The sequence below is a fragment of the Pseudomonas sp. WPR_5_2 genome (assembly GCF_003634475.1).
GTDB classification, from domain to species: Bacteria; Pseudomonadota; Gammaproteobacteria; order Pseudomonadales; family Pseudomonadaceae; genus Aquipseudomonas; species Aquipseudomonas izuensis.
On record NZ_RBLA01000001.1, the window covers coordinates 57,672 to 115,101 of the forward strand.

Annotated in this window: 51 protein-coding genes (1 of these 51 running past the window's edge); 18 read left to right on the plus strand and 33 right to left on the minus strand. The window is 60.8% G+C overall.

Going from position 1 to position 57,430, the window contains the following annotated elements:
- Positions 1-6: 6 nt before the first annotated feature.
- A complete protein-coding gene (locus BJ917_RS00250; protein WP_096511690.1) occupies positions 7-1,158 on the minus strand; it encodes an acyl-CoA dehydrogenase family protein in 1,152 nt (383 codons plus the stop codon).
- Between the two features lie 3 nt (positions 1,159-1,161).
- The gene (locus BJ917_RS00255; RefSeq protein WP_121100877.1) at positions 1,162-2,268 is read right to left on the minus strand and encodes an enoyl-CoA hydratase/isomerase family protein; all 1,107 of its coding nucleotides are present in this window, start codon (positions 2,266-2,268) and stop codon (positions 1,162-1,164) included.
- A 555-nt stretch (positions 2,269-2,823) separates the two neighbouring features.
- On the opposite strand from BJ917_RS00255, the gene BJ917_RS00265 reads away from it, so the two are divergent.
- From BJ917_RS00265 to astA, 7 genes are all read left to right on the plus strand, one after another.
- A complete protein-coding gene (locus BJ917_RS00265; RefSeq protein WP_121100883.1) occupies positions 2,824-3,603 on the plus strand; it encodes a transporter substrate-binding domain-containing protein in 780 nt (259 codons plus the stop codon).
- A gap of 59 nt (positions 3,604-3,662) precedes the next feature.
- Entirely contained in the window at positions 3,663-4,388 is a 726-nt protein-coding gene (locus BJ917_RS00270) for an ABC transporter permease (RefSeq protein WP_096511687.1), read from the plus strand.
- The gene (locus BJ917_RS00275; protein WP_096511686.1) at positions 4,385-5,095 is read left to right on the plus strand and encodes an ABC transporter permease; all 711 of its coding nucleotides are present in this window, start codon (positions 4,385-4,387) and stop codon (positions 5,093-5,095) included. Before BJ917_RS00270 ends, BJ917_RS00275 begins: the two co-directional genes overlap by 4 nt.
- Positions 5,096-5,152: 57 nt before the next feature.
- Positions 5,153-5,914: an ABC transporter ATP-binding protein gene (locus BJ917_RS00280; RefSeq protein ID WP_096511685.1), complete on the plus strand. Its 762-nt coding sequence runs from the start codon at positions 5,153-5,155 to the stop codon at positions 5,912-5,914.
- Positions 5,915-5,926: 12 nt separating this feature from the next.
- The gene (locus tag BJ917_RS00285) at positions 5,927-6,406 is read left to right on the plus strand and encodes an Lrp/AsnC family transcriptional regulator (protein ID WP_007974731.1); all 480 of its coding nucleotides are present in this window, start codon (positions 5,927-5,929) and stop codon (positions 6,404-6,406) included.
- A 238-nt stretch (positions 6,407-6,644) separates the two neighbouring features.
- Positions 6,645-7,583 carry a citrulline utilization hydrolase CtlX gene (gene ctlX / locus BJ917_RS00290; protein ID WP_121100886.1) on the plus strand — a complete coding sequence of 313 codons (939 nt, stop codon included), beginning with the start codon at positions 6,645-6,647 and terminating at the stop codon, positions 7,581-7,583.
- On the plus strand, positions 7,580-8,614 hold the full coding sequence (astA, locus tag BJ917_RS00295; protein WP_121100889.1) for an arginine N-succinyltransferase: 1,035 nt from the start codon (positions 7,580-7,582) through the stop codon (positions 8,612-8,614). The genes ctlX and astA overlap by 4 nt, the downstream gene beginning before the upstream one ends.
- A 128-nt stretch (positions 8,615-8,742) precedes the next feature.
- On the opposite strand, the gene BJ917_RS00300 is transcribed toward astA, so the two are convergent.
- From BJ917_RS00300 to argH, 9 genes are all read right to left on the minus strand, one after another.
- Entirely contained in the window at positions 8,743-9,450 is a 708-nt protein-coding gene (locus tag BJ917_RS00300) for an HPP family protein (RefSeq protein ID WP_121100892.1), read from the minus strand.
- 160 nt (positions 9,451-9,610) lie between these two features.
- On the minus strand, positions 9,611-10,789 hold the full coding sequence (locus BJ917_RS00305; protein WP_121100895.1) for an MFS transporter: 1,179 nt from the start codon (positions 10,787-10,789) through the stop codon (positions 9,611-9,613).
- Positions 10,790-10,941: 152 nt separating this feature from the next.
- Entirely contained in the window at positions 10,942-12,291 is a 1,350-nt protein-coding gene (locus tag BJ917_RS00310; RefSeq protein ID WP_121100898.1) for an MmgE/PrpD family protein, read from the minus strand.
- Positions 12,288-13,175 carry a polysaccharide deacetylase gene (locus tag BJ917_RS00315; RefSeq protein WP_121100901.1) on the minus strand — a complete coding sequence of 296 codons (888 nt, stop codon included), beginning with the start codon at positions 13,173-13,175 and terminating at the stop codon, positions 12,288-12,290. The genes BJ917_RS00310 and BJ917_RS00315 overlap by 4 nt, the downstream gene beginning before the upstream one ends.
- The gene (locus BJ917_RS00320) at positions 13,168-14,016 is read right to left on the minus strand and encodes a polysaccharide deacetylase (protein ID WP_121103060.1); all 849 of its coding nucleotides are present in this window, start codon (positions 14,014-14,016) and stop codon (positions 13,168-13,170) included. Before BJ917_RS00320 ends, BJ917_RS00315 begins: the two co-directional genes overlap by 8 nt.
- Positions 14,017-14,130: 114 nt before the next feature.
- On the minus strand, positions 14,131-14,955 hold the full coding sequence (locus BJ917_RS00325; protein WP_096511679.1) for an ABC transporter substrate-binding protein: 825 nt from the start codon (positions 14,953-14,955) through the stop codon (positions 14,131-14,133).
- A 40-nt stretch (positions 14,956-14,995) separates the two neighbouring features.
- Positions 14,996-15,760 (minus strand): amino acid ABC transporter ATP-binding protein, encoded by a 765-nt coding sequence (locus BJ917_RS00330; protein ID WP_096511678.1) that lies wholly within the window; start codon positions 15,758-15,760, stop codon positions 14,996-14,998.
- A 10-nt stretch (positions 15,761-15,770) separates the two neighbouring features.
- Positions 15,771-16,649 carry an amino acid ABC transporter permease gene (locus BJ917_RS00335; RefSeq protein WP_096511677.1) on the minus strand — a complete coding sequence of 293 codons (879 nt, stop codon included), beginning with the start codon at positions 16,647-16,649 and terminating at the stop codon, positions 15,771-15,773.
- A gap of 150 nt (positions 16,650-16,799) precedes the next feature.
- The gene (gene argH, locus BJ917_RS00340) at positions 16,800-18,227 is read right to left on the minus strand and encodes an argininosuccinate lyase (protein WP_121100904.1); all 1,428 of its coding nucleotides are present in this window, start codon (positions 18,225-18,227) and stop codon (positions 16,800-16,802) included.
- A gap of 307 nt (positions 18,228-18,534) precedes the next feature.
- On the opposite strand from argH, the gene BJ917_RS00345 reads away from it, so the two are divergent.
- Positions 18,535-19,500, plus strand: coding sequence for a LysR family transcriptional regulator (locus BJ917_RS00345; RefSeq protein WP_096511675.1), 966 nt, complete (start codon positions 18,535-18,537; stop codon positions 19,498-19,500).
- A gap of 175 nt (positions 19,501-19,675) precedes the next feature.
- Here the strand turns inward: BJ917_RS00345 and BJ917_RS00350 are convergent, their stop codons facing one another.
- The 8 genes from BJ917_RS00350 to arnB are packed head-to-tail and all read right to left on the minus strand — an operon-like array spanning position 19,676 to position 28,470.
- Positions 19,676-21,052, minus strand: a complete 1,377-nt coding sequence (locus BJ917_RS00350; protein WP_121100907.1) for a UDP-glucose/GDP-mannose dehydrogenase family protein — start codon at positions 21,050-21,052, stop codon at positions 19,676-19,678.
- The gene (gene arnF, locus BJ917_RS00355; protein WP_121100910.1) at positions 21,049-21,450 is read right to left on the minus strand and encodes a 4-amino-4-deoxy-L-arabinose-phosphoundecaprenol flippase subunit ArnF; all 402 of its coding nucleotides are present in this window, start codon (positions 21,448-21,450) and stop codon (positions 21,049-21,051) included. Before arnF ends, BJ917_RS00350 begins: the two co-directional genes overlap by 4 nt.
- Entirely contained in the window at positions 21,447-21,791 is a 345-nt protein-coding gene (arnE, locus tag BJ917_RS00360; RefSeq protein ID WP_096511672.1) for a 4-amino-4-deoxy-L-arabinose-phosphoundecaprenol flippase subunit ArnE, read from the minus strand. Before arnE ends, arnF begins: the two co-directional genes overlap by 4 nt.
- Positions 21,788-23,437, minus strand: coding sequence for a lipid IV(A) 4-amino-4-deoxy-L-arabinosyltransferase (gene arnT, locus BJ917_RS00365; RefSeq protein WP_096511671.1), 1,650 nt, complete (start codon positions 23,435-23,437; stop codon positions 21,788-21,790). Before arnT (BJ917_RS00365) ends, arnE begins: the two co-directional genes overlap by 4 nt.
- Entirely contained in the window at positions 23,434-24,318 is an 885-nt protein-coding gene (arnD, locus tag BJ917_RS00370) for a 4-deoxy-4-formamido-L-arabinose-phosphoundecaprenol deformylase (RefSeq protein ID WP_121100913.1), read from the minus strand. Before arnD ends, arnT (BJ917_RS00365) begins: the two co-directional genes overlap by 4 nt.
- Positions 24,318-26,309, minus strand: coding sequence for a bifunctional UDP-4-amino-4-deoxy-L-arabinose formyltransferase/UDP-glucuronic acid oxidase ArnA (gene arnA / locus BJ917_RS00375; RefSeq protein WP_096511669.1), 1,992 nt, complete (start codon positions 26,307-26,309; stop codon positions 24,318-24,320). Before arnA ends, arnD begins: the two co-directional genes overlap by 1 nt.
- Positions 26,306-27,325, minus strand: coding sequence for an undecaprenyl-phosphate 4-deoxy-4-formamido-L-arabinose transferase (arnC, locus tag BJ917_RS00380; protein WP_096511668.1), 1,020 nt, complete (start codon positions 27,323-27,325; stop codon positions 26,306-26,308). The genes arnA and arnC overlap by 4 nt, the downstream gene beginning before the upstream one ends.
- Entirely contained in the window at positions 27,322-28,470 is a 1,149-nt protein-coding gene (gene arnB / locus BJ917_RS00385) for a UDP-4-amino-4-deoxy-L-arabinose aminotransferase (RefSeq protein ID WP_121100916.1), read from the minus strand. Before arnB ends, arnC begins: the two co-directional genes overlap by 4 nt.
- A 382-nt stretch (positions 28,471-28,852) precedes the next feature.
- Between arnB and xerC the strand changes: the two genes are divergently transcribed.
- The gene (gene xerC / locus BJ917_RS00390) at positions 28,853-29,791 is read left to right on the plus strand and encodes a tyrosine recombinase XerC (RefSeq protein WP_096511666.1); all 939 of its coding nucleotides are present in this window, start codon (positions 28,853-28,855) and stop codon (positions 29,789-29,791) included.
- Positions 29,792-29,914: 123 nt separating this feature from the next.
- Here the strand turns inward: xerC and BJ917_RS00395 are convergent, their stop codons facing one another.
- The 12 genes from BJ917_RS00395 to BJ917_RS00450 all read right to left on the minus strand — a co-directional run bounded on the left by BJ917_RS00395 (position 29,915) and on the right by BJ917_RS00450 (position 44,290).
- On the minus strand, positions 29,915-30,985 hold the full coding sequence (locus tag BJ917_RS00395; protein WP_121100919.1) for an ABC transporter ATP-binding protein: 1,071 nt from the start codon (positions 30,983-30,985) through the stop codon (positions 29,915-29,917).
- Positions 30,982-32,580 carry an iron ABC transporter permease gene (locus tag BJ917_RS00400; protein WP_121100922.1) on the minus strand — a complete coding sequence of 533 codons (1,599 nt, stop codon included), beginning with the start codon at positions 32,578-32,580 and terminating at the stop codon, positions 30,982-30,984. The genes BJ917_RS00395 and BJ917_RS00400 overlap by 4 nt, the downstream gene beginning before the upstream one ends.
- Positions 32,581-32,583: 3 nt before the next feature.
- Positions 32,584-33,597, minus strand: coding sequence for an iron ABC transporter substrate-binding protein (locus BJ917_RS00405; protein WP_096511663.1), 1,014 nt, complete (start codon positions 33,595-33,597; stop codon positions 32,584-32,586).
- Between the two features lie 269 nt (positions 33,598-33,866).
- The gene (gene arnT, locus BJ917_RS00410) at positions 33,867-35,585 is read right to left on the minus strand and encodes a lipid IV(A) 4-amino-4-deoxy-L-arabinosyltransferase (RefSeq protein WP_121100924.1); all 1,719 of its coding nucleotides are present in this window, start codon (positions 35,583-35,585) and stop codon (positions 33,867-33,869) included.
- 142 nt (positions 35,586-35,727) lie between these two features.
- Complete coding sequence (locus BJ917_RS00415; RefSeq protein WP_121103061.1) at positions 35,728-36,402, minus strand: histidine phosphatase family protein; 675 nt, start codon at positions 36,400-36,402, stop codon at positions 35,728-35,730.
- Between the two features lie 299 nt (positions 36,403-36,701).
- Positions 36,702-37,259, minus strand: a complete 558-nt coding sequence (locus BJ917_RS00420; RefSeq protein ID WP_096511660.1) for a membrane integrity-associated transporter subunit PqiC — start codon at positions 37,257-37,259, stop codon at positions 36,702-36,704.
- 17 nt (positions 37,260-37,276) lie between these two features.
- Positions 37,277-38,953 (minus strand): intermembrane transport protein PqiB, encoded by a 1,677-nt coding sequence (locus BJ917_RS00425; RefSeq protein WP_096511659.1) that lies wholly within the window; start codon positions 38,951-38,953, stop codon positions 37,277-37,279.
- Positions 38,934-39,590 (minus strand): paraquat-inducible protein A, encoded by a 657-nt coding sequence (locus BJ917_RS00430; protein ID WP_096511658.1) that lies wholly within the window; start codon positions 39,588-39,590, stop codon positions 38,934-38,936. Before BJ917_RS00430 ends, BJ917_RS00425 begins: the two co-directional genes overlap by 20 nt.
- Positions 39,587-40,183, minus strand: coding sequence for a paraquat-inducible protein A (locus tag BJ917_RS00435; RefSeq protein ID WP_121100926.1), 597 nt, complete (start codon positions 40,181-40,183; stop codon positions 39,587-39,589). Before BJ917_RS00435 ends, BJ917_RS00430 begins: the two co-directional genes overlap by 4 nt.
- A gap of 225 nt (positions 40,184-40,408) precedes the next feature.
- Complete coding sequence (locus tag BJ917_RS00440; protein WP_096511656.1) at positions 40,409-41,710, minus strand: FAD-binding oxidoreductase; 1,302 nt, start codon at positions 41,708-41,710, stop codon at positions 40,409-40,411.
- A complete protein-coding gene (locus BJ917_RS00445; protein ID WP_121100929.1) occupies positions 41,707-42,795 on the minus strand; it encodes a polyamine ABC transporter substrate-binding protein in 1,089 nt (362 codons plus the stop codon). Before BJ917_RS00445 ends, BJ917_RS00440 begins: the two co-directional genes overlap by 4 nt.
- A gap of 136 nt (positions 42,796-42,931) precedes the next feature.
- Entirely contained in the window at positions 42,932-44,290 is a 1,359-nt protein-coding gene (locus tag BJ917_RS00450; protein ID WP_096511654.1) for a glutamine synthetase family protein, read from the minus strand.
- Between the two features lie 162 nt (positions 44,291-44,452).
- Here BJ917_RS00450 and BJ917_RS00455 point away from each other — a divergent pair, with 162 nt between their 5' ends.
- Positions 44,453-45,382, plus strand: coding sequence for a helix-turn-helix domain-containing protein (locus BJ917_RS00455; protein WP_096511653.1), 930 nt, complete (start codon positions 44,453-44,455; stop codon positions 45,380-45,382).
- Here the strand turns inward: BJ917_RS00455 and BJ917_RS00460 are convergent.
- Positions 45,379-45,975, minus strand: coding sequence for a helix-turn-helix domain-containing protein (locus BJ917_RS00460; protein WP_096511652.1), 597 nt, complete (start codon positions 45,973-45,975; stop codon positions 45,379-45,381). The two genes, BJ917_RS00455 and BJ917_RS00460, sit on opposite strands and share 4 nt — an antisense overlap.
- 180 nt (positions 45,976-46,155) lie before the next feature.
- The gene (locus tag BJ917_RS00465) at positions 46,156-48,111 is read right to left on the minus strand and encodes an FAD-dependent oxidoreductase (protein ID WP_121100933.1); all 1,956 of its coding nucleotides are present in this window, start codon (positions 48,109-48,111) and stop codon (positions 46,156-46,158) included.
- Positions 48,112-48,425: 314 nt separating this feature from the next.
- On the opposite strand from BJ917_RS00465, the gene BJ917_RS00470 reads away from it, so the two are divergent.
- From BJ917_RS00470 to BJ917_RS00505, 8 genes are all read left to right on the plus strand, one after another.
- Positions 48,426-49,475 carry an ABC transporter substrate-binding protein gene (locus tag BJ917_RS00470; RefSeq protein ID WP_096511650.1) on the plus strand — a complete coding sequence of 350 codons (1,050 nt, stop codon included), beginning with the start codon at positions 48,426-48,428 and terminating at the stop codon, positions 49,473-49,475.
- A 75-nt stretch (positions 49,476-49,550) separates the two neighbouring features.
- Positions 49,551-50,336: a class II aldolase/adducin family protein gene (locus BJ917_RS00475; protein WP_121100936.1), complete on the plus strand. Its 786-nt coding sequence runs from the start codon at positions 49,551-49,553 to the stop codon at positions 50,334-50,336.
- 217 nt (positions 50,337-50,553) lie between these two features.
- Positions 50,554-51,216, plus strand: a complete 663-nt coding sequence (locus BJ917_RS00480; RefSeq protein ID WP_096511648.1) for a TetR family transcriptional regulator C-terminal domain-containing protein — start codon at positions 50,554-50,556, stop codon at positions 51,214-51,216.
- Positions 51,217-51,308: 92 nt separating this feature from the next.
- Positions 51,309-52,025, plus strand: coding sequence for a response regulator (locus tag BJ917_RS00485; protein ID WP_096511647.1), 717 nt, complete (start codon positions 51,309-51,311; stop codon positions 52,023-52,025).
- A gap of 26 nt (positions 52,026-52,051) precedes the next feature.
- Positions 52,052-52,816 carry an ABC transporter substrate-binding protein gene (locus BJ917_RS00490; RefSeq protein ID WP_121103062.1) on the plus strand — a complete coding sequence of 255 codons (765 nt, stop codon included), beginning with the start codon at positions 52,052-52,054 and terminating at the stop codon, positions 52,814-52,816.
- The gene (locus BJ917_RS00495) at positions 52,813-55,083 is read left to right on the plus strand and encodes an ATP-binding protein (protein ID WP_121100939.1); all 2,271 of its coding nucleotides are present in this window, start codon (positions 52,813-52,815) and stop codon (positions 55,081-55,083) included. Before BJ917_RS00490 ends, BJ917_RS00495 begins: the two co-directional genes overlap by 4 nt.
- A 323-nt stretch (positions 55,084-55,406) precedes the next feature.
- The gene (locus BJ917_RS00500; RefSeq protein WP_096511645.1) at positions 55,407-56,819 is read left to right on the plus strand and encodes an amino acid permease; all 1,413 of its coding nucleotides are present in this window, start codon (positions 55,407-55,409) and stop codon (positions 56,817-56,819) included.
- 335 nt (positions 56,820-57,154) lie between these two features.
- Positions 57,155-57,430, plus strand: the start of a protein-coding gene (locus BJ917_RS00505) for an enoyl-CoA hydratase/isomerase family protein (protein WP_096511644.1). It continues 516 nt past the right edge of the window; 276 of the gene's 792 nt are visible here — the first part of the coding sequence; its start codon is at positions 57,155-57,157; its stop codon lies off the right edge, out of view.

The following is a 57,430-nucleotide window of genomic DNA, read 5'->3' on the forward strand; positions in this document are numbered from 1 at the left end:
AAATCTTCAAACCAGATAGTTTTTCAGTTCCCGGGCAATCACCATCCGCTGAATCTCGCTCGACCCCTCGTAAATCTGCGTGATCCGCGCATCCCGGTAGTAACGCTCCACCGGATAATCCTCCAGATACCCATAGCCGCCATGAATCTGTATCGCTGACGAGCAGACCTTCTCGGCCATTTCCGACGCGAACAGCTTGGCCTGCGAAGCCTCCGACAGGCAGGGCTGGCCGGCACTGCGCAGACGCGCGGCATGCAGGATCATCAGCCGTGCGGCGTTGAGTTGCATGTGCATGTCCGCCAGCAGGTTGGCGATGCTCTGGTGCTCGATGATCGGCTTGCCGAACTGCACGCGATCGCGGGCGTAGGCCAGCGCGGCTTCGAACGCCGCACGGGCAATGCCCAGCGCCTGGGCGGCGATGCCGATGCGGCCGCCTTCGAGGTTGGACAGGGCGATGGCCAGGCCTTTGCCGCGTTCACCCAGCAGGTTGGCCTCGGGGACGGTGCAGTCGTTCAGCGTCACCGCGCAGGTATCGGAAGCGCGGATGCCCATCTTGTGTTCGCTGCGGTCCACAGTGAAGCCGGGGGTACTGGTGGGCACCAGGAACGCCGAAATGCCACGCTTGCCGAGGTCCGGGTCGGTCACGGCAAACACGATCGCCAGTTTTGCCCGTTTGCCGTTGCTGACAAACTGCTTGGCGCCGTTGATCACCCACTGGCCGTCGCGCAGTTCGGCGCGGGTACGCAGGTTGTGCGCTTCGGAACCGGCCTGGGGTTCGGTCAGGCAAAAGCAGCCGATGGCCTGGCCGCTGGCCAGATCCGCCAGCCAGGTCTGCTTCTGTTCTTCAGTGCCGTAGTTGAGCACCGGCCCACAGCCCACCGAGTTGTGGATGCTCATCATCGCGCCAGTGGCGCCGTCACCGGCGGATATTTCCTCCACCGCCAGGGCATAGGCGACGTAATCGACGTAGGTGCCGCCCCATTCCTCGGGCACCACCATGCCCAGCAGGCCGAGTTCGCCCATCTTCGCCACCAGCGCGTCGTCGATCCAGCCGGCCTTCTCCCAGGCCTGGGCATGGGGGGCGATTTCACCGCGGGCAAAGTCCCGGGCCATGTCGCGGATCATGACTTGCTCTTCGCTCAATTCGATATCGTGCATGGCTCAGCTCCCGGTCTGGTCAAACCCGTTGAAGAAACTCGCCACGTGTCCGGCGTCCAACGCCTGGAGGGTGGGCGGATTCCAGCGCGGGTTCTTGTCTTTGTCGATCAGCAAGGCGCGCACGCCTTCGATCAGGTCGCCGCGCTCGAACCACTGGCGGTCCAGGTGCAGCTCAAGGGCGAAGCATTGTTCAAGGCTCAAGTGCCGACCGCGTCGCAGCATCTCCAGCGTCACGCCCATGGCCAGCGGCGAACGGGTTTGCAGCAGGTCGGCGGTGGTGGTGGCCCACACATGGCTGTCGGCGACCGTTACTTCCCGCAATTGCTCAACAATACTCGGCACATCAGGCAAGGCGAAGAAGTGGTCGATGGCCGGGCGCAGCGCGTGCAACGGGGCGTCAGGCAGCTGTTGCACGGCGAGTGTCGCCAGCATGCCTTGCAGGTCTTTGAGCGGTGTGTCGTGCCATTGCAGCTGATCGAGTTTTTCGTCCAACGCGGCCAGCTTGCTGCTGTCCAGATACCAGTCGGCCAGGCCGCAATACAAGGCATCGGCCGCGCGGATCTGCACGCCGCTGACGCCCAGGTATATCCCCAGTTCGCCGGGAATGCGCGGCAGGAAGTAACTGCCACCGACGTCCGGGAAGTAACCGATACCCACTTCCGGCATCGCCAGGCGGCTCTTTTCGGTGACTACCCGCAGATCGGCGCCCTGTACCAGACCCATGCCGCCGCCCAGGACAAAGCCGTCCATCAATGCCAGGACCGGTTTGCGGTAGTGATGAATCGCGAGGTCGAGGGCATATTCTTCGACGAAGAAATCTTCGTGCAGCGTGCCGCCGCTTTTGAAGCTGTCATGCAGCGAACGAATGTCGCCACCGGCGCAGAAGGCTTTTTCGCCGGCACCGCGCAGGACCACCGCATGCACCTGCGGGTCCTGGGCCCAGGCATCGAGCTGGCGGTGCAGGCTGCGGACCATGTCCAGGGTCAGGGCGTTGAGGCCGGCGGGGCGGTTGAGGGTCAAATGACCGACGTGGTTGCGAACTTCGGCCAGCACTTCGTTTTGCATGGCATCCATGGACGTGGTCCCCGGAGAAGAAACCTGAGCAGTCATCAGTAACTCCCTGCTTTTATTGTTCTTTATAGACAAGCTCGCGCGCGAGCGATGCTGGATCGTAACAGTGCAAATTTGCCGTGTACAACCCGGATAACTGCAGGTTGGCTGTGCATTTTTGCAGTTGAGAACGGAAGGGGCCTGGGTTACGCGCCCCTTGTAGGAGCCGGCTTGCTGGCGAAGACCAGGGGCCAGTCAACAATGCGGTGCCTGACCCACCGCCATCGCCAGCAAGCCGGCTCCTACAGGGGATGCGCGGCAATCGGCGACAGAATCGGCTGTGAGCAGCCTGTGTTCAGCGCAGTTGCGCTGTTTTAACGCCGGCTTACGACACCCGCGCCGTCCCGGCAATTGGCATCCTGACGGTCCGTTTAAAGCGCTTGTTGCACTGCGCTGGAGATGGACTTCACATCCGGCGACTGGCTTGAACCGGTCGAAAACAACAATAAATATGGCTGCGGTGAGAACCGCATCGACTCTCTGCCCCTGTAAAAAAGTGTGGTTCGGCGCAGTCGCCGGATCGCGATAAATCAAAATAATCCGGGACTCAAGAAGATGAACATCAAATGGCTGACTTTGCCGGCACTCGCGTTGCTGTGCTGCACCACCGGCGCGAGCGCCAAGGAATGGAAGGAATTGCGATTTGGCGTCAATCCGAGCTACCCACCCTTTGAATCCACCACGGCCGATGGCGGCGTGCAGGGTTTCGGCGTGGATTTGGGCAATGCGATTTGTGCCGAGCTGAAGCTCACCTGTGTTTGGGTCAGCAACGATTTCGACGGATTGATTCCGGGGCTCAAGGCCGGGAAGTTCGACGCCATCGAGTCCTCGATGACCGTGACCGATGCACGCAAAAAACAGATCGATTTCACCGATCGCCTGTACGCCGGGCCGACCGCCATCGTCACCCGCAAGGACTCCCGCCTGTTGCCCACCGCCGAGTCGCTGCGCGGCAAGACCATCGGCTACATGCAGGGCACGATTCAGGAAACCTACGCCAAGGCCAAACTGGGTCCGGGCGGGGTGAAGTTGCGCGCGTATCAGAATCAGGATCAGGTCTACGCCGACCTGGTGTATGGCCGTCTCGATGCGTCGATCCAGGACAAGCTGCAAGCGCAGATGAGCTTCCTGACCTCGCCACAAGGGGCCGGTTTCCAGAACAGCGAAGGCATCAGTGACCCGCTGGTGCCGTCGGAAATCGCCATTGGCGTGCGCAAGGACAACGAAGAACTCAAAGGCATGCTCAATGCCGCCATCAAGGCCCTGCATGACAAGGGTATCTACGCACAGATCCAGCAGAAGCATTTCGGCGATCTGGACCTCTACAACAACTGATCCTCGCCCCCCTGTCGTTGTGTTGCAGCGATAGGGGGGCATCAAGACAGGTGACTGGCGTGAATTCCTTCCTGAATGTTCTGGGGGTCGACCTTTCGGCCCTGCAAGGCTATGGCCCTTTGTTGCTGCACGGCACCTGGGTCACCCTCAAACTGTCGGCGCTTGCGCTATTGGTGAGCATGGCACTGGGGTTGCTCGGTGCGGCGGCCAAGTTGTCGCCGCTCAAACTTCTCAACCTGCCGGCGACCTTCTACACGACGCTGATCCGCGGCGTGCCGGACCTGGTGTTGATGCTGCTGATTTTCTACAGCCTGCAAGGCTGGCTGAGCGCCCTGACCGAGACCATGGGCTGGCCTTACATGGAGATCGACCCGTTTGTGGCCGGCATTGTCACCCTCGGTTTTATCTATGGCGCGTATTTCACCGAGACCTTTCGCGGGGCGATCCTGAGTGTGCCGCGCGGGCAACAGGAAGCCGCCGCGTGTTTTGGCCTCAATCGCTGGCAGCGTTTTCGTTTCGTGGTATTCCCGCAAATGATGCGTTTCGCCTTGCCGAGCCTGGGCAACAACTGGCTGGTGCTGCTCAAGGCCACGGCGCTGGTGTCGATCATCGGACTGTCGGACCTGGTCAAGGTGGCGCAGGAGGCCGGCAAAAGCACGTTCAATATGCTTGATTTTCTGCTGCTGGCCGCAGCCCTCTACCTGCTGATCACCAGTGCGTCGAACTCTGTGTTGCGGGTGCTGGAGCGACGCTACAACCAGGGCGTGCGGGGGATGGCGCGATGATCGAGTTGATTGCCGAATACTGGAAACCCTTTCTGTTCAGCGACGGCGAAACCCTGACCGGGCTGGCCATGACGTTGTGGTTGCTGGTGGCGAGCATCGCGATGGGGTTTGTCTTGTCATTGCCCCTGGCGATCCTGCGGGTTTCGCGTTGGGGTCTGTTGCGCTGGCCGGTTCAGCTGTTCACCTATGTGTTTCGCGGCACGCCGTTGTATATCCAGCTGCTGATTTGCTACAGCGGGATATACGGCATTGCCGTGGTGCGCTCGCAGCCATTGCTCGAAGCGTTTTTCCGCGACGCGATGAATTGCACCTTGTTGGCATTCACCCTCAACACCTGCGCTTACACCGTGGAAATTTTCGCCGGGGCGATCCGCAGCATTCCCTACGGCGAAATCGAAGCGGCGCATGCCTACGGCCTGAGTGGCTGGCGCCTGTATCTGCAGCTGATCCTGCCCTCGGCATTGCGCCGCGCGCTGCCGTATTACAGCAACGAAGTGATCCTGATGCTGCACGCGACTTCGGTAGCGTTTACCGCAACGATTCCGGACATTTTGAAAATCGCCCGGGATGCCAATGCCGCGACCTTCATGACCTTTCAGGCCTTCGGCATTGCCGGCCTGCTGTACCTCGGGCTGTCGTTCGGGCTGGTCGCGGCGTTCCGCCTGGCGGAGAAGCGCTGGCTGAGTTTTCTCGGCCCGACCCACTGACTTTCATTCTTCAATCCAGAGCGGCGCCCAGCAGGCAGCCGCTCCAGGAGCACTCGCATGTACAAACTCACGGTTGAAAATCTGTATAAACGTTTTGGTGACAATGAAGTGCTCAAGGGCGTCTCGTTGAACGCACGCGCTGGGGACGTGGTGAGCATGATCGGCGCCAGCGGTTCGGGTAAAAGCACCATGTTGCGTTGCATCAACTTTCTGGAGCGCGCTGACGAAGGGGCGATTGCACTGGATGGCGAGCGGGTGCTTACGCGTCAGGGTGTCGGTGGCATGCGCGTGGCCAACCCCAGGCAGTTGCAGCGTTTGCGCACGCGATTGGCAATGGTGTTCCAGCATTTCAATCTGTGGAGCCACCTGACCGTGCTGGAAAACATCGTATTGGCGCCCTGTCGGGTGCTGGGGATGAGTCGCAAGGCTGCTGAAGAGAGTGCGCGGGCCTATCTGGACAAGGTCGGTTTGCCGCAACGGGTCGCCGATCAGTACCCGGCGTTCCTGTCCGGCGGTCAACAGCAACGGGTGGCGATTGCCCGGGCGCTGGCGGTGGAACCGGAAATCCTGTTGTTCGACGAGCCGACCTCCGCGCTTGATCCGGAACTGGTGGGTGAAGTGCTGAAGGTGATCCAGGCACTGGCCGAAGAAGGCCGGACCATGCTGATGGTGACCCATGAAATGGGCTTTGCCCGGCAGGTCTCCAGCCAGGTGTTGTTCTTGCATCAGGGCCGGGTCGAGGAGCAGGGTGACGCATTGATCCTTGACCAGCCCAAGAGTGAACGTTTACAGCAATTCCTATCGGGTCGTTTGAAGTGAGGCAAGACATACATGGCGGATATCCGCGATCTGTCGATTGTGCTTGATCGTATCGATCAGGCCATCATCGAAGTGTTGCGCCACGAAGGGCGCATCACTTATCAAAAGCTGTCCGAACGCGTGCACCTGACGCCCAGACCCTGTCTGGAACGGGTGCGTAAACTCGAACAGCTCGGGGTCATTCGCGGGTATGGCGCGATTCTCGATGAGAAAAAACTGACGCCCGGGCTGTCGCTGCTGGTGTTGGTCGCGCTGTCGAACCAGAGCGGGCGTGCCGCGCAAAAAGCCTTCGAGGCCAAGGTCCGTGCTTGCCCGCAAGTGCTGGAATGCCGGTTGATTAGCGGCGCGTTCGACTACAGCCTGCGCATGCGTTGCCGGGACATGGAACATTACCGGGTGCTGACCGAAGTCTGGTTCGACGACCCGGATTTGCACATCGACAAACTGGTCAGCCACCCGGAACTGGCGATGGTCAAGACCACGATGGAATAGCAACTTGTGGGAGCGAGCCTGCTCGCGAAAGCGGTGTGTCAGTCCACATTGATGTTTGATGACACTCCGCCTTCGCGAGCAGGCTCGCTCCCACAGTTGATTTGTGTTGTTCGCCGAATCGGCTGAACGGGCCAGCATCTTCAGCCGTTTCGATCACCGTCATAGCCGTTATCAACCGGGTTTTTCCCGTCTCGAAACAGACAATGAGCCTCTCTCAACCCTCATTGAATCTGTGCCCATGCAAACCACCAATACTGTTTTGATGATTCGCCCGACACGTTTTTCCTTCAATCAGGACACGGCGGCAAACAACCGCTTCCAGCGCCCGGCCGCGGTGTCCGAAGACGTGCAGCTCAAGGCCCTGCAAGAGTTCGACGGCTACGTCACTGCGCTGCGCAGCCATGGCGTTGAAGTCCTGGTTCACAACGACCTTGAAGCGCCGCATACCCCGGACTCGATCTTTCCCAACAACTGGTGGAGCAGCCATCCCGATGGCACGTTGGTGTTGTACCCGATGCAGGGTCATAACCGACGCCTGGAGCGGGACAAAGGTGTACTGGACCGATTGCGGGACGAATACAGGGTTGAACGGCTGCTGGATCTATCCAGCCTCGAACAGCAGGACGTGTTCCTCGAAGGCACCGGCAGCATGGTGCTGGACCGGCAACAGCGGATTTGCTACGCCGGCTATTCCACCCGCACCCACGCCCGGGCACTGGATCAGGTGGTCGATCATTTGGGCTACGAGCTCTGCGCATTTAACGCGGTTGACCGCCAGGGCGTGGCGATTTACCACACCAACGTGATGATGAGCGTTGGCACGCGCCTGGCCGTGGCGTGCCTGGCATCGGTGGCTGACCCCGACGAACGCCAGGCGCTGCGCGCGCGCCTGGAAGACAGCGGCAAGCAGGTGATCGCCCTGGACTGGGCGCAACTGGAGTCCTTCGCCGGCAATATGCTCGAAGTGCACAACGCCGCGGGCGAACCGGTGCTGGTGATGTCACGCACGGCCTGGCAATCGCTGAATGCCGGCCAGCGTCGGTTGATCGAAGCCCACACCACACCGTTGCCGGTGACTATCGACACCATCGAGCGTATCGGTGGCGGCAGCGCCCGCTGCATGTTGGCCGAGGTCTTTCTGCCCAGGCATCCGGCTGCCAGGGAGCAAGTGCGATGATCGTCCGTCCCGCTGCACCGGCAGATTTGCCGGCATTGTTAGCCCTTGCCCATAGCGCTGGGGCGGGTTTGACCACTTTGCCGGCCGACGCGGCGCGTTTGCGTCAGCGTCTGGAGTGGGCGCAGAAAACCTTTGCCGGCGAAGCCGAACGCGCCGACGCCGACTACTTGTTTGTGCTGGAGAACGACCAGCAAGAGGCGATCGGTATTTGTGCGCTGGCCGGTGCCGTCGGCCTGCGTGAGCCCTGGTACAACTATCGGCTGGGTTTGTTTGTCGCCGCGTCGAAAAACCTCGGGATCAACCAGCAGTTGCCGACGCTGTTCCTTGGCAACGACATGACGGGCCATTCCGAGCTGTGTTCACTGTTTCTACACGCCGATCATCGCAGTGGACTCAATGGTCGTTTGTTGTCGAAGGCGCGGTTCCTGTTCCTGGCGGAGTTTCGTCAGCACTTCGGGGACAAGGTCATCGCCGAAATGCGCGGCTATTCAGACGCCCAAGGTGTTTCTCCGTTCTGGGAGGGATTGGGGCGGCACTTCTTCAAAATGGACTTCGCCGATGCCGACTACCTGACCGGACTGGGCAACAAGACCTTCATCGCGGAGTTGATGCCCAAATTTCCGCTGCCGACCTGCCTGTTGCCGGAGGCTGCGCGGTCGGTCATCGGCCGGGTTCATCCCAACACCGAACCGGCGCTGGGCATGCTCCAGGCTGAAGGGTTCGAGCATCGCGATTACATCGACATCTTCGACGGTGGTCCGTTGATTGAATGCGCCACCGGGGATATTCGAGCGGTGCGTGACAGCCAGGTGCTGCAACTGAGCATCGGTACACCGGGGGAACAGGCAGCGACTTACCTGATTCATAACCGCCTGTTTGCCGAGTGCCGGATTACCGCGGCACCGGCGCGGGTGGCTGCAGGAACGCTGATTGTTGACGCTCAAACCGCGAAAGAGTTGGGGTTGGGTGTGGGAGATTCGGTCAGGGCAGTGAGCCTGGCGGTGCCTGCCCGGCAATTGTCTGCGGCCTGAAGGATTTGAACCTGCGTTGAACCTGTAGGAGCCGGCTTGCTGGCGATAGCGGTGTATCAGTCACTGCATTGTTGACTGGCCTGCCGTCTTCACCAGCAAGCCGGCTCCTACAGGGACGGCGTGTTGTGTCAGGTAGTCTTGCTGAGCACTTCAGTGATGCTGCGGCGCCTGGCGTGCAGTTCGCTGGCATGAATCAGTTGTTCAAGGTCTTCAGGGGTGACGTCGAAGAAGGCTTCCATGTCGGCCAGCGCCAGCTTCAGGTCCTGGGCAGTGATCGCCTGACTATCGGCAGGCGGGTGATCGGCAGGCACCGCCGCCACCGGTTCGCTGGCACGCTTGGGGTAACGGATGCGCGTCAGGTTGTTATAGGCCAGGGCGCAAAGCAGCATGATCGAGGCCCCCAGCATCACCGGCCCCAGGGCTTTCCAGTCCATGGCAATGGTCGCCGGGTCCGCCAGCACCAGGGTCAACGCCAGCGCGCCGGCCGGTGGATGCAGGCAACGCAGCCAACACATCAGGATCAGCGCCATGCCCGCCGCCAGGCAAGCGCTGCCCAGCGTCCGCCCCAGCACGTGGGCCACCAGCAACGACACCACGCCGGCGCTCAAGTAGCCGCCAATAATCGACCACGGCTGCGCCAGTGCGCCGGACGATACGGCGAACAGCAACACTGCCGAAGCACCCAGCGGACCGATCAGATGCAGTGCCACCTCGATGCCGAACACCTGGCCGCACAGCCAGACGCTGAGCATCGTTCCGAGGGCCATGCCAATGGCGGCACGGCTCCATTCGGTGGGGCGGGTGTTGATGGCGGCGGGCAACCAGCGAGCGAGCATGACGAAACCGTTCCGTAGACAAAAACCTGAGGAAAAAAAAGGGCTTGTCTGGGATATCCAGAAAGCCCTTGAAGTTGTTCCAACTATTGGGGGAGGAACGGGCACAGTGTGCCGTTCAATCCAGATGCTGACAAATTCATATTAATGAAGCTTCAGTTCACTAATTCTGATGTAACGCCACGCGCCGGCCACTCATGAAACACAGGAATCCACCCACCGCAGTAAGCGCGCTCAAGGCATAGAACATCGTCGGTGCCGGCGTGTGCATCAACAAAAAGCCGCATATCACCGGGCTCAGGGCGCCACCGAGGGCCGCCAGGTTCTGCGCACCGTAGTAACTGCCGCGCAGCTCTTCCGGTGCCAGGGTGTCGACGAAGAGGAATTCCGCGGGGTAAATGATCATTTCCCCCAGGGTGAAGACGAACATCGCCACGCACCAGCTGACCATGCTGTCGGCCAGGCTGAAGCCGATCATCCCGAGGATGAACAGGCTGGTCCCGCCGGCAATCCAGTAGCGCAGCTTTTCACGATTGAGGAAACGGCCAATCTGATACTGCAACAGGATCACGCTGATGGCGTTGCAGGCGAGCAGGGCGGCCATGATGTCCAGGGCGCGTTTGGAATCGTGGGTCACCAGCAGGTATTGCGACAGGTACAGGGTGTAACGGCCATGCACCACGGTGCTGAGCAGACAGCCACCCGTGAACATGATCAGCGTGCGGTCGTTCTTGAGGGTCACCAGGGTCTTGAAGAAACTCTGCGGTTGGCCAATGGCCGGGGTCTGCGCCGAATTCTTCGGGATGCCGATCATCAGGAAGATGCTGAAGAACGCGATGGCACCGGCAATCAGGAACGGCGCAATCGGGTAGTACCCGGCGATCACCACGCCGAGCATGGGGCCGGTGGCATAGCCAACGTTGGTGAGGGTGTAGCGCAGGGAAAACGCCTTGGCGCGCTGGCTGATGGGCAGGTTTTCGCTGAGGATGGCCTTGGAGCCGATGAGAAACAGCGCCGAAGCCGTCTCGGTGATCACCAGGGTGACGGTGGTCAGGTAGAGGTTTTCGGCGAAGGTCAGCAGCACGAAGCCGATGGCACTGGAGAGCATCGCCAGGATCAGCAACCGGCGTTTTTCCAGGCGATCGATGATGTAGCCGCCATAAAGGGCGAGCAGGGTGGCGATGAACACCGCGATACCGAGCAGCAAGCCAACGTCCTGTTGGTTGAGGCCGAGTTTGTTGCTCAGGAACAACGTGAGCAACGGGCTGGTGATGGCGCGGCTGACGACGATGGTCAGCGAAACGATCATCAACCGGCGGACAATGAGGGAGTAAGTGGCCACGGTGCGTACAAATGTCCTTATTCAGATGTTCAAGTGTTCGACTGGAAACCGTGTCGCTGCCATTCGCGAGCAGGCTCGCTCCCACAATTGGAATGCGTTCCCCTGTGGGAGCGAGCCTGCTCGCGAAGAGGCCCGGTCGGGCGACTCAATCCTCAAGCCAGCCACCGCTCAAGCATGCCCACCGATTCAAGTTCATCCAGCCGCCACAACTGCCCCAGCAATTCTTCGGCCTGCCGCTGCGACATCACTCGCGTCGCCAGGCTGAAAAACTTCTCCTCAAGCGCCGCATCACTCAATGGATTGCCCGGCGCCCCCAACGGCACTTCAACACACAGGCTCGCCTGCCGACCGTCCACGGTCTGCAATGTCACAATGGGCTCGCCATCCTCCGACAGTCGCGGGTCCACTTCAAGGCGAATACGCGACATCCACTGGGCAATTCGAGGATCGCTGCGCAGATCGTCGTCGTAAGCCTGCAATCGGCAATGACCGTGCACCAGCCATACCGCCAGCGCGTAAGGCAGGCTCATCTGCGCCGCCGCCAGGGTGCTGACATCGTGACCGCCGCACATGTCCCGAAGGAACCCGCACACTGAAACCTGAACATCCTCGACCTGATGAGCCTGCGCATTCAATTGCTCAAGCAGCAAGCCCAGGGCATCGATGGCCGAATGGGTGCCACGGCATGAGGCATAAGGCTTGATCGAGCAGCGCGCGAGTTTCCAGACGATGCCGAGGTCGGTGTCCAGCGCTTCAGGCGTGGCCGTCTGCGTAGCGAGCGTCTTGAGGAAACCGCCCCAGACATCCTCAAACAATTGGGTCGGCCCACTGATGCCCTCTCGGGCAAATCGCGCCGCCAGCAACCCACCTTCGGCAGCGCGACCGCTGTGCAGTTTCTTGCTTTGCGAACCGTCGTGGATAAAGGCCCACAGGCCACCGCTGAAACTGCCGGCGATACCCAGCGCCGACACGGTTTGCCGTACATCCAGGCCGAGGATGCGCGCACTGGCCGCCGCCGCGCCGAACACGCCACAGGTCGCCGTGGAGTGCCAGCCCGCACCGTTGTGGGCCGAGTAACCGCCGCAGGCTTCGAGGACCCGACGACCGATTTCGTAGCCGATCACCACGGCCGTGATGAACTCGCGCCCGCTCACGGGTTGCCCGGACATCGACACCGCCGCCATCACCGCCGGCAGCACCACGGCACCGGAATGGTCGCAGCCACCGGTGTCATCCAGTTCCAGCGCATGGGCAGCGATGCCGTTGAGCATCGCGGCCTGCGCCGCGCCCATCCGCCCCTGCGTACCCCAGACCAGCGCATGGCCAGTCTCGCCGTCGAATACCTGGCGCGCCTGCTTCGCCACATCGCTGCCGGCCCCGGCCAGGGACGCGCCGAAGGTATCGAGGATGTGTCGTTTGGCTTGCGCCACCAGCGCCGGTGGCAGGTCTTCAAATCGCGTATCGACGCAGAACTGCACCAGCCGTTGCATGCGCTCGGTCATAGGAGGTAGTCCCGATAATGCCGTTCATAAACGGACGCTGGATGATCCTCGGTCACGGGCGCCGCTGACTCGGCCCACCACTGGGCGACTTCAGCCCCAGTGGTGATCCACACATCATCGTGCTGCAAGATGCCCTCAAGCAGCTCGCGCAACACGCCGATCCGCCCCGGTGTGGCGATGATTTCCGGGTGCAGGCGCAGCACGTAGCACAGGCCAAACCGATGAAACCCGGCGAAGTCCATTTGCAGGTTGCCCAGGGTATGGCTGTAGGAGGCGATCCGCGATTGCGCGGGTGGCACCGCCGGGCTGAGGTTGAAGGCGAAGTAGGGTTCGTCTTCCAGCTCATAGTGCAACGGCAACTCGATCACCTGCGGCGCGGTTGGATGCGCGAACGGCAAATCGTCGCCGCGCCATGATGACGACCAGCGAATGCCTTGATCCTTCAACGCCTCGATGAAACCCGGTGCGCCGTTGCCGGCGGGGATGCGAAACCCGGTCGGACGCTCCCCTGTCAACGCGGCCAACGCCGCGCAACCCTGGGCGATGTCGGCGCTCTGTGTGGCCAGGTCGAGGGTGTCGTAATTCTGATGGCGATACCCGGCGCAGGCTATTTCATGGCCGCCGGCCTGGATCGCGCGAAGGTGTTCGGGATTTTCCTCGGCGACGATACCGGGGACAAACCAACTGCTGGAGACGCCGAGTTCGCTCAACAGAGCGAGCAAACGCTCGACCCCGCGCTGGGTGCCATAACGCCAGACCGACAGGGTCTTGTCGCGCCCGGCGACTTCCGGGGCCTGGGTGAGAATGCCGTGGATGTCGTTGTAATCGACGGTCAGTACCACGGCGCAGCGATAGCCCTTGGGCCAGACAGTGGACTCAGCCATGGTGACGCTCCTTGAGCCACCACTGGGCGACGTCGCGGCAGGTGGCGAACCACACGTCGTCGCGTTGGCGCATGTGTTCGAAGAGTTTTTCCAGCAACAGGATGCGTCCCGGTTTGCCGGTGATCTTGGGGTGGAACAGGGTGGTCAGGCACAAGCCTTCGTTCATGGCGCCGTCATATTCGCGGCACCAGTTGTCGAGGGTCAGTTCGTAGCTGGCGGTGCGGTCCAGCCCCGAGGGGAAGTCCGGGGCACGGGTGTAGGCGATGGACGCGTAGTCGTCCATTTCCCAGCGGCCGGGGATTTCCACCAGCGGTGTGGCGTGGCCCGGTACATTCACCAGGTACGGTCGGTCATCGCCGCGCATGCTGCTGGAGTAGGTCACACCGGCCTCCACCAGCATCGCCGGGGTTTCGGCGCGCCAGTCACCGGATGGCGTGCGGAAACCTTCGGCGCGGATGTGCAGGTGCTTCCAGAACACTTCGCGGGACAGCTTCATCACATCCTTCTGCTGTTCCAGCGTCAGGGCGTAGAAGGATTCGTGTTTGTAGCCGTGATACGCCACCTCATGCCCGCGTTCGACAATCGCCTGGCACTGTTTCGGCCAGTTTTCCACGACCCAGGCCGGGACGAAGAACGTCGTCGGGAGGCGGAACTCGTCGAGCAGATCGAGCAGTCGCGGCAGTGCCCGGTAGGGGCCGTAACCGCCAAAGCCGAAGTACTCGGGCTTGTGCCAGATCGAGCCGTTGAGCATGGCATCGCCGGTGGGCCCATCGAGGTCAAAGGCCAGGGCCAGGCAAGCCTTGTGGTTATCCGGCCAGGTGGGTTGGGGTGAGGAGGACATCATGGGTACTCCAACAATCTATAAAAAACACCGATTCCCTTTGGGTGGTCCCTGTGGGAGCAAAGCTTTGCTCCCACAGGTTGTGTTCCCACAGTGGGTGGTGGTTGAGCCCGGTTATTTCCCGGCGTTGACGGTCACGGTCTTGATCGCGCCGAGTTCCAGGTCCCATTTCTTCAGGATCGCCTGGTAGCTGCCATCGTCGATCATGCTTTGCAACGCGACTTTCACCGCTTCGCTCAATTCAGGTTTTTTCTTGCTCACGCCAAGGCCGGTGAACTGCGAAGAGATCGGCAGGCCCACGGTCTTGTACATGTCCTTTTCCTGGGTCTTGAGGTAAGGCAGGGTTTCGCTGCCTTGCATCGCCGCGTCGATGCGGCTCTGGCGCAGTTGCGCGCGGGCGTCGGCCGAGCCTTCGGTGCCGATCACGTTGATCGCCGGTTTGCCGGCGGCTTCACAGTTGGCTTTGCTCCACTCGGCGATTTCCGCCGGGAAGGTGGTACGGCGGCTGGTGCCGACCTTTTTGCCGCACAGGTCGATGATTTCGTTGGTGGCCGCGTTTTTCTGCAGGGTGTAGAACTGCGGGCCGCTGGTGAAGTAGTCCACGAAGGTCACGCTGGCCTGACGCTCCTTGGTGTCGGTCATGCCCGACAGCACCATGTCCACGCGGTCGGTGGTCAGGGCATTGATCATTTGTTCGAAGCCGGTTTCCTGCCATTTGATCTTCACACCCAGGCGTTCGGCCAGGGCGTTGCCCAGGTCAACGTCGAGACCGGTGAGGGTGTTGGTGGCCGGGTCCTTGAAATCCATCGGCGGGTAGTTCGGCATGATCGCGACGACGATCTCGCCCTTGTCCTTGATGCTGGCCGGCAATTCGGCGGCGAAGGTGAAGCTGGAGGCCATCAGGCCTGCGAGTACTGCCGGGATAACGAAGTTCTTCATGGGTCGTTCTCTTATGAGTGTTTTTTACGCCAGCCGGCGCCTAGGTTCGAACGGCAGAAATGAAGCTTTGGGTGCGTGGGTTTTGCGGACTTATTAGTATTTCTTCGGGGCTTCCTGCCTCCACGATCTGCCCGCCGTCCATGAACACCATGCGGTTGGATACTTCGCGAGCGAAGCCCAGTTCATGGGTGACGACGATCATGGTCATGCCGGTCTGCGCCAGATCGCGCATCACCGACAGCACCTCACCGACCAGTTCCGGGTCGAGTGCCGAAGTGGGTTCATCGAACAGCATCAGCTTGGGCCGCATGGCCAGGGCACGGGCAATGGCGACGCGTTGTTGCTGACCACCCGAGAGTTCGATCGGGTAGCTGTTGCGCTTGTCGGCCAGGCCGACGCGGGCGAGCAGTTCCACGGCTTCGTCATGCGCCTCCTTGGGCGAACGCTTGAGCACCTGGCACGGCCCTTCGATGATGTTTTGCAGCACGGTCATGTGCGGGAACAGGTTGAAACGCTGGAACACCATGCCGGTGGACAGGCGCTGGCGGGCGATCTGCGACTCATTGAGTTCGTGCAGTTTGTTGCCGACGATGCGGTAGCCCACCAGTTCGCCGTCGACCCACAGGCCGCCCTTGTCGATTTTTTCCAGCTGGTTGACGCAGCGCAGCAGGGTGCTCTTGCCGGAGCCGGACGGGCCGATGATGCACAGCACTTCGCCTTGCTCGACTTCGATGTTGATGTCCTTGAGCGCGTGGAAGTTGTCGTAGTACTTGTTCAGGCTCACGGCCTTGACGATGCTTCTCATGTCGGATTCCTCAGGAACGCTTGCCGGCGCCGCGGGCGAAACGACGCTCCAGGCGGCTTTGACCGAAGGACAGCACGGTGACCGTGGCCAGGTACCAGATACCGGCGACGATCAGCAGCTCCATCACGCGGGCGTTGGCGTAGTAGATGTTCTGGGCGTTGTAGAGCAATTCCGAGTACTGGATGACGCTCGCCAGCGAGGTCATTTTCACCATGCCGATGAACTCGTTGCCCACCGGCGGAATGATGATGCGCATGGCCTGGGGCAGGATGATCCGGCGCAGCGCTTGCAGGCGCGGCATGCCGATCGACTTGGCCGCTTCGTACTGCCCGGTGTCCACCGAAAGCAGGCCGGCGCGCACCACTTCGGCGGTGTAGGCACCCTGGTTGATGCTGAGGCCCAGCAGGGCGGCCACGAACGGCGTCATCAGGCTCACGGTGTCGACTTCGACCAGGCCGGGGATACCGATGGTGGGGAAGATCAGCGCCAGGTTGAACCACAACAGCAGTTGCAGGATCAGCGGCGTGCCGCGAAACAGCCAGGTGTAGGTCAGCGCCACATAGCGCAGGATCGGGTTGGCCGACATGCGCATGATTGCCGTGATCACCCCGAACACAATGCCCAGGGCCATCGCCAGTACCGCCATGACGATGGTGTTGAGCAGGCCCCACATGATCGCCTGGGACGTGAGGAACTGGCCGATATAGGACCATTCGATCTTGCCTTCGGCGAAGGCGCGTATCAGGCCCAGCAATGCTGCGACGATCACGGCGGCGAAGAACATCCGCCCGTAATAGCGCCGTGGCACGTGTTGATACTGGGTGATATCAAACTGGTTTTCCGCCAGTTTGCGCTCCGCCTGGAGTCGTTCTGCCTGTGTCTGGCTCATGGTTGTTTCTCCGTACACTGTTCTTTCAAGTCCACCTCAACCCTGTAGGAGCAAAGCTTGCTCGCGATGACGGCATGGCAGGCGACATCGTCGTTGAATGTGCCGACGCCATCGCGAGCAAGCTTTGCTCCTACAGGATCGCGTGCTCTATCAGAGGCGGAAGCCCTGATAGTTTTCGGTCCAGGCTTGCTGGGCGGCGAGGGCGGTTTTCAGGCGGCCGATCTGTTCGCGTACCTGTTGTGGCGCGGTACCGCCCCAGCCGCTGCGGGCGGCGATGGCGGCTTCCAGGGTCAAGCTCTCACGCACTTCGGGCGTCAGGCGTGGATCGATTTCGGCCAGCAACGCCGGGGACGCTTCCCACAGTTCGATCTCGTGTTGCTCGCAAGCCTTGACCAGCGCGCCGGTGATCTCGTGGGCTTCCTTGAACGGCACGCCGCGCATCGCCAGCCAGTCGGCGACTTCGGTCGCGAGGGTGAAGCCCAGCGGAGCCTGGCGACGCAGTTCTTCGACATTGACGGTCATGGTCGCCACCATCCCGGCCATCGCCGGCAGCACCAGCAGCAGGGTGTCCACGCTGTCGAGCACACCGTTCTTGTCTTCGCTCAGGTCGCGGTTGTACGACAGTGGCAGGGACTTGAGGGTCGACAGCAGACCGGTGAGGTTGCCGATCAGGCGACCGGCCTTGCCCCGGGCCAGTTCAGCGATGTCCGGGTTCTTCTTCTGCGGCATGATCGAGCTGCCGGTGGCGTAGGCATCGTCCAGCGCGACCCAGCGAAATTGTCGCGACGACCACAGGCAGAATTCTTCGGCCAGGCGCGAGATGTTGATGCCGAGCATGCTGGCGATAAACAGGAATTCGGCAACGTGATCGCGGCTGGCCACGGCATCGATGGAGTTTTCGCAAACACCGCTGTAACCCATTTCTTTCGCCGATTGCTGCGGCAGACGCGCAATGGCGGAACCGGCCATGGCCGCCGCGCCCAATGGCGACAGCGAGGTACGTGCATCCCAGTCCACCAGGCGCTGCACGTCACGCAGCATCGATTGCGAGTGGGCGAGCAAGTGATGGGCGAACACGATCGGCTGCGCCTGCTGCAGGTGAGTGAAACCGGGGCAGATGCTCTCGACGTGTTGCTCGGCCTGATCCACCAGCGCCTGTTGCAGGGCCAACACTTCGACGGCCAGGGTGCGTACATGGTCCCGCAGGAACAGGCGCAGGTCGTTGGCGGTCTGGTCGTTGCGTGACCGGCCGGCGCGCAGCTTGCCGCCCAGGGCACCGAGGCGTTCGGTCAGCAGGCGCTCGATGAAGGTGTGAACGTCTTCGTCGTCCAGGGTCGGGGCAATGCTGCCGGCGCGGAAATCAGCGCCGATACGCTCCAGGGCGTCGAGCATGGTCCGGGTTTCCTGCTCGGTCAGAAGTCCGGCGCGTTGCAGTTCCCGGGCGTGCGCCTTGGAACCGGCGAGGTCGTATGGCGTCAGGCGGAAGTAGCGTTCCGGGCAGCGGGACAGGGCGGCCAGGGCTTCGGACGGACCGCTTTTGAAGCGTGCACCCCAGAGACGGTCGGTGGCTTGGGACATTGTTATTTTCCTCGTCGGTAATGCGAACGAAATCGGTTTGCCAGGCCTGAAAATGCACGCCGAAGTTCGTTCGGCCGTCATCAGGTCAATTAATAATCAGGGGCAGGGGACCAGCGCAGTTGCAAAAGGGCGAGAGCTGATCGAAGTGTCAGCTTTTAATGCTTCGAAATCAGTGGTTTGGCACTGAAGTTCGGAATTTGTTAGTGGTTGCCAAGTCTGGTTTTCTGTGTTCATTATTATTAGGCCAGCTATGTTTTTGTTGTTGGACACAGGTTGTTGAATCGGGCGCCAGAGGTAAATAAGCATTATGGAAACCCCACTTTCCAATTCCGGAAACCCGCCGCCGAAAACGCTGCAACGGGCACCGCTGGCCCTCAGCGGGCTGGACTTCAAGCTGCTCAAAGTGTTCAAGGCGGTGGTCGAGGCGGGCGGTTTCAGTGCGGCGCAAAACGAGTTGAATGTAGGGCTGGCAGCCATCAGCAAACAGATTTCCGACCTGGAAATCCGCATCGGCATGCGCCTGTGTACCCGAGGGCGCGAAGGCTTTCACCTGACCGAAGAAGGGCGCCTGGTGTATCAGGCTTCGATTGATTTATTTGCCTCGGTTGATAACTTTCGTGATCGTCTTAGTTCAGCGCAGAACGAACTTATTGGTGATCTTGGTGTGGGGGTTATTGATAATACGATTTCCGATCCGCAATCGCCGTTAGTTGCTGCGCTTAGAGCAATAAACGAGCAGTCACCTAAAGTAAGGTTTCAACTTCAGGCGTCGCAGCTGGATGAGGTAGAGCGGGGCGTTGTCGAGGGGCGACTGGTGGCTGGAATTGTGCCGGTTTATCAACGGCGGGAAGAGTTCGATTACTACCCGTTATATGAGGAGCGTTCTGAGGTTTATTGCGCGGTGGGTCACCCGTTATTTTCGATGCCAAGCGATCAGATGAACAGCAACATGCTCAAGGATTATGAGTGCATCAACCATCGCTACGCGATCCATCGGGACAAACTCAACTTTGCCCACTACGACAGCTTTTCCGCATCGGCGACCCAGGTGGAAGCCGTGGCGCTGTTGATCAGGACTGGTCGTTTCGTGGGTTTTCTACCGCAGCATTACGCCGCGAATTGGGTGGCGCAGGGACAGTTTCGGGCACTGTGCCCGGAGCTGATCCATATCGTCACGCCGTTTAATCTGATCCTGCGTCACAACACTGTGCGCAGTCCGCTGGTCAAGGCATTTGCCAAGGCGCTGGGAGTGGATTTGAAGGCAACAATCTAATGGTTGAACACGGTCCTTGTGGGAGCGAGCCGGCTCCGGGCGGCGTTCCGACGAAGGGGAGTATCAAACAACAAGTATGTTGACTGATACACCCCTATCGCGAGCAGGCTCGCTCCTACAGGTTCTGCGCTAAACAGCAACTTCAAGCCGAGCCACAGTTATTGCAACTGTGTTCTCAAGCCTGCGAAGCAGCAGGCCAGCTCTGCAATGGAATCGGCAACTTGCGCGATTCACCACGACCCATCGGGAAGTACTTGAAGCCGCTGCGAGCCAGGCGCTCGGCGTCGTAGAGGTTACGGCCGTCGAAGATCACCGGTGCATTGAGCCGCTGTTTGATCAGGTCAAAATCCGGGGCCTTGAATTGCTGCCATTCGGTGCAGATGATCAGCGCGTCGGCACCGGTCAATACCGATTCCGGTGTGCCCATGAGCATCAGCTTGTCTTGATCGGGGTACAGTTTCTGGGTTTCCTGCATGGCTTCAGGGTCGTATGCCCGCACGTTGGCGCCGGCGGCCCACAGGGCTTCAAGCAGCACCCGGCTCGGCGCGTCGCGCATGTCGTCGGTATTGGGTTTGAATGCCAGCCCCCACACGGCGAAGGTCTTGCCCTGCAAATCGCCCTTGAAGAACGCCTTGATGCGTTCGAACAGCTTGTGTTTCTGCCGTTCGTTGATGGCTTCCACCGCTTGCAGCAGGTCGTTGGAGCAATGAGCCTCTTCGGCGCTGTGGATCAGGGCGCGCATGTCCTTGGGGAAGCACGAGCCACCATAGCCGCAGCCGGGGTAGATGAAGTGGTAGCCGATGCGCGAATCGGCGCCGATGCCCAGGCGTACCGATTCGATGTCGGCACCCAGGTGCTCGGCCAGTTCGGCGATCTGGTTGATAAAGCTGATCTTGGTTGCCAGCATGCAGTTGGCGGCGTACTTGGTCAGCTCGGCGCTACGCAGGTCCATGAACATGACGCGGTCATGGTTGCGGTTGAACGGGGCGTACAGGTCACGCATCACGTCACGCACTTCATCGCGCTCGCAGCCGATGATGATGCGGTCCGGGCGCCGGCAATCGGAAACGGCCGAGCCTTCCTTGAGAAACTCGGGGTTGGAGACGATATCGAACTGCAGTGCGCGCCCGGCCTCGAGCAGGCATTTGTCGATATGCGCGCGCAAGGTATCGCCGGTGCCCACCGGCACCGTGGATTTTTCCACCAGGATCAGCGGTTGTTCGCGATGCCGCGCCACGGCGTCACCCACCGACAACACATAACGCAGATCTGCCGAGCCATCGTCCCGGGACGGCGTGCCGACCGCGATGAACAATACCTGGCCATGTTGCACGGCGAGCTTTTCGTCCGAAGTGAACTGCAACCGTTTGGAATCCAGGCCTTCGCGTACCAGGCTGGCAAGCCCCGGTTCGAAAATGCTGACGTGGCCTTGTTTCAGCAGCTCGACTTTCTTTTCGTCGATGTCCATGCACACCACGTCATGGCCGACTTCAGCCAGTACGGCGGCTTGAACCAGGCCAACGTAACCGCTACCAAATACACTTATTTTCATGATGCACTCCTGAGTTCGGGCGCGCGAGCAGGTCGAGAATTAATGATGATGACGCCGAGGATGACCAAGGCCACTCCAAGGCTTTTGGAAAGGTTGAAATCTTCGTGGAATAGCGGCAGGCCGGCGGCCGCCAGGTACACCAGCGCATAGCTGATGCTCAGCAATGAGTAGGCCCGGCCCAGGGGAAGATCGCGCAGGGCGGCGAGCCAGCAGAGCATCGACAGGGCATAGGCACCGATGGCAGCCAGCACCACGGCGATGGCGCCTGGGTCGATATGAGCGTCCAGCCAATGTTCGGGGGAGGGCAGGCGACTCATGCTCCAGCGCATGCCCAGTTGCGCGGCGCTGACCAGCAGCACGCTGCCCAAGGCGAAGGTGATTCCGCGACGCCGGCTCATGCGTGTTGCCCCAGTAAAGCCACACCACCGATCACCAGCGCAACACCGAGCCAGTGACGGCCATCGATGTGTTCGCGGAAAACGAAGCGGGCGACCAGGGTAATCAGCACGAAGTTGAGGCTCAGCATCGGGTAGGCAACGCCGACTTCGAGGCGTTGCAACACCAAAAGCCATACGAGCAGGCCAAGTCCCAGCGCCGCCAGTGCCAGCCACAGCCAGGGCGAACGCAGTTTCTCGCCCCAGCCGGATGCTTTCCCGCGCCAGCTTTCCACGGCGTATTTCTGGGCGATCTGGCCCAGGCAGGTCAGCAGGCAGGCACACAGCAGCAGTAGCAGGCTCATGGCGCCGCCTGTGGAATGATCAGAATCACCATGTTGCCTTGTTCATAGCGCTTGCCTTCCTTGGGCAGTTGATCGAGTTCGTGCAGCTCGTCGTCCCCCTTGACCCGCATGACCACACCCACCGACCCTTGCTGGCGGGCGCCTTGCATCCACTGCTGTACCTGGTCGGAATCGACGCGATGCTTTAGCGAATCAGGGTACTCAAGACCATACTTCAGCTCGCCGATCGTGTTGTAGAACGCCACTTCCGGGCGTTTCAGCCGCCAGGCCAGTGCGGAGGCCGCGCCCAGGTCGTTGCTCAGCAATTGATGGGTCTGGGCAAGTTCATCGACGTGTTCAAGGATGAATTGATCGGGCGTCTTGTTGGCGACCACTGAGTTGGGCAGCCCCGCCGGCACGAGTCCGATCAGCAGCAGGCTACCGAAGGCCGGCGCCGCCCAGCATTGCAGCGGTCGGAACGCTTGCAGCAAATTGGCGATGATCCAGCCGATCAGGCCGATGAACACCAGCACCAGGTTGTGCAGCTCATGGTCGTACAGGGGTTTTTTCAGTTGCAGGTAGACCAGCGCCAGCAGGACAGTCACGCCCAGCACCAGGTTCAGGAGGCCATTGATACCCAGGGCACGGCCTTGTTGCCGGCTCAAGCGATCGTCCAGCGCATGGCCCATCAGCAAGGCCAGCGGCAACAGGCACGGCAGGATGTAGCTGGGCAATTTGCCTTTGCTGATGCTGAAAAACAGCAGGGGCATCAGTAGCCACAACAGCAGGAAGGCGATATTGGCCTCGCGCCGGGTCTGCCAGGCCTGCTTCAGCGCCGGTGGCAGCAATGCTACCCACGGCAGACTGAACGCCACCAGCAACGGCAGGTAGTACCACCAGGGTGCGTCATGCTGGGCATCGTCTCCGGCGAAGCGGCGAATGTGTTCGTGCCAGAAGAAGAACCGCCAGTAATCGGGCTCTTGCCCATGCACCGCCAGGACCCACGGCAGGCTGACGGCGATGGCCACCACAATCGCCAGCGGGCCGTAGACCAGCAGTTCACGCCAGCGTTTTTGCCAGATCACCCAGGGCAGGGCGATCAGTACGGGCAGCAGCCAGGCGAGAAAGCCCTTGGTCATGAACCCCATGCCGCACGCCAGCCCCAGCACCGCCCAGCCGATCAGGCGCTGGCGACGGTCGGCGCTGTCCAGTGCAAACCACAGGGCCACCAGGCTCAGGTTGACCCAAAAGGTGAATTGCGGGTCGAGGTTGGCGTAACCGGCCGCGCCGGCAATCACGCTGAGGCTCATGTACAGCAGCGCGCAGGCGAAACTCTTGCGCGGCTGATTCCATAATCTGCCGGCGATCAGGTAGCACAACAGCACACTCAGGCCGGTGCTCAGCGCCGAAGCAAAGCGCACACCGAACAGGTTCTGGCCGAACAGGGCCTGACCAAGGGCAATCATCCAGTAACCGGCGGCCGGTTTCTCGAAATAGCGCACGCTCATGAAGTGTGGCGATACCCAGTTGCCACTCAGGAGCATTTCCTGGCTGATCTGGGCGTAGCGGGTTTCGTCGGGAATCCACAAGCCATGGGTGCCCAGCGGCAGCAGGTACGCCAACGCCATGACAGCCAGCAGCAAAGGCAGCATCCAGCGTCTGGTCATGCGCCTTGCACTCCCAGCCAGCCTTCGCGGCCTTCCAGTGCGCCACGCACCACTCGGCCACTCGGCAGGTTGCCGGGGGTTTCGGGCAGCAGGTCGCCCAAGGGTTGAAAACGGATGTCACGCTGGCGGGCATCGGCCAGCAGTTGACGAAAATCGTTGGCCATCAGAATCCCTTCTACTTCGGCATGGATCGTGTAGACGTTGAGTTTTTCGGGAGTGAATCGGTCGAGGATGTAGGCGTTGAAATCCTTGGCGGCGACGTTCGGACCGACCACTTCGTCGAACGTCGGCAAGTCTACCGGAATCTGCGGCACGCCTGGGCGACCGTCCGCCAGAATCGGCCGGAACAGGCTTGTGCCCCGGCAATCGCTGTTGTAACGGAAGCCGAATGCCTGTTTGGCCTCGATCACGCGTTCGTCCGCGCGCCAGCCGGCAGCCGCCGAGCACCAGACATGTTCGCCGAGGATGTCCTGCAGCGTGTCCACGCCCTGGCGAATCTGCTCGGACAACTGCTCGTCGCTCCAGCGCCCGGCGTTGGCCTGCCAGCCGTGGTGATCCCAGGCGTGCAGGCCGACTTCATGCCCGGCGGCCCGGGCCTGACGCATCAGGTGCCCGAGGTCGCGTCCAATGGGTTTGCCGGGCCAGGCAGTGCCGGCCAGCAGAATGTCCCAGCCATAAAGGCCGGCGGCATTGGAACGGAGCATTTTCCAGAGGAATTGCGGGCGGATCAGGCGCCACAAGTGCCGGCCCATGTTGTCGGGGCCGACACTGAAGAAAAACGTTGCCTTGATCTGCGCTTCGTCCAGCATGTCCAGCAACCGCGGCACCCCCTCACGGGTGCCTCGGTAAGTGTCGACATCGATTCGAAGACCTGCCTGCATCAACGCTTGTCCGCGATTTCGAGCATGGCCTCGCGCAGGAAGAAGTCCAGGGTGTTGCCGATGGTTTCACTCATCTCAACGGTTGGCGTCCAGTCCAGCAGGCGTTTAGCGTTGGCGATGCTCGGTTTGCGGTGGGACACGTCCTGATAACCGCCGCCGTAGAACGCCTTGCTTTCGATGTCGCGGAAGCCGGCGAACGGAGGGAAGTTGGCGCGCAGCGGGTGAGCTTCGAACTGACGCAGCAGCTCTTCGCCCAACTGACGGATGCTGGCCTCGTTCTCCGGGTTGCCGATGTTGATGATCTGGCCGTTGCAGACATCGTTGTCGTTGTCGATGATCCGTGCCAGTGCTTCCACACCGTCGGCGATGTCGGTGAAGCAGCGTTTTTGCTCGCCACCGTCGAACAGGCGAATCGGCGTGCCTTCCACCAGGTTCAGGATCAACTGGGTGATCGCGCGGGAGCTGCCGATACGGGCGGAGTCCAGGCGGTCCAGGCGTGGGCCCATCCAGTTGAACGGACGGAACAGGGTAAAGTTCAGGCCCTTCTGGCCATAAGCCCAGATCACGCGGTCCAGCAGTTGCTTGGAGACCGAGTAGATCCAGCGCTGTTTGTTGATCGGACCGACCACCAGGTTGGAGTTGTCTTCGTCGAAGTTGGGGTCCTGGCACATGCCATAGACTTCCGATGTCGACGGGAAGATCACGCGCTTGTTGTACTTGACGCAGTAGCGAACCAGTTTCAGGTTCTCTTCGAAGTCCAGTTCGAACACACGCAGCGGGTTACGGGTGTATTCGATTGGCGTTGCGATGGCCACCAGCGGCAGGACCACGTCGCACTTCTTGATGTGGTACTCGATCCACTCGGAGTGGATGCTGATGTCACCTTCGACGAAGTGGAAGTTCGGGTGGCTGCGCAGGCGCTCGATGGCGTCCGAACCAATGTCCAGGCCGTAGACTTCGTAACGGTCGTCGCGCAGCAGGCGCTCGGACAGGTGGTTGCCGATGAAACCGTTGACACCGAGGATCAGCACGCGGGTGCGACGTGGGGCGCGACCGGACTCGGCACCGCGCAGCACGGAACCGTCCACCAGGCCCAGTTCGTTGGCCAGTTGCGGACCGCTCAGGTACAGGCCGTTGTCGTTGCGCTGGCCGGCGTTGATCACCAGCGAGTCTTCACCGCAGGCGATGCGCAGCGGGTCGACGCTGATGACGCGGCCCGGTGCCAGGCCTTCGTTGCCCTTGGCGACTTCGGCGCTCCAGACGATCAGCTTGTGCTCGCCCACCGCGCAGAAGGCGCCCGGGTACGGTTGGGTCACGGCGCGGACCAGGTTGAACAGTTCTTCGGCCGGTTTGGCCCAGACCAGTTTGCCGTCAGCCGGGGTGCGACGGCCGAACACCGTGGCTTTGGATTCGTCTTGCGGTGTTTCACTGGCTTTGCCCTGCAGCAGCGCCGGCAAGGTGTCACGCAGCAGATCAGAGGCGGCCGAACGCAGTTTGCCGTGCAGGCTCAGCGCGGTATCGCTGCGCTCGATTGCAACCTTTTGCTGGGCCACGATGGCGCCCGCATCGGCACGCTTGACCATGCGGTGCAGGGTCACGCCGGTTTCCGTTTCGCCGTTGACCAGCACCCAGTTGGCCGGTGCACGACCACGGTAGCGTGGCAGCAGGGAACCGTGCAGGTTGAACGCGCCTTTACGGGCCGTGGCCAGCAGCGATTCGCTCAGCAGATTGCGGTAGTAGAAGGAGAAAATGTAGTCGGGATCGAGCTTGGCGATACGCTCGATCCACAACGGATGGTTGGCGTCTTCCGGTGCATGCACAGCAATGCCGTGGCGGGCGCACAGCTGTGCCACGGAGCCATAGAATGCGTTCTCCTTCGGATCGTCGGCGTGGGTGAACACCGCAGCGATCTCGAAACCGGAGGAGAGCAGGGATTCGATGCCGGCACAGCCAATATCGTGATAGGCGAAGACAACAGCTTTTGCACTCATGAAGGAACCTGATCTGAAGAAGTGGAAGTAAGGCCGTCGACGGTAACAACGGAAGCGGGGGATTCGGGCTGGCTACGCAGCACCTTTTCAATGAAGAAGCGCGGACGTGCGCGCACGTCGCTGTACATGCGGCCCAGGTATTCACCCAACAGGCCCATGCCGATGAATTGACCACCGGTGAAGACGAACAGTACGGCGAACAGTACGAAGGTACCGCCCCCGGCCCAGCCGGCGCCGAACACCAGGCGCAACAGGATCAGCGCCACGGCGAACAGCATGCCCAGGGCCGCCATGCCGACGCCGACGATGCTCAGCAATCGCAGCGGCGTGGTGGTCATGCAGGTGACCAGGTCGAACATCAGGTTGATCAGGCGCATCGGGCTGTACTTGGAGTCGCCGTGTTCACGCTCGGCGTGGGTCACGAGGATTTCCGTGGTATGGCGGGCGAAGCTGTTGGCCAGGATCGGAATGAAGGTGCTGCGTTCACGGCAGGCGAGCATCGCGTCGACAATGGTGCGTCGGTAGGCGCGCAGCATGCAGCCGTAGTCGCTCATGGCCACGCCGGTGGAACGTTGCACGGCGAGGTTGATCAGCTTCGATGGCCAGCGGCGCAAGGCCGAGTCCTGGCGATTGTTGCGCACCGTCGCCACGACGTCATAGCCGAGCTCGGCCTGTGCCACCAGCCGCGGGATTTCTTCGGGCGGGTTTTGCAGGTCGGCATCGAGGGTAATGACGACATCGCCCTTGCACTGTTCGAAACCGGCCATGATCGCGGCGTGCTGGCCGTAATTGCGGTTGAGGATGACCGCCACCACCGGGCTGCCTTCGCGGGAGGCGGCGTCTTCGAGGATCTGCGCAGAGTCATCACGGCTGCCGTCGTCGACCAGTACGATTTCGTAAGCCTGCTTTAGCTGCTCGCAAGCCGCTTCGGTGCGCCGAAGCAGTTCAGGCAGGCTTTCCTGTTCGTTGTAGACCGGAATGACGATCGAAACGAAGTTTATCGGGTAAGGTCTCACAGGCTTTTGTCCAGGCAGTTTTCGATGGCGCCGACAACACGTTCGACGTCATCGTTGGTCATGTCGGGGAACAACGGGATCGAACATAGCCGTGCCGAGTTCCATTCGGTGTTGGGTAGGTGAATATCGGGGAAGCGTTGGCGGTAGTAAGTGTGCAGGTGCGTGGCAATGAAATGGATGCCGGTGCCGATATTCTGCTCCTGCAGGGCTTTCATGAAGGCTTCACGGTCCAGTCCGCAGCGTTCGGCATCGATCCGCAGGATGAACAGGTGCCAGGCGTGTGTTTGCGCGTAGGCGGGAATGGCCAGCGGTTGCACCGGCAGGCCTTCCAGGCGCTGCAAGTAGGTGCTTGCCAGTTGCGTGCGCCTGGCGTTGATTTCGTCCAGTCGCTCCAGTTGCACCAGGGCGATGGCGGCGTTGATGTCCGCCAGATTGTATTTGAAACCGGGCTCCACCACCTGCGCCTGAGGCTTGCGGCCGTGGGTCAGGCGGTCATAGGCGTCGACACCCAGACCGTGGAACTTGAGCATGCGTACCCGCGAAGCCAGGGCTTCATCGTCGCTGACGAACATCGCACCCTCGGCGCAGGTCATGTTCTTGATCGCGTGGAACGAGAAGATCGCCGTGCCCTTGGCGCCGACGGGGCGGCCCTTGTAGAAGGTGCCGGCGGCGTGCGCGGCGTCTTCGATCACGGCGATGCCGTGTTTGTCAGCCAACGCATACAGCGGATCGAGATCGAACGCCGCGCCGGCGTAATGCACCGGTATGATCGCTTTGGTGCGCGGAGTAATCGCCGCCTCGATGCTCGCCAAGTCGCTCATCAGTGTGTCACGGTCAACATCGACGAACACCGGGGTAGCACCCAGCAGGCAAATCATGTTTGCCGTGGAGACCCAGGTCTGCGATGGGGTGATGACTTCGTCGCCGGGGCCGATCCCGAGTGCCAATAGTGTGATATGCATCCCGCCGGTGGCCGAAGACAGGGCCACGGCATGACGGCAACCGACATAGTTGGCGAAGTGTTCTTCCAGAGCCTGGTTTTTTGGACCGGTGGTTATCCAGCCTGAACGCAGTACTTGTTCTACCGCTGCTACTTCCTCATCACCGATACTGGGGCGGGAGAAGGGAAGAAAAGCCTGACTCATGAGCACCTCGTGGCTGAAAAGTGAATAGCCGTTGAGGCTAAAAAAAATGGATCCAGGAATAGAATAGACGAAGAAACTGGATTTGCATCAATTAGTTGAATGAAAAGCGTGCGAAGCTGCGTCAGTTGACTTTCCCCGGCCTGGACGGCAGGTTGGGGGTTCACAAGGCTGACCTTATCCTACTGAGATTATGCTCGATTTTGTGAAAGGAACATGAAAAAACGGTCTGCGAATCGTTTATCTGCAAGCGATTAAGCGCCTGTTCAGGCTTTCGCCGTTTATCACGACTGATTGCAGAAGTCCTGTGCAAGTATCGCTGTAATGAGCCATGTTTCGCTGCTTAGTTGTTTTGTCGAACCGTTTTCACTTAAGGCTGTTTCGTTTGATTGACTTACCCGCTACTGACTCACGTACTTCCACCACCAATCCGCTGACGGTGTATCTGGCGCGACTGGCGCCGTCAAGCCAGATGACCCTGCGTTATGTGTTACAGGATGCTGCCGACCGCCTGGGTTTCGAAGAGGTGAACATCGAGGAGATTCCCTGGCACGAACTGCAGCCCGAGGATGTGGTTGCGTTGGTGGCCACCTTGCGCACCGACGGTTATGCGCCCAACACCTCGTCGCTCTACGTCAATGCGGTGCGCGGGGTCATGAACGAGGCGTGGCGCATGAGCCTGATCACCCAGGAGCACTTGCTCAAAATGCGCTCGGTCAAGGGCATTGCCGGTACGCGCCTGTCCCAGGGGCGCAATCTTCGGCGCACGCTGATCCAGGAGCTGATGGAAGTCTGCGCCGCCGATCCACGGCCGCAGGGCCTGCGGGATGCGGCGATCATCGGGATTCTGTACGGTTCGGGGATGCGCAAATCGGAATCGGTGAACCTCGACCTCAACCAGGTCGATTTCACCGAGCGCAGCCTGCGGGTCACGGCCAAGGGCAACAAGCAACTGATCAAGTACGCCCCGGCCTGGGCGTTCGCCAAGCTCGACGCCTGGCTGGAGTTGCGCCGTTCACAGCTCAAGGAGGGCGAAACGGACGACCCCTTTCTGTTCAATCGTATACGCCGCGGCAGCCACATCACCCGTGAGCGCATTACCAAGCATGCGATCTATTACATTGCGAGGCAGCGCGGTGCACAGGTGGGGGTGAAAATCATGCCTCATGATTTTCGCCGTTCGTTCATCACCCGGGTGATCGAGGAGCACGACCTGTCGATCGCGCAAAAACTGGCCCACCACAGCAACATCCAGACGACCGCCAACTACGACGTCCGTGATGACAACGAACGGCGTCGGGCCGTGGATCGCTTCGATCTTTGATCGTATCCAGTCCTGTAGGAGCGATCCTGCTCGCGAAAAACCTGAGGGCACCGAGGTGAGTCAGGTTTCACGCGTAATCGTTGACGTCCATCGCGAGCAGGCTCGCTCCTACAGGTGCCGGGATCAAATCTCGCTCAATACGTGGGCATGACCGATGGTCGAGACGTGCACCGCGCTGCCGGCCGGTGGCGCGTACATGCCGGAGCTGCGCACCAGCAAAGAGCGGCCCGACTGTTCACCGGAGGCCGAAGCCTGCAATTCCACCGTCAGCGTGCAGGTGTTGCCGCTGAAGTCTCGCTCGGTCACCACGGCGCGACAGCCCACGACTTCCGCGGTATGGGGCATGATGCTGGCCAGCTGCAATTGCTCGGGCCGCAGCATGATCTGTGCGGCACTGTTGTTGCGGTGGTTGTTGACCGGTATGCGGCCCAGATCGCAGTGGGCCCAGCCGGCTTCGATACGGGCGGGCATGACCACGGCCTCGCCGAGAAACAGCGCGGTCTGGACGTCGTCGGGGTAGCGGTAAAGGTCCAGCGGATGCCCGGACTGCACCAGTCGGCCGTGGCGCATCACCGCCAATTGATCGGCGAAAGACAATGCCTCGCTCTGGTCGTGGGTCACCAGGATGGTGGTGACCCCGGCCTCCGCCAGCAAGCGCGCCACCAGTTTGCGCATGCTGGCGCGCAGTCCGGTGTCGAGTGCCGAAAACGGCTCGTCCAGCAGCATCAGCCGGGGTTGCTGGGCCAGGGCTCGCGCCAGGGCGACCCGTTGCTGTTGGCCGCCGGACAACTCATGGGGCCAGCGCTCGGCCATGTTCGAATCCAGGGCAACACTGTCCATCAACTCGGCGACACGCTCCTGCTTTTCGCTGCCCTTGGTCGCCAGGCCGAAGCCAATGTTGGCCGCCACCGTCATGTGCGGGAACAACGCGCCGTCCTGGGGTACATAGCCGATCAGGCGTTGATGCGCCGGCACCTCGTGGGTGCCGTCGACCAGGGTCTGGCCGTTGAGCGAAAGGCGGCCGGTATCGGGAAACTCGAAGCCGGCGATCATCCGCAGCAACGTCGTCTTGCCCGAGCCGGAAGGCCCGACAATCACCGTGCGACTACCGGCGGGGACCGACAGGCTGACGTTTTCCAGGGCTTTTTGCCCACCGTAGGATTTGGAGAGTGAATGCAGTTCTAGAGCGTTCATCGGCCAGCCGTTTTTTTGGATTGGTGATAAAGGATTCCGGTCAGCGGAAGCGACAGCACAATCATCAGCAGCGCATAGGGTGCCGCGGCTGCGTAATCGATTTCACTGGTCGAGGCCCAGAACCCGGTGGCCAGTGTACGTGTGCCATTGGGGGCGAGCAGCAGGGTGGCGGTCAGTTCATTGGTGATCGCCAGGAACACCAGCGCGGCGCCCGCGGCGGCCCCCGGCGCGGCCAGGCGCAAGGTGATCAGCCACAGCGCCCGTGCCGGTGAACGGCCAAGGCTGCGAGCCATGTTTTCCAGTTCCACTGGCGCCTGGGCGATACCGGCCCGCAGGCTCACCAGGGCGCGGGGCAGGAACATCAGCAGATACGCCAACAGCACGGTGATCGTGGTCTGGTAGATCGGCCGGGCAAAATGGATGGTCACGGTCACCAGGGCCAGGGCGACGACAATCCCCGGCAGGGAACTGGTGATGTAGTTGCAGCTTTCCAGAACCCGTTGCAGCCGGCCCGGTGAGCGAATCGACAGCCAGGCAATCGGGATGGCAGCGCAGGTGGTCAGGACCGCGCCCGCCACGCCGAACAGCAGGGTCTGCTCCAGTGCAGGCAGCAGTTCGCTCAAGTCCCAGACCTGCAGGCCGCCGGCAATCAGCCACTTGCCCAGGGTAATCAACGGTACGCCCAATGCCAGCGCGCAGGTGACGATCTGCAACGCCAGCGCGAGTACCGTCGCCGGGGCCTTCAGGCAGACAACCCGCTGTTCACGGGCACTGCCGGACCCGACCCGGGCATAGCGCGCATGACCGCGGGCGGCGGACTCGATGGTCAGCATCGCCAGGCAACACAACGCCAGCACACCGGCCAGCAGGTTGGCGGCAGGTCCGTTGAAGGTGGATTTGAACTGATCGAAGATCGCCGTGGTGAAGGTGTCGAAGCGGATCATCGCGTACAGGCCGTATTCGGCCAGCAGATGCAGGCCGACTAACAAGGCACCACCGCAAATGGCCAGGCGCAATTGCGGCAACACCACGCGAAAAAACACCGCCCAGGGCTTGAGCCCCAGGGACTCGGAGACGTCTTCGATGGCGGGATCGAGTCGGCGCAATGTCGCGGCAACCGGCAGGTAAAGAAACGGGAAATAGGCGATGACCGAGACCAATACACCGGCAAACAGCCCGTGAATCGGCGGCACCAGGCTCACCCATGCATAGCTGTGCACGAACGCTGGCACCGCCAGCGGCGCGGTCGCCAGCAACGACCACCAGCGGCGGCCCGGTAAATTGGTGCGTTCGGTGAGCCACGCCAGCGTCACCCCCAGGGTAATGCACAAGGGGATGGTGATGATCACGAGCAACACGGTATTGACCAGCAGTTCGCCTACCCGCGGCCGGAACACCAGTGGCGCCAGAGTGGCCCAGCCGGTTTGCAGGTAAACGCCGATGACGAAGGCGATGGGCAGCAGCGCCAGTAACGAAACCAACACCGACAAACCGACCACCCACGCGCCTCCCCGGCTCGCGAAAAGGCCGCGTGAACGTCGACGCAGGTTGGCAGGTGTGCTTTCGGCGACACCCACCGGCAGGGTTTCAGGCATCAATTAGAGCAGTCCAGCCTGAGTCATTAGCTCCACGGCTTTTTTGCTGTCGAGCTTGGACGCATCGACAGTTGGCGCGTCGAGTTGCTGCAAAGGCACCAGTTTAGGGTTGGATTGCGCGTTCTTGCCCACAGCGTATTCAAACGATTTGCCGTCCTTGAGGATGGCCTGGCCGTCTTTGCCGGTGATCCATTTCAGGAACGCCTGGGCTTGTTCCTTGTGCTTGCTGGACGCCAGGACACCGCCACCGGAGATGCTGACAAACGCGCCCGGGTCCTTGTGCTTGAAGTAGTGCAGGGCAGTGTTCTTGCTGTTCTCGCCGGTCTTGGACTGGTCGACGAGGCTGTAATAGTGGTAGATCACGCCGCTGTCGATCTGCCCGGCATTCACCGCCTTGAGCACCGAGCTGTTACCGCGGTAGGCGGTGAAGTTGGTTTTCATTGCCTTGAGCCAGTCGAGGGTCGCAGCCTCGCCTTTCTGTTCGAGCATGGCGGCGGCGATGGCCTGGAAGTCGGCACCGCCTGGCGACGCGGCCCAACGGCCTTTCCACTGCGGTGCGGCCAGGTCCATGATCGACTTGGGCAGTTCGGCTTCCGGCAGTTTGCTCGGGTTGTAGACGAACACCGTGGAACGTGCGGCGATCCCCACCCATTTGCCGTGGGCCGGACGGTAAGCGGAATCGACCTGCTCCAGGGTGGTCTTGTCGACCGGTGCGAACAGACCCGCGTTGTCCACCAGCACCATGGCCGGGGAGTTTTCGGTCAGGAACACATCGGCCGGCGAGGCGCTGCCTTCCTGCACGATCTGGTTGCCCATTTCGGTGTCATCGCCATTACGCAAGGTGACCGGAATACCGGTTTCCTGAGTGAAGCCTTCAACCCAGGCCTTGGTCAGGCCTTCGTGCTGTGCGTTGTAAACCACAATGCCGACGCCATCGGCGGCATACACGTGGCCAGCGCTTACCAATGCGGTAGCCAGCAGGGCTTTTTTCAGGAAGGACGGGATACGGGACATCATGCTGTGGCAGCTCCTGTTTTTTGGTATCGAGCAAGCAGATCCGACTGGGAAGGTCGTCGGTTATTGTAGATCAATAGGAATCATTTGCATGTTTAAGGCGGGCGAATGTAGAGGCCAGAATGAGAAAAAAACGTCAAATTAACAGTTAATTCGTGTGATTTCACGCTCCAGCAAGGATGCGTTAATGCTTACCCTTGTACCTTTGTTTAAGCCGCCCATAAAAAAACCGAGAGACCGGCCAGGCCTCTCGGTTTTTTTAGTGCTCGGTATCAGGGCTGGGTTTGCGGAAAAATCAGGATTTGCAGGTTACCGCGCTGATAACGCTTGCCGTCGATGGGCAGTCGTTCCACTTCCTGGATCTCATCGACACTGTTGACCCGCATCACCACACCGACCGAGCCCTTTTTACGCGCCTCGGTCATCCATTGGCCGACGTTTTCCGTGGTGACCTTGCGGTTTGCCACGGCGGGATCCGAGAGGCCGTATTTCAACTCGCCGATGACATTATAGAGATCCACTTGCGGTCGTTTTGTCAGCCAGGCCAGCGCCGAGGCCGCGCCCAGGTCGTTGCTCAGCAGCGACGTGGTCTGGTTCAAGCTGTCCAGGTGCTCGGCGATGAAACGGTCGGGCATTTTGCTGTCGACGATCTGGCTTGGCATGGCGGCCGGCAGCAACGCCACCAGCAACCCGATGCCGAGGGCCGGCATTGCCCACAAGTGCAGTGGACGCAGGATCTGCAACGCATTGGAAATAATCCAGCCGACCAGCACGATGAATGCGAGCGACAGGCTGAACATCTCGGTATTTTCGTAGATTTCTTTGGTGGTTTGCAGGTACAGCAGCGCTACCAGCGCACCGGTGGCAATAATGACGTTGAGCCAACCGTTGATACGAATCGTCCTGCTCTGCGCCTGGTTCAGCATTTCCGTCACCGCATGCCCCATCAGCAACGCCAGGGGCAACAGGCACGGCATGATGTAAGTCGGCAACTTGCCGCTGCTCAGGCTGAAAACGATAAATGGCAATGCAAACCAGAGCGACAGGAAACCAAAGACAGGTTGGCGCTTGTTTTTCCAGGACTGGATGAAGGTCGTTGGCAACAATGCAGCCCAGGGCAGGCTCGAGGCGACCAGCAACGGCAGGTAGAACCACCATGGACGAGCGTGTTGCGCATTGTCGGCGGCAAACCGGCGCACGTGTTCATTCCAGAAGAAAAAGCGCCAGAAATCCGGTTCCTGGTGGTGGATCGCCAGTGCCCAGGGCAAGCAGACCACGGTTGCGACAACGACGGCCAGGGGCCCATAGCGCAACAACTCTTTGACACGACGCTGCCAGAACATATAGGGCAGGGCGATCAGTGCCGGCAACAGCCAGGCGAGAAAACCCTTGGTCATGAACCCCATGCCACAGGCCACACCCAACACTACCCACGCAATCAGCCGACCACGAGGGGTGCTGCTGTCGATGGCAAACCAGAACGAGACAAGGCTCAGGTTGACCCAGAAGGTGAATTGCGGGTCGAGGTTGGCGTATCCGGCCTGGCCGGCAATCAGCCCGAAACTCATGTACAGCAGCGCGCAGGCAAAACTCTTGCGCGGATCATTCCAGAACCGGCGGGCAATCAGATAAGCCAGCCAGACACTTAACCCGGTGCTCAGCGCCGACGCGATCCGCACCCCAAACAGGTTGTCACCAAACACCACCTGACCGATGGCGATCATCCAGTAACCGGCAATCGGCTTCTCGAAATAACGCAGGCCCATGAAGTGCGCAGAGATCCAGTTACCGGTAAGGGACATTTCCTGGGCAATCTGGGCATAACGGGTTTCGTCGGGAATCCACAGCCCATGACTCATCAGCGGCAGCAAATAGAACGCCACGAATGCCGCTATCAGGATTAATACGGTCCAGCGCTCTGAAGGTGGCATCCGGTGCCGAACGCTACGGGTTTGGGCTACGGAATCGGGTAGCGGGTGATTTGAAGTCATGAGTCAGCCTTGGCTCAGGGAAGGTTGTTTGATAGAGGGGGTGTGATCGGTTTTAGTGGGCGATAAAGCAACTTTCAGCGCCGCTGCGAAGCAGCCTGAACAAACTAGTACCTCATCAACGAGAGTTGAACTCATTATTGTTTCAGCGTTTTTCAAAGGGCAGCGAGCGCCAGTCTTCAGCATTCATGATGCCGAGTACTTGAAGCTGACCTTTATTATCAATGCGGACAAATAACGAACTGCCGTACTCGCTTTTCGCTGCATTTTTGAAACCGTTCAAGGCTTCGAAGTCGCCGATGCAACCGCTATGCGTCACCAGCACCAGATTTCGATGGGCACGCTTGTGCGCCACAATGTCGTTACGCCAGGTGCTGCCACAGGTGGCCAGCCATTCCTGCGTCTGCGCGTCGCTGCCAAACATGTAATGCGCGGTTTGCGCGGTGCGGGTCAGCGGGCTGCTCAAGACATCGGCCTGAGTCATCCCCAGACGCACCAGGCCTTGGCCCACTGCCGCTGCAGCGTCACTGCCGGCACGGGTGATGCCGTCCGCCGGTCCCAGGCAAGGGTTGCTGGAACGGTCGCAGCGCTCGGCATGGCGAACCAGAACCACGACCTCGCCGGCTTCCCAGCTTTGTAGCCATTGAGCCCGGACTTCCGGGTCCGCATTAGCCAGGCTGATCGGCGATCGTTGCGACCAGACAAACCCGGTCACCAGTGCGATGACCATCAGGGCGCCGACGATCGCGAGCAATACCCTAAATAGTCGCGGTGTTTTGCCCAGGCTCGACGGCGATTTGCGCATTGAGGAGTTGATCAAGTTTTCCACCTGCCGAAGCGCAATAAGAAGTTGTGTCAAGCACTCGAATCCAGGACGAAACGAGAACTTGGAAAGCAACTAGTCAGATCATGTGCAGGGCACACTAAAGCTGCGCAGATGTTGGCGGGGTGAAAGGAATGTGAAAAAAATGCAATGGGCTTTTTAGGGGTTACTTAGTTGGTTATTGGTAATCTTTCCCTTTTACTTTTGACCCGGAGGGCCAGTAAAAATCAAGGCGCCGGGTAAGGTTCCGGCCAACGGCGATCGAGTCGCCGTCGGGCCAGTAAAGCAGACCATGATCAGTCCTGAGGACATCCCGATTGAGTTCGGGCAGCGGCGGCCTGACTGATGAGCGCAGCCAGGCGTTTGACATTGTTTTGCTGGGCCGCCACCAACTCGTCGATGGACGTCCCGGAAGGTGTTTGCAAGGTGCTGCGGCAACTCAGCAGGGCGTTGTCGTCTCCATTGGCGCCCCGCAGGCGCCATTTCACGTCGATCAGGCCGTATTGTCCGGGAATCGAATCGAACCGTTGCACCTCCAGTCGCACCGACACTTTGCGCCCTGGATTGTTGTTCACCATTTGATCGGTCAAGGCGCTGCGCAATTCATCCACCAGGCTGGCCCCCCACCAATGGGTTTCGAGGATGGACATGCCGCTATTGCCCTGGCGTACAACAATCTGCGGACGATCGACCTGAGGCGGGACCACCAGGCTTTCGACCTGTATATCCGCCGCGGTCCTTGAATGGTTGCTCAACTGGGCCGGGGTCAGGGTATGGAACTGAATCGGGTCGCTGCGACAAGCGGCGAGCAATGCGAGCGCAGCGAACAACGTAACCTTCAGCGGAAAAGCCATGGGTGATGCTCCTGTGCTCATTTGCTGGGTGGCCCTTGAAGGTCGATGGGCGCGGCATTTTCGGGACGGCCGCGAATCAGTGATTCCGGATGCCGTCCCAGGTAGTCCGCGAGGTCACGCAGGGAACGCGATGTGCGCCCCAACTCGTCCAGGGTCTGGCCCAGTTTTTCCCGTTGTGGCGAATCGTCGGCCAGGGTCGAATTGGCCGATTGAAGCGTCGTATTGGCCGACTGCAGGGTCTTGCTGACGTCCACCAGGGTGTTTTGCACGCCGGGCAGCGTCTTGGCATTGAAGTGCCCCAGGCTTTTGCGCAATTCCACGAGGTTACTGTCCAGGTTGCCGGCAATTCGCTCGATGGGCAGCTGATTGATCTTGGTGACCATGGCTTCGAGTTTTTCCTGCAACTGTTCGAGGCTGCCAGGCACGGTCGGAATGCTGATCGGGCGGGCGTTGGGATCGAAAGCCACTTTTTCCGCCTTTGGATAGAAGTCCAGGGAGATATACAGCTGGCCTGTGAGCAGGTTGCCGGTGCGGGCCTGACCCCGCAGGCCGTTATCGATGAAGGAACCGATCAGCCGTACGGCCGCGGCTTCATCGCTGGGGTCATGATTCAACTCCTTGAGCATTTTGGTGTGGGCCAGTCCCAGACGCTGCGGGTAAATCACAATGCCGACGTTGACCGGGAAACTGCGTTTTTTCGCATCGAAGTCCAGGTTAACCGCCACCACTTTGCCGATTTCCACGCCGAGGAACTCCACCGGTGCATCGACCTTGAGCCCGCGCAACGCCTGATCGAAACGCAAGGCCAGGTATTGCGGCTTGCCATTGGGCGGGGCGAGAGCGCTTTGCTGGTCGTCGAACAGCTCGTAGGCATACTCTTCCGGGGCCGGTTTGTCATTGGGGCTGTACTCCGGTGCGCGAAAGGCGATGCCGCCCACCAGTATCGCAGACAGGGACTCGGTCTTGACGGCAAATCCGTTGGCACCGACGTTCACGTCGATACCGCTGGCATTCCAGAAGCGGGTGTTCTCGGTGACGTAGGCGTCGTTGGGCGAATGAATGAATAAATCGATGTTCACCCCTTTGCCATCAGGGTCCAGGGCGTAGGCCACGACCTGACCCACCGGAATCTTGCGGTAATAAACCGGCGAGCCGATATCCAGCGATCCCAGGTCCTGGGTATGCAGGGTGAAACGTTTGCCCGGTTCGCCGTAGGTAATCGGTGGCGGGTTCTCAAGGCCCTTGAAGTTCTTTGCACGGGCATTGTCCTGACCGATGTCGGCACCGATGTAATCCCCGGACAGCAGGGTGTCGATACCCGATACACCACCGGCGCCGATGCGCGGCCGCACCACCCAGTATTTCGAGTCCTTGCTGGTAAAGCTTTCGGCCTGTTTGGACAATTTGATGGTGGCGTTGACACTCTTCTGGTCATTGCTCAGTTCCACGTCCGTCACGTTGCCGATGACCACGTTGCGGTACTTGACCTCGGTCTTGTTCGCCGTCAGGCCGTCGCCGGTCTTGAACGTAACGGTGATGGTCGGGCCTTCTTGCAACATGCTGTGAACCACCAGGGAAAGCCCCACCAGTACCGCGACGATCGGCACGATCCACACCAGCGACACGCTGAATCGACGGGTCTTGATGGGCGCCTGACCCGGGGCTTGCGGCCCGTCAGTGGCTTGTTGCTTCATCCTTGACCTCCTCAATGTGTGGATGTTCGCCCGTGGCATCCCAGATCAGGCGTGGGTCGAAACTCATCGCCGACAACATGGTGAAGACCACCACCAGGCCAAAGAACAGAATGCCCGGGCGCGGTTCAATATCGGCCAGGGCTTGAAATTTCACCAACGAGGCCACCAGGGCGACCACGATCACGTCGAGCATCGACCAGTAACCGATGACCTCGACAAAACGGTAGAGCTTGGAGCGCTCCTGGCGCGCCCACAGACTGTCGCGTTGCACGGTGACCAGTAGCAACGTGATCGCCACGAACTTGATGCCCGGCACCGCGATGCTGGCGATGAAAATGATCAGGGCAATGTCCCAGGCGCCGTGCTGCCAGAACTCCAGCACACCGCTCATGATCGTGCTGTCGGCGCCATTACCGACCATTTTGGTGTTCATCACCGGCAGCAGATTGGCCGGAATGTAAAACACCAGGGCCGCGAGCATGTAGGCCCAGGTCCGGGTCAGCGAGTTGGTCTTGCGCCGGTGCAGCGGGGCGCCGCAGCGCTCGCATTCGTGAGGCTCATGGGTCATGTCACAGGCCATCCCGCAGGTATGGCACAGGCACAGGTTGAGATCGCTGGCGACCGGGGGCGTAGTCATGGGATGTCCCACAGATCACGAATGTCGCGACCGGCGACACGGATCATCATCAGGCTGAGAATGGCCAGGGCGAACAGGCCGATGCCGGGCAACACATCCAGCAACCCCGCGAGTTTGATCACAGCGACCATCGCCCCCAGCAGGCAGACTTCCAGCATGCTCCAGGGCCTGAGGGTTTCCAGCCAGCGCATGCAGAACCTGAAACCCGGGGAGCGCCGATGGGTGAGGGCAAAGCACAAGACCCAGATCAGCAGCACCAGCTGGAAAATCGGCGCGATGATCATGGCGATCGCCGCCACCATCGCGATGAACGTGATGGGGCCCAGACTCAGGGCCAGTACTGAATCCCATAGCGTCGCACTGTTTTTCAGGCCTTTGAGGCTGATGCTCATGACCGGATAGAAATTGGCGAAGATCCACAGCATCAGGGCGGTGAAGGTCAATGCCAGCCGATGCTCCACCGTCAGACCGTTATAGCGCTGAAGCACGCCGCCGCAGCGGACGCAATAGGTCTTCTGATGTTTGGCGAGCGTGGTTTTCTCGTACACGCAGTCACAGTGCTCGCAGATGATCAGTGGGTCACTCGTCGCCATTGGGCCAGGCTCGACAGAAGGCAGGAATTGATGAGCACCCCCTCAATATAGAAGTGACTTGCGATTGAGCAAATCGAAAGGCTGAACGAGGGACCTTACATGTAGCGCAAAACCCTGTGGGAGCGAGCCTGCTCGCGAATGCGGTGTGTCAGGCAACAGAGTTGCCGGATGTCAGACCGTCTTCGCGAGCAGGCTCGCTCCCACAGGAGAATTCATTTGTGGATGTCAGCCAAGCACCTCACGCATCCGGTACCAGAGCATACCGAGGGCCAGCAGGGGCGAGCGCAGGGCGCGGCCGCCGGGGAAGGTCATGTGCGGCACGGCGCTGAACACGTCGAAGCCCTGGCTGTGCCCGGTGTAGATCGCTTCGCCCAGCAGTTTTGCGCACCAGTGCGTGACGTTCAGGCCATGGCCGGAATAGCCCTGGGCATAGAACACGTTCGGATGCTGGCTCAAGCGCCCGACCTGGGGGAAACGATTGGCGGTGATGCCGATCTTGCCGCCCCATTGATAGTCGATGCGTACGTTCGCCAGTTGCGGGAAGACCTTGAGCATCTGTGGGCGCATGTAGGCCGTGATGTCCCGTGGATCACGCCCGGAATAGTGGCAGGCACCGCCGAACAGCAAGCGCCGGTCGGCCGAGAGCCGGTAGTAATCCAGGCCGACTTTCTGGTCGCACAGCGCCAGGTTGTGCGGGATCAACTGCGCCGCCTGTTCCGCCGACAAGGGCTCGGTGGCGATGATGTAGCTGCCCGCGGGCAGTACCTTGCCGCTGAGTTTCGGTTCGAGTTCTTCCAGATGCGCATTACAGCCCAGCACCAGGCTGCCGGCGCGGACCGTGCCAGTGGCGCAGCGCACCTGCACCGAGCTGCCATGGATCAGTTCCAGGACGGGGCTTTGCTCGAAAATCCGCACGCCAAGGGACTGCGCCAGCCGCGCTTCGCCGAGCACCAGGTTCAAGGGATGCAAGTGACCCGAGCCCATGTCAATCAAGCCGCCGGCATACAGGTCCGAGTTCACGACCTGCTGAGGGATCTGTCCGGGTTCGACCAGACGGGTTTCATGGGCATAGCCCGACTCGAGCAGCTCTGCGTGTTCGGCCTTCAGCCCGGCGAACTGCGCCGGGGTATTGGCCAGTTCGCAGAAGCCCCAGCGCAAGTCGCAATCGATACCGTGCTCACGGATCCGCCGGCCCACCAATTCCACCGACTCGACGCCCGCGCGCTCCATATATCGCACGCCTTCGGCGCCCACATATCGGGCGAAACCGCTGACATCATGGCCGATGCCGCGAATCAATTGCCCGCCGTTGCGCCCGCTGGCCCCCCAACCGATGCGCCGGGCCTCCAGCAAGATCACCGAGAGTCCGCGCTGGGCCAGTTCGATGGCAGTATTGACGCCGGTGAAACCGCCGCCAATCACGCAGACATCGGCCATCAGGTCTGCGTCCAGCGTGGGGAAGGGCGCCATGCCGTGGGCCGAGGCGGCGTAGTAAGAGTGCGTATGTTCCTGGGTGTACTGGTTCATTGGTTGGACTTCACTTTGCTCCAGGAACGGGTCATCAGGCGCATGATCGACTGCGGTGGCGTGGTCGAGATGTAGAGCTTGTCGAGGACTGCCTGGGAGGGGTAAACCTCGGGATTGTTGACCAGTTCGGCGTCCATGTACTGCTTGGCGGCCGGGTTCGGGTTGGCGTAGCCCACCGAGGCACTGACCTTGGCGATCACTTGCGGGTCGAGCAGGTAATTGACGAAGGCGTGGGCTTCTTTCGGGTTGCTGGCGTCGGCGGGAATGGCCAGCAGGTCGAACCACAGGTTGCTGCCTTCCTTGGGGATGGCGTAGGCAATGTTCACATTGTTTTTGGCTTCCTTCGCGCGGTTGGCGGCCTGGAACACATCGCCCGAGTAACCGAACGCGACGCAGATGTCGCCGTTGGCCAGGTCCGAAACGTACTTGGAGGAGTGGAAGTAAGTGACGTACGGACGGATGCTCAGCAGCTTGGCTTCGGCCTTTTTGAAGTCTTCGGGGTTTTCACTGCGCGGGTCCATGCCCATGTAGTTGAGTACCGCCGGGAATACCTCATCCGCCGAGTCCATGATCGACACGCCGCACTGGCTGAGTTTCTTGATGTTTTCCGGTTCGAACAGCACGGCCCAGGAGTCGATATGGTCGATGCCCAGCACTTGCTTGACCTTGTCGACGTTGTAACCGATGCCGTTGGTACCCCACAGGTACGGCACGGAATGCTCGTTGCCCGGATCGTTCTTCTCCAGCAGGGCCAGCAGTTTCGGATCGAGGTTCTTGAAATTCGGCAGTTCGGCGCGGTCCAGCTTGAGGAAAGCGCCGGCCTTGACCTGTCGCGCCAGGAAGTGGTTGGACGGCACCACCACGTCATACCCGGTTCGCCCGGCGAGCAATTTGCCTTCCAGGGTTTCGTTGGAATCGAAGACGTCGTAGATCACCTTGATCCCGGATTTGGCCTGGAAGTCCGCGAGGGTGGTCTCGCCGATGTAGTCGGTCCAGTTGTAGACGCTGACCTGTGGCTGGGCCTGGGCCAAGGCGCTGCACATGACGGTGAGCGCGAGCGGAACCATGGATTTCAATAGACGCATATCGACACCTCTTGGAATTTTTATTTTTTTGTAGGAGCGAGGCTTGCCCGCGAAGAGGCCAGTACATTCAACATCACCGTTGACTGAGAGTCCGCTTTCGCGGGCAAGCCTCGCTCCTACAGGGGATGTGTGGTCTTTAGACGCTCAGCAACAGGAACTCACGCTCCCAGGAACTGATCACCCGCTTGAAGTTCTCGTGCTCGGCGCGTTTGACCGCGACGTAGCCGCGCACGAACTTGCTGCCCAGGTAACGGCCGATGGCGTCACACTCTTCCATTTGCGTCAGGGCGTCTTCGATGGTGATCGGCAGGCGCAGGTTGCGGCGTTCATAGGCGCGGCCCTGGACCGCGGCGCTCGGCTCGATGCCTTCGACCATGCCGATGTAGCCGCACAACAGGCTGGCGGCGATGGCCAGGTACGGGTTGGCGTCGGCCCCTGGCAAACGGTTTTCCACGCGCATCGCCTCAGGGCTGGAGGTCGGCACGCGCAAGCCGACGGTGCGGTTTTCTTCGCCCCATTCGACGTTGACCGGTGCCGAAGTGTCCGGCAGGAAGCGGCGGAACGAGTTGACGTTGGGGGCGAACATCGGCAGCACTTTGGGGATGTACTTTTGCAGGCCGCCGATGTGCTGGCGGAACAGGTCGCTCATCTGCCCGTCGGCATCGGCAAAGATCGGCCTGCCGGTGGCGATGTCCACCACGCTCTGGTGAATGTGCATGGCGCTGCCGGGCTCGTCGCCAATCGGCTTGGCCATGAAGGTCGCCGTGACGTTGTGCTTGAGCGCGGCTTCACGCAAGGTGCGCTTGAACACGGTGATCTGGTCGGCCAGGTCCAGCGCGTCGCCGTGACGGAAGTTGATTTCCATCTGCGCCGGGCCGTCTTCATGGATCAGCGTATCGAGGTCCAGGCCTTGCAGTTCGCACCAGTCGTAGACGTCTTCGAACAGCGGGTCGAACTCGTTGGCGGCGTCGATGGAGAACGACTGGCGACCACTCTCCGCGCGGCCCGAACGGCCCAACGGCGCCTTGAGCGGCAAGTCCGGGTCTTCGCAACGCTGGGTCAGGTAAAACTCCATTTCCGGGGCAACAATAGGCTTCCAGCCCTTGTCGGTGTACAGCTGCAGGACTTTCTTCAGCACATTGCGCGGCGACAGTTCGATGGGGTTGCCGAACTTGTCGAAGGTGTCGTGAATGACGATGGCGGTCGGCTCGATGGCCCATGGCACCACATACACCGCATCAGCGTCGGGCTTGCAGACCATGTCGATATCGGCAGGGTCGAGCAGGTCGTAGTAGATGTCGTCGTCGACAAAGTCCCCGGTTACCGTTTGCAACAGCACACTTTCCGGCAGGCGCATGCCTCGCTCATGCAGGAACTTGTTGGTGGGTGCGATTTTGCCGCGTGCAATGCCGGTCAGGTCGCTGACGACGCACTCGACTTCGGTAATCTTGTGATCTTTCAGCCACGTGAACAGCTGATCGAAAGGGACATTCATAAAGACCTCGTTATTGGTTTTATTAACGCCAGGAGATGTCGGCTTCATCTGCCGGACACTTCCCCTGTAGCGCGTTGACGACTATCTTGGGCGAGCCTTGCGGTTCCATCTATCCACTTTAAGCAGCACAAAGCGCACCAAAAGAGTGCGTAAGGTCGTCTCATGACAGCGTGTCATTCCCTTCAGGTTCAAGCGTTCAATACCGCCGATGTCGCCGAGCAAATCCGCGCCACGCCGGGCTGGGTCCAGCACTACCAACAGATGTCGCCGGGGCATTTCGCAGGCCTGGTGCGCTATCTGGATCTGCAGGGCGTGGAGATTTACGAAGAGTCCATGAACACTCGGGTCGAGCAGAATTTCAGCGCGCCGCAGGGTTCGCTGGCGTTCTGTTTCGATCGCAGCGACAACGCGCTCTACGTGCTCAATGGCGAAAGCCGCAACATCTGGATCACCCCGGAGAACTACCAGGAAATCGCCGTGGTGTTCGGCCCGGAGTTCGTCCAGCGCCATGCACTGGATGTGGCCCGGCTGGAAGGGTTGTTCATGGCGCCGCTCAATTCGCAGCAGAACGCGTTGTTCAGCCGCTGGCTCAGCGGCACGCTGACACGGCTGTCGCAAACCTTCGATCCGCCGAGTCGCGAAGCCCTGACCGAGCAATTGCTGGACGACTGTCTGTTCATCCTCGACAACGCGCGCGTCTGTCTTGATCAAGGTGCGTTACAGCGCCGGGCAGGGGAACGGGCGATCATGAAGCGGGTAGGGGAATGGGCGGCGGATACCCCGGAAGAACACCTCAATCTGTTGGAACTGTCCCAGGTCGCCGGGGTGTCGTTGCGCCAGTTGCAGCAGGCGTTCAAGGCCTACACCGGCATGGCGCCGACCCAATGGCTGCGCCTGCGCCGCCTCAACAGTGCGCGCCGCGAATTGCTCAGTCGCACGCCGACGCAAACCACCGTCGCCGAGGTGGCGATGCACTGGTCGTTCTGGCATTTGGGGCGGTTTTCCAGCAGCTACCGCGCGCTGTTCAAGGAATTGCCGAGCGACACCCTCAAGCGCGCGAGCGTCACTGCGCCGGCGCGCGGGCGGCGTTAGAACGTTGGCGGAGTGATCACCCAGATCACCACCGCGTCCACCTCGCCGGGGTTGCCGTAGCGGTGCGGTTCCTGGCTGGAGAAGCTGAAGCTGTCGCCCTCGTTGAGCTGGAAATAGCGCTCGCCGACCCATAATTCGAAACTGCCGGACAACAGATAACCGGCTTCTTCGCCTTCGTGGCTATAGCTTTGCTGGCTGTAGGTGCCGGGCGGAAAGCGCGAGTGGAGCATTTCCAATTGCTGACTGGGTTGCGGGGTCAGCAATTGGTCGATGATGCCGTCTTCGTAATGCACGCTCATGCGACTGTTCTTGCGCACGACAATGCCGTCGTCTTCAGGAGCGGTGTTGGCTTCGCTGGCGAAGAACCACTGGATGGTCACCCCGAGGCTGCGGGCGATGTTGAACAGCGCCGGGATTGATGGATAAGCGAGGTTGCGTTCCAGCTGGCTGATGTAGCCCGCGGTCAGCTCGCTTTGCTGTGCCAGTTCCGCCAGGGTCATGCCCCGGCGCTTGCGCAGGCCGCGAATGCGAGTGCCGAGAAAGTGCGGTTCGGCGGTGCCGGTTGCGGGCTGTGTGGTGCTGTTGTTGCTCATGGTCAATTCCGAACCGGGGAGGGGCTTGAGCTAATGTGCATTATCCCTGTGGGAGCGAGCCTGCTCGCGAAAGCGGTCTTTCAGTCGACATAGATACCGACTGGCATGACGCCTTCGCGAGCAGGCTCGCTCCCACAGGTTTTTGCGTTGTTCAACAAAGGCCCCGGAGTATAAACAGGCTCAAAGCTCCCACGCGACCTTCAGGCCCTCATAAATCGCTTCTTCGGCGGTGCGCGGTGCCAGGCAGTCGCCGATCCGCCGAAATTCCACCAGGCCTTGCAGTTCGTCGCCGAGGGTGTCCAGCGGTTGATGGCCCTGGCACAGCACCAGCGTGTCGATGTTTTCCAACAGCATCGGCTCACCGCTGGCGGTGTGTTGCAGGTACACGGTGTTGTCGTCGCAACCGTACAACCGCGCGTAAGGGGTGATGGGAATCCCCAGTTTGTGCAGCTCGCCGGCGAGTTGATCGCGCACGTACAGCGGCAGGCTTTCCCCGCAATGGGTGCCGTTGACCGCCAGTTGCACCTGATGCCCGGCGCGGGTCAGGCGCTCGGCGATGCCGGGGCCGATCCAATCGCAGCGCCAGTCGACAACCACCACCGAACGGCCGATCTGCACCTCATCGCGCAGTACCTGCCAGGCATCCACCACCTGCAACTCGCCGCCGCGTTCGAAGTGCGGCCAGTAGGGTTCGGCACCGGTGGCGACGATCACCATGTCGGGTTTTTCCTGCTCCACCAGGGCGCGGTCGACCCGGGTGTTGCGCATCACGCGCACCCCGGCCAGTTCCATTTCCCGCTGCAGGTTGGTGCTGGCACCGCCAAACTCACTGCGCCGTGGCAGCAATTGCGCCAGCAGGACCTGACCGCCGAGTTGCGAGCTGGCTTCGTACAGCGTCACGTCATGCCCGCGTTGTGCCGCCACCGCAGCGGCTTTCATTCCGGCAGGCCCTCCGCCGGCGATCATGATGCGTTTGCGGGCTGCAGTCGGTTTGCGCTGACCAAAGATCAACTCGCGCCCCGTTTCCGGGTGCTGGATGCAGGAAATCGGCAGCCCTTTGTGGAAGTGCCCGATGCACGCCTGATTGCAGGCAATGCAAGCGCGTACGTCTTCGGCACGGCCCGTGTCGGTCTTGTTGGGCATTTGCGGGTCGCAGATCAGCGCGCGGGTCATGCCGCAGACATCGGCCTGGCCGCGGGCGATCATCAGCTCGGCTTCCTGGGGCTGGTTGATGCGTCCGGTGACGAACAACGGAATGTCCAGGCTGGCCTTGAACGTCCCACCTTCCTTGGCCAGATACGCTGCTTCAATCGCCATCGGCGGCACGATATGCACGGCGCCACCGAGGGAGGCCGAGGTGCCGGCGACGATGTGCACGTAATCCAGTTGTGCTTGCAGCAATTGCACGGCGGCCAGGGATTCGTCTTCGGTCAGGCCTTCGGGGTCGCGCTCGTCGGCGGAAATGCGCAGGCCGATGATGAAGTCTTCGTCGGTGCCGGCGCGTATTGCGGCAATGACTTCACGCAGGAAGCGCAGACGCTGTTCCAGTCCGCCGTTGTAGCCATCGGTGCGGCGATTGACCCGTGGATTGATGAACTGCGCCGGCAAATAGCCGTGACTGGCCACCACTTCGACGCCATCGATCCCGGCCTGATGCAGGCGCCGGGCGGCAGCGGCGTAGCCGGCGACGATCTCGTCGATCATCGCCTGATCCAGCGCCCGCGGCATCACCCGGAAACGCTCGTTGGGCACCGTCGACGCGGAGTAGGCCACGGCCAGCAGGCCATCGGCGGACTCCATGATTTCCCGCCCCGGATGGAATACCTGCGACAGCACCACGGTGCCGTGGGCATGGCAGGTCTGCGCGATTTTCCGGTAGCCGTCGATGCAGGCGTCGTCGGTGGCCATCAGCACGTGGGAGGTGTACCGCGCGCTGTCATGCACGCCGGCCACTTGCAGCACGATCAGCCCGACACCGCCCTCGGCCCGCGCCCGGTGATAGGCGATCAGTTGCTCATTGACCAGGTTGTCGGTGGGCATCGAAGTGTCGTGACCGCTGGACATGATGCGGTTTTTCAGGCGCTTGCCACGGATCTGCAAGGGTTCGAACAGATGCGCAAAGGCTGGGGTCGGCATGGTGCGGTTGCTCCGGCAGGCTGACCTGTAGGAGCGAGCTTGCTCGCGATGGAGGTCCGGGCACCCCGGGGAATCAGGTAGCCCGCGTTTTCGTTAACGTCCATCGCGAGCAGGCTCGCTCCTACAGAGGTCACAGGTTTCTCGGCGTTGTTATTATTGCTCTATAGAAATTTACCTTCAGTAAAAAATCAACTTGTTTTTTTACTGTGGCTTGCAGTAGTTTCATTCCTGGCCCGTTCCCGGGTCGAACCTCACAACAATAAAAAGGGCCATTCCGGTGTCAGTCCGGGCGGTACCTGCAAGAGGAACCTTTGATGAAATCGCGAACGCTCAAGCACGGTTTTTATCCCTTGATGTTGTCCATGGCCCTGGGCCTTGGCAACGCTCAGGCAGGGTCGGAGATGGTGGTGGTCGGATACGGCGGGGCCGGACAGAAAGCCCTCGACGCGGCGTTCTTTCAGCCGTTCGCCACGCTGGATCAAAGCAAGGTCATGCAGGCCGAATACAACGGTGAAATGGCCAGGATCAAAGTGATGGTCGACACCGGCAACGTCGATTGGGACGTGGTGCAGATCGAAGGCCCGGACCTGATGCGCGGTTGCGAAGAAGGCATGTACGAGCGTCTTGACTGGGCGCGACTGGGGCGTGCTGACCAGTTGATCCCCGAAGCGGCGCAGGAGTGTGGATCGGCAGCAATGGTCTGGAGCGTGGCGATTGCCTACGACACCGACAAACTGGCGCAAGCCCCGACTTCGTGGGCCGACTTCTGGGACGTGAAGAAAACCCCCGGCAAACGCGGGTTGCGCAAGCGTGCGGTGTACAACCTGGAGTTCGCCTTGCTGGCCGACGGGGTGAAAACCGAAGACGTCTACAAGGTACTCGCCACCCCGCAAGGCGTGGATCGCGCGTTCGCTAAATTGACCGAGCTCAAGCCCAACATCCAGTGGTGGGAGGCGGGCGCGCAACCCCCTCAATGGCTGATGTCGGGCGACGTGGTGATGACCTCGACCTACAGCGGACGCATTGCCGACGCCGCGCAAAAAGGCAGCCACCTTGGCCTGGTCTGGCCCGGCAGTCTGTACGGTATGGATTACTGGGCGATCATCAAGGGCTCCAAACATGTGGATCAGGCCAAGCGCTTCATCGCGTTCACCAATCAGCCCGATGCCCAGGTCAAGTATGTGAACCTGATTCCTTACGGGCCGACCAACACCCTGGCTGCCGCGCAACTGGACGACAAACTGGCCAAATGGGTGCCGACCGCACCGCAGAACCTCAAGGGCGCGTTGTCGATGGACGTCGGTTTCTGGGTTGACCATGGCGAAGAGCTGGAGGAACGCTTCAACGCCTGGGCCAGCAAGTAAGTCCAAAGCGGCTGGACGTCTGTGCGCGTCCAGCCGTACTGTTTGCCCAGCCGATCAGCCTGGAGAACCACAACAATGAATGAGATCGCCACCCACCTGACTGCGCGCAGCGCGACCGAACAGCGCCTGCGCGAGGAACTGGCGGCCTGTTATCGCTTGATTGCGCATTTTCGTATGACCGATTTGATCTTCACCCACATTTCAGTGCGCCTGCCGGGGCCGGAACATCATTTTCTGATCAATCCCTATGGATTGATGTTCGATGAGATCACTGCATCGAATCTGGTGAAAATTGACTTGAATGGCCACGCCGTCGAGCCATCGCCTTATCCCGTCAACCCGGCGGGGTTCGTGATCCACAGCGCGATTCATGGCGCCCGGGAAGACGCGCACTGCGTGCTGCACACCCATACCAAATCCGGCTGCGCCGTGGCCGCCTTGAAGTGCGGGTTGCTGCCGGTGAACCAGATTTCCATGGAGTTCTACGGCAAGGTCGCTTACCACGACTACGAAGGCGTGGCGCTGGACATGAGCGAGCAGCAACGCTTGGTTGCGGACATGGGCGACAAACCGGTGTTGATGCTGCGCAACCATGGCTTGCTGACCGTCGGCGAAACCGTGAGCCAGGCTTTTTTGCGCATGTATTACCTGGAAAAGGCCTGTGAGATTCAGCTGGCGGCGCAGGCTGCCGGGGAACTGGTGCTGCCTCCGGCCGAGGTGTGTGAGCACACCGAACGCCAGTTCAATGACCCGGGACGGCCGCTGGATGAGGGCGAATTGGCTGACCCGGATGCGATGCAACTGGCCTGGGCAGCGTTGTTGCGATTGCTCGATCGCGTGGCGCCGGGGTATCGGGATTGATCCGTGGTTTTTTGTGTTGAATGGGCTGACGCCTTCGCGAGCAGGTTCGCTCCCACAGTTGATCGAGTCGTTCGCAAATATCGCGCATGACACAAACCTTGTGGGAGCGAGCCTGCTCGCGAAAGCGGTCTTTCAGGCGTGCATACTCTTGCTGTACAGTCGTTCAACTCGCAAGCAAAACGCGGGCCCCAATGATTGAATCCAGGAGCATGTCGCCATGAATCAGGAAGCCCGTTTTTCCCGCATGGAACCGGAGTTGCGCAAGGCCAATCTGATCGAGGCGACGCTGGTGTGCCTCAAACGCCATGGCTTCCAGGGCGCTTCGATCCGCAAGATTTCCGCCGAGGCCGGCGTCTCGGTTGGCCTGATCAGTCATCACTATTCGGGCAAGGACGAACTGGTGGCCGAGGCCTACATGGCGATCACCGGGCGCGTCATGACCCTGCTGCGCGATGCCATGGAGCAGGCGGCACCCAATGCCCGCGAGCGGTTGTCGGCGTTTTTCCGTGGTTCGTTCTCCGCCGAATTGCTCGATCCGCAGTTGATCGATGCCTGGCTGGCGTTCTGGGGTGCGGTGAAAACCGCCGAGGCGATCAATCAGGCCCACGATCATTCCTACGGCGAGTACCGTGGCATTTTGCGCAAGGTGCTGATGGAACTGGCGCAGGAAGAGGGCTGGGAAAACTTTGACGCCGATCTCGCCGCGATCAGTCTCAGCGCCTTGCTCGATGGCTTATGGCTGGAGTCCGGACTTAACCCCGGCACGTTCACGCCGGAGCAGGGCATCCAGATTTGCGAGGCCTGGGTCGACGGATTGCAGGCTGGCGGGCGCCAGCGATTTTGCATCAAGACAAGCGATGTGCAGACGAGCAGCTGTTGATCACCTGTTCAGTAGTGGCTACTCTCTGGCGCTGATGCAGCCAAACACTCTAATAAGAAATACGCCTTCGGGCCTGTGCAGGACACCACGTAATGACGCCTCGGGTACTGATCGTCGATGACGATCCGCTGATTCGCGAATTGTTGCAGGCCTATCTTTCCCAGGAAGGCTACGACGTGCATTGCGCCGCCACCGCGGAACTGGCCGAAACCTTCCTGGCCAGCCAGACTGTCGACCTGGTGATGCTCGATATCCGCTTGCCCGGCAAGGACGGCCTGACCCTGACCCGCGAACTGCGGGTGCGTTCGGAAGTCGGGATCATCCTGATCACCGGGCGCAACGACGAAATCGACCGCATCGTCGGCCTCGAATGCGGCGCCGATGACTATGTGATCAAACCCCTCAATCCACGGGAACTGGTGTCCCGGGCGAAAAACCTGATTCGCCGGGTTCGTCACGCACAGGTTCCTCAACCCGTGGCGCCAATCTCCAGACCCGTCAAACAGTTTGCCGATTGGGCGCTGGACACCGACCGCCGGCGCCTGATCGATCCGGCCGGCAGTGAAACCCTGCTCACCCACGGCGAATACCAACTGCTCAGCGTATTCCTGCGCAACAGCGGCCACACCCTGAGCCGCGACCAGTTGATGGACCAGATCCGCAACCGCGAATGGGTGCCCAACGACCGCTCCATCGACGTGTTGGTGGGCCGCTTGCGCCGCAAGCTGCACGACGACCCCGCCGAACCGCAGTTGATCATCACCATCCACGGCGCCGGTTACCTGTTCACGGCCAGCCTGGCGGCGTGATGGTCGTGGGGCGACGGCTCTGGCTGATGCTGGCGTTGATATTGCCGATGATGTCCGGCTATGCGCTGGCGGCTGAAAAGGTGCGCTATTGCGATTACCCGGTATACCCGCCGATTTCCTGGAGCGATGGCAAGCAGGTCCGCGGCCTGGCGCCGAGCGTGGTGAAAAAGCTGTTCGGCCAATTGGGCTACGACGTCGAGGTGGTGGTGCTGGGCAACTGGAAGCGCTGCCTGCTCGACGCCGCCGAAGGCCGGGTCGACGTGGTGCTGGCCTACAGTACTGTGCAGCGGGAACAGAGCATGTTGTTTTCCACGGTACCGGTGCTGCGTGAGGAAGTGGCGCTGTTCATCAATCGCCAACACCCGGTGAAATTCGAACGCTTGCAGGACCTGGCCAACTACCGTGGCGGCTTGCTGTTCGGTGAAAGCTACGGCGTGGAGTTCGATCGCATGGTCGCGCAAAACAACAACATCGAATGGGTCTCGGACAGTCGCCAGAACTTCGGCAAGCTGATTCGCGGCCGTATTGATTTCATCACCCAGGAACGCCGCACCGGGCAGTTGTACGTGGAAAGCCTGCCCGGCGCGCAAGACATTGTCGCCTTGCCCACGGCCCTGAGCGTGGATTACCTGCGGATCGCCGTTTCACGCCGTTCGCCGCTGGCTACGCGCATGCCGGACATCAACGCCCAGCTGCAACGCATGGTGGACGCTGGCGACATCGAGCGGCTGCTCAATGAAAGCGAAGTCACCTACCGCGACATGATCCACCTGCCGGCCAACGCCCAATGATTCGCGCTCGACCCGGCGGACTGCTGCGGCGCCTGCTGCTGTTCATTCTGTTGTTCAGCCTGTGCTTCACCGTGCTGGCCAGCAGCGTGCAGCTGTACATCGAATACCGCCGGGAAATGCGCGAAATCGACTCGCGCATGGAGCTGATCCGCGCCGGCTATCTGGCGAGCCTGGAGCGCAGCCTGTGGGACCTGAACCAGGAGCAGTTGAACGTGCAATTGCGCGGTCTGGTGGATTTTTCCGACGTGGCGCGGGTGCACCTGACCAGCCCCGACTACGACTTGCTGCAAGGCAACCCGGACCCGGTCGGCCCGTTGCGCATCGAGCGATTTGCCCTGGACTATCAACCACCTTCCGGCCCGTTGCGCCAGCTCGGCGAGCTGGAAGTCAGCACCGACCTGGGCGCGGTGTATCAGCGCCTGTACGCCACCGGACTGACCAGCCTGTTGTGGATGGGGGCGTTTTTGTGTGGCCTGGCGATTGCGCTGTCCGGGTTGTTTTATCGCCTGGTCACCCGGCACCTGCAAGTCATGGCCGGGTTCGCCCGGCGCATTGCCGCTGGTGAGTGGCATGAGCCGCTGCGCCTGGACAAGCGACGCAACGCACATGAAGACGAAATCGACACCGTGGCCCACGCCCTGGATGACATGCGCCGGGCGATCCTCAGTGACATCGAGCGCCGGGAAACCGATCGCCTGGCCTTGCAGGACAACCGCGACGAATTGCTGCGCAGGGTCGAACGGCGCACTGCCAGCCTGATGCGCGCCAAGGACGAAGCCGAGGCCGCCAACCAGGCCAAGTCGCGGTTTCTGGCGACCATGAGTCACGAGCTGCGCACACCGCTCAATGGCATTCTCGGCATGGCCGAGTTGCTGCGCGGCGCCCGTCTGGACCCGCAGGACAGCAAGCGCCTGGACGCCTTGCACAAGGCCGGCGAGGGCTTGCTGAGCATCCTCAATGAAGTGCTGTTTTTCGCCAAGCTGGAGGAGGGCGCGAGCCTGCCCGAGCCGGTGGATTTCTCGATGCGCCAGTTGCTCGACGAGGTGCTGACCCTGCTCGAACCCAAGGCACTGGACAACGACACGCTCCTGCATTGCCGGGTCGATCAGCGGGTGGCCGAACATCACTATGGCGCCGAACAATTCTTGCGGCAGGTGCTGAGTAATTTGCTGGCCAATGCCATCAAGTTCACCGAAGGCGGCGAGGTCAGCGTCGAGGTGGCGTTGCTCGATCAGCCTGAGGTGCAGAACGGGCAGCGTTTGCGGGTCAGCGTCACCGACAACGGTATCGGCATTGCCCCGGCGATGCAGGCGAAGATTTTCGAGCGGTTCACCCAGGCCAGTGAGGAGGTGGCGCAGCGCTTTGGCGGCACCGGGTTGGGGCTGGCGATCTGCAAACATCTGGTGGAGCACATGGGCGGCAGTATCGGCGTCAGCAGCGAAGTCGGGCGCGGCAGTTGTTTCTGGTTCGAACTGACCTTGCAGCCGGGCAGCGGCGTCATCGACGTCGCGTCGGTTCATGCGACGGGCGCGGCGCTGGACATACTGGTGGTCGAGGATGTGGCGCTCAACCGCGAAGTCGCCGAAGGGCTGTTGCAGCGGGACGGGCATCAGGTGTGGCTGGCCATCGATGGCGAGCAGGCGTTGGTGCAGTGCGCCGGGCGGCCCTTCGATCTGATTCTGCTGGATGTGCATCTGCCGGGAATGAGCGGTGTCGAATTGTGCAAGCGGATTCGCAGCACGGAAGGGCCAAATCGCCAGACCCGCATCTTCGCCCTGACCGCCAGCGTGCAACCGGCGTTGGTACGCGGTTATCTGGATGCGGGGATGGACGGCATTCTGGCCAAACCGCTGAAGCTGGAGAACCTGCGGCAGGTGCTGGCGGGGCAGACGGCGATCGCCGAGGCGGTGGTCGAGGACGAGGCGATGGATTGGCCGTTGCTGCACACCCATCGCACCTTGCTCGGTGAGCAGAAAGTGCAGGGGCTGTTGACCGTGTTGCGCGATTCGATCCTTCAACATCGCGAAGCGCTGGACGAAGCGATCGAGGCTGACGATTGCACGGAGGTCGCGCAACTGGCACATCGATTGGCGGGTAGCAGTGATTCGTTGGGGTTTCGTGGGCTTGCGGCGGTATTGCGCCAGTTGGAAACTGCGGCCCTGGGCAACGACGAATCGGCGATTCCTGGGCTGGCGCCAACCGTTCAGGCGCAAATGCAGCGGGCGCTGCAAACCCTCGAAGACCTTCTGGGAACATTGCCTCGATAATCCCAGACACACCGCATTTCCCTGTGGGAGCGAGCCTGCTCGCGAAGGCGGTGTAACAGCTCGCACATCTATTGACTCACACGCCGCATTCGCGAGCAGGCTCGCTCCCACAGGGTGTACAAGGTTGTTACGACTTTTTACATCTTTGATCTTTACGTACAACAGGGCCTTACATGGCTTTCCAATAATCGACGCAACCGCCGCAGCGCGGTCTTCGAAGCTTATTGGAGATAATAATAATGAATTGCCGTAAAGCTGATCCCTCCCCGAGCCATGACCTCCTGTCATGCGCCGCGCCCCTCACTGACTGCTGAGGTGCCGACATGAACGAAAACACTGATCGCAAAGGCATCCAACTGACCCGTGCCCTGAAAAGCCGGCACATCTTCATGCTGTCGTTGGGCGGCGTGATCGGCACCGGGCTGTTCATGGGCTCCGGCGTGACCATCAACCAGGGCGGCCCGGTGGGGGCGATTCTGGCGTATCTGGTGGCCGGTTTCCTGATGTACCTGGTGATGGTCTGCCTGGGCGAACTGTCGGTACAGATGCCGGTCTCCGGTTCGTTCCAGACCCACGCCACGAAATTCATCGGCCCGGCCACCGGCTTCATGATCGGCTGGGTGTACTGGATGAGCTGGGCGACCACCGTCGGCCTGGAATTCACCGCGGCCGGCATGCTGATGACCCGCTGGTTCCCGGCGGTGCCGATCTGGTACTGGTCGGCGCTGTTCGTGGTGGTGCTGTTCGGCATCAACGCCATGGCGACCCGCGCCTTCGGTGAGGCGGAGTACTGGTTCTCCGGGATCAAGGTCGCGGCGATTCTGGGTTTCATCGTGGTCGGCGTGCTGGTGATCTTCGGCGTGATGCCGCTGAGCAGCGGTGCACCGGCACCGATGGCGACCAACCTGATCGGCGATTCACTGTTTCCCAACGGCATGTCCGCCGTCTTCGCGGTGATGATGACCGTGGTCTACGCGTTCCAGGGCTGCGAGATCATGGGCGTGGCCGCCGGCGAAACCGATCAGCCGGAAAAAAGCATCCCGCGCGCGGTGCGCAACGTGGTGTTCCGCGTGCTGATTTTCTATGTGCTGGCAATCGTCGTGCTGTCGGCCATCGTGCCGTGGCAGCAGGCGGGGCTGATGGAAAGTCCGTTCGTGCAGGTGTTCGACATGGTCGGCATTCCCTATGCCGCCGACCTGATGAACTTCGTGATCCTCACCGCGATTTTGTCGGTGGGCAACTCCGGCCTGTATGCCTCGACCCGCATCCTCTGGGCGATGTCGAAAACCGGAATGGCGCCGAAAAGCCTGTCGCCATTGAGTAAACGTGGCGTGCCGTTGCGTGCCCTGAGCATCACCCTGTGCTTCGCTTTGGTGTCGCTGATGACCAGCTTCGTCGCGGCGGACACCTTGTTCATGGTGCTGATGGCGGTGAGCGGCATGTCCGGCACGGTGACCTGGATCGTCATCGCCTTGGCCCAATACAAATTCCGCAAGGCCTACCTGCGCGACGGCGGCAAACTCAGCGACCTGAAATACCGCGCCCCGTGGTTCCCGGTACTGCCGCTGATGTGCATCACCCTGTGCTGCTCGTTGTTCGTGTTCCTGGCACTGGATGAAACCCAGCGTCCATCGCTGTACTGGGGCTTTGGCTTTATTGCGCTGTGCTATGGCGCGTACTTCCTGTTCCATCGCAAGCATGAAGAGGTGTTGGCGCCGAGTTTGCCGGGCGCTTGATTCCAGACAAACAAGGCATTGCTTCCTGTGGGAGCGAGCCTGCTCGCGAAAGCGGTCTGTCAGTCAGCAGAGATGTTGAATGTGACGCCGTCATCGCGAGCAGGCTCGCTCCCACAGTTGTTTTGCGGTGCCCTGTGGGCAGTTGTTCGAAGTTGTAACAGAGATAGCGAGCAAAGGTTGTCTTTCGATAAAAAACCTAATTAAAACAATTAGATAGCTGATTAATACGCCTGTTACAGCCTATTTTCCTACCAATTGCCGCCTTACTGAACACTCGTTTAGTATGGCCTCAAGTCGCAACACCTCAGACCAATCACAATAATTCGGGGACTCGCATGACTACTCACGATTCGCTGCTCAGTCAGGTCGAAGCAGGCGTTGCCTGGATCACCCTCAATCGCACCGCACAGCGCAATGCGCTGGACATCCCGACGCTGAAAAACCTGCATGCCTTGCTCGACACTTATAACGCCGATCCTGCGGTCCGCGTGGTGGTGCTGACCGGCAGTGGCCGCAGTTTCTGTGCCGGGGCCGACCTCGATGAATGGGCCGAAGCCGAAGCCCGGGGCGCGCTGGAAACCTACGGTTGGACTGAAACCGCCCACGCCCTG

Coding starts and splice junctions, on each gene's coding strand:
- BJ917_RS00455 (WP_096511653.1), top strand. CDS start 44,453: ATGACAGCGTGTCATTCCCTTCAGGTTCAAGCGTTCAATACCGCCGAT.
- BJ917_RS00445 (WP_121100929.1), bottom strand. CDS start 42,795: ATGCGTCTATTGAAATCCATGGTTCCGCTCGCGCTCACCGTCATGTGC.
- BJ917_RS00470 (WP_096511650.1), top strand. CDS start 48,426: ATGAAATCGCGAACGCTCAAGCACGGTTTTTATCCCTTGATGTTGTCC.
- BJ917_RS00310 (WP_121100898.1), bottom strand. CDS start 12,291: ATGACCGAGCGCATGCAACGGCTGGTGCAGTTCTGCGTCGATACGCGA.
- BJ917_RS00300 (WP_121100892.1), bottom strand. CDS start 9,450: ATGCTCGCTCGCTGGTTGCCCGCCGCCATCAACACCCGCCCCACCGAA.
- arnE (WP_096511672.1), bottom strand. CDS start 21,791: ATGAGCCTGCTACTGCTGCTGTGTGCCTGCCTGCTGACCTGCCTGGGC.
- BJ917_RS00325 (WP_096511679.1), bottom strand. CDS start 14,955: ATGAAGAACTTCGTTATCCCGGCAGTACTCGCAGGCCTGATGGCCTCC.
- arnA (WP_096511669.1), bottom strand. CDS start 26,309: ATGAGTGCAAAAGCTGTTGTCTTCGCCTATCACGATATTGGCTGTGCC.
- arnT (WP_096511671.1), bottom strand. CDS start 23,437: ATGACCAGACGCTGGATGCTGCCTTTGCTGCTGGCTGTCATGGCGTTG.
- BJ917_RS00430 (WP_096511658.1), bottom strand. CDS start 39,590: ATGACTACGCCCCCGGTCGCCAGCGATCTCAACCTGTGCCTGTGCCAT.
- BJ917_RS00285 (WP_007974731.1), top strand. CDS start 5,927: ATGGCGGATATCCGCGATCTGTCGATTGTGCTTGATCGTATCGATCAG.
- BJ917_RS00465 (WP_121100933.1), bottom strand. CDS start 48,111: ATGCCGACCCCAGCCTTTGCGCATCTGTTCGAACCCTTGCAGATCCGT.
- BJ917_RS00265 (WP_121100883.1), top strand. CDS start 2,824: ATGAACATCAAATGGCTGACTTTGCCGGCACTCGCGTTGCTGTGCTGC.
- BJ917_RS00275 (WP_096511686.1), top strand. CDS start 4,385: ATGATCGAGTTGATTGCCGAATACTGGAAACCCTTTCTGTTCAGCGAC.
- BJ917_RS00440 (WP_096511656.1), bottom strand. CDS start 41,710: ATGAACCAGTACACCCAGGAACATACGCACTCTTACTACGCCGCCTCG.
- ctlX (WP_121100886.1), top strand. CDS start 6,645: ATGCAAACCACCAATACTGTTTTGATGATTCGCCCGACACGTTTTTCC.
- BJ917_RS00475 (WP_121100936.1), top strand. CDS start 49,551: ATGAATGAGATCGCCACCCACCTGACTGCGCGCAGCGCGACCGAACAG.
- BJ917_RS00315 (WP_121100901.1), bottom strand. CDS start 13,175: ATGGCTGAGTCCACTGTCTGGCCCAAGGGCTATCGCTGCGCCGTGGTA.
- BJ917_RS00420 (WP_096511660.1), bottom strand. CDS start 37,259: ATGGCTTTTCCGCTGAAGGTTACGTTGTTCGCTGCGCTCGCATTGCTC.
- BJ917_RS00490 (WP_121103062.1), top strand. CDS start 52,052: ATGCTGGCGTTGATATTGCCGATGATGTCCGGCTATGCGCTGGCGGCT.
- BJ917_RS00400 (WP_121100922.1), bottom strand. CDS start 32,580: ATGCCTGAAACCCTGCCGGTGGGTGTCGCCGAAAGCACACCTGCCAAC.
- BJ917_RS00495 (WP_121100939.1), top strand. CDS start 52,813: ATGATTCGCGCTCGACCCGGCGGACTGCTGCGGCGCCTGCTGCTGTTC.
- BJ917_RS00330 (WP_096511678.1), bottom strand. CDS start 15,760: ATGAGAAGCATCGTCAAGGCCGTGAGCCTGAACAAGTACTACGACAAC.
- BJ917_RS00485 (WP_096511647.1), top strand. CDS start 51,309: ATGACGCCTCGGGTACTGATCGTCGATGACGATCCGCTGATTCGCGAA.
- arnB (WP_121100916.1), bottom strand. CDS start 28,470: ATGAGTCAGGCTTTTCTTCCCTTCTCCCGCCCCAGTATCGGTGATGAG.
- arnD (WP_121100913.1), bottom strand. CDS start 24,318: ATGCAGGCAGGTCTTCGAATCGATGTCGACACTTACCGAGGCACCCGT.
- BJ917_RS00395 (WP_121100919.1), bottom strand. CDS start 30,985: ATGAACGCTCTAGAACTGCATTCACTCTCCAAATCCTACGGTGGGCAA.
- arnF (WP_121100910.1), bottom strand. CDS start 21,450: ATGAGCCGGCGTCGCGGAATCACCTTCGCCTTGGGCAGCGTGCTGCTG.
- BJ917_RS00335 (WP_096511677.1), bottom strand. CDS start 16,649: ATGAGCCAGACACAGGCAGAACGACTCCAGGCGGAGCGCAAACTGGCG.
- BJ917_RS00405 (WP_096511663.1), bottom strand. CDS start 33,597: ATGATGTCCCGTATCCCGTCCTTCCTGAAAAAAGCCCTGCTGGCTACC.
- arnT (WP_121100924.1), bottom strand. CDS start 35,585: ATGACTTCAAATCACCCGCTACCCGATTCCGTAGCCCAAACCCGTAGC.
- astA (WP_121100889.1), top strand. CDS start 7,580: ATGATCGTCCGTCCCGCTGCACCGGCAGATTTGCCGGCATTGTTAGCC.
- BJ917_RS00425 (WP_096511659.1), bottom strand. CDS start 38,953: ATGAAGCAACAAGCCACTGACGGGCCGCAAGCCCCGGGTCAGGCGCCC.
- BJ917_RS00450 (WP_096511654.1), bottom strand. CDS start 44,290: ATGAATGTCCCTTTCGATCAGCTGTTCACGTGGCTGAAAGATCACAAG.
- argH (WP_121100904.1), bottom strand. CDS start 18,227: ATGTCCCAAGCCACCGACCGTCTCTGGGGTGCACGCTTCAAAAGCGGT.
- BJ917_RS00350 (WP_121100907.1), bottom strand. CDS start 21,052: ATGAAAATAAGTGTATTTGGTAGCGGTTACGTTGGCCTGGTTCAAGCC.
- BJ917_RS00435 (WP_121100926.1), bottom strand. CDS start 40,183: ATGGCGACGAGTGACCCACTGATCATCTGCGAGCACTGTGACTGCGTG.
- BJ917_RS00255 (WP_121100877.1), bottom strand. CDS start 2,268: ATGACTGCTCAGGTTTCTTCTCCGGGGACCACGTCCATGGATGCCATG.
- BJ917_RS00500 (WP_096511645.1), top strand. CDS start 55,407: ATGAACGAAAACACTGATCGCAAAGGCATCCAACTGACCCGTGCCCTG.
- BJ917_RS00250 (WP_096511690.1), bottom strand. CDS start 1,158: ATGCACGATATCGAATTGAGCGAAGAGCAAGTCATGATCCGCGACATG.
- BJ917_RS00460 (WP_096511652.1), bottom strand. CDS start 45,975: ATGAGCAACAACAGCACCACACAGCCCGCAACCGGCACCGCCGAACCG.
- BJ917_RS00280 (WP_096511685.1), top strand. CDS start 5,153: ATGTACAAACTCACGGTTGAAAATCTGTATAAACGTTTTGGTGACAAT.
- BJ917_RS00345 (WP_096511675.1), top strand. CDS start 18,535: ATGGAAACCCCACTTTCCAATTCCGGAAACCCGCCGCCGAAAACGCTG.
- BJ917_RS00480 (WP_096511648.1), top strand. CDS start 50,554: ATGAATCAGGAAGCCCGTTTTTCCCGCATGGAACCGGAGTTGCGCAAG.
- BJ917_RS00320 (WP_121103060.1), bottom strand. CDS start 14,016: ATGTCCTCCTCACCCCAACCCACCTGGCCGGATAACCACAAGGCTTGC.